Annotated in this window: 51 protein-coding genes (2 of these 51 cut by a window edge); 34 read left to right on the top strand and 17 right to left on the bottom strand. The window is 60.2% G+C overall.

The annotated features are described in order from the left end of the window. On the bottom strand, positions 1-975 hold the start of the coding sequence (locus ACEN83_RS00675; RefSeq protein ID WP_495579240.1) for an aminotransferase. Its footprint begins 1,938 nt before the window's first position; only the first 975 of its 2,913 coding nucleotides appear in the window; its start codon is at positions 973-975; its stop codon lies beyond the left edge, outside the window. Positions 976-1,132: 157 nt separating this feature from the next. Here ACEN83_RS00675 and rfbC point away from each other — a divergent pair, with 157 nt between their 5' ends. The 4 genes from rfbC (at position 1,133) to ACEN83_RS00655 (ending at position 5,467) form a co-directional block, all read left to right on the top strand. Then, complete coding sequence (gene rfbC / locus ACEN83_RS00670; protein ID WP_102700239.1) at positions 1,133-1,678, top strand: dTDP-4-dehydrorhamnose 3,5-epimerase; 546 nt, start codon at positions 1,133-1,135, stop codon at positions 1,676-1,678. Positions 1,679-1,771: 93 nt separating this feature from the next. After that, entirely contained in the window at positions 1,772-3,580 is a 1,809-nt protein-coding gene (locus ACEN83_RS00665) for a sensor histidine kinase (protein ID WP_495579239.1), read from the top strand. After that, complete coding sequence (locus ACEN83_RS00660) at positions 3,577-4,971, top strand: sigma-54-dependent transcriptional regulator (protein WP_495579238.1); 1,395 nt, start codon at positions 3,577-3,579, stop codon at positions 4,969-4,971. Before ACEN83_RS00665 ends, ACEN83_RS00660 begins: the two co-directional genes overlap by 4 nt. Before the next feature lie 40 nt (positions 4,972-5,011). Further along, positions 5,012-5,467 (top strand): YiiD C-terminal domain-containing protein, encoded by a 456-nt coding sequence (locus ACEN83_RS00655; protein WP_495579237.1) that lies wholly within the window; start codon positions 5,012-5,014, stop codon positions 5,465-5,467. A 164-nt stretch (positions 5,468-5,631) separates the two neighbouring features. On the opposite strand, the gene cysQ is transcribed toward ACEN83_RS00655, so the two are convergent. Further along, positions 5,632-6,459 (bottom strand): 3'(2'),5'-bisphosphate nucleotidase CysQ, encoded by an 828-nt coding sequence (gene cysQ, locus ACEN83_RS00650; RefSeq protein WP_495579236.1) that lies wholly within the window; start codon positions 6,457-6,459, stop codon positions 5,632-5,634. Beyond that, a complete protein-coding gene (nudE, locus tag ACEN83_RS00645; RefSeq protein WP_007972833.1) occupies positions 6,456-7,022 on the bottom strand; it encodes an ADP compounds hydrolase NudE in 567 nt (188 codons plus the stop codon). Before nudE ends, cysQ begins: the two co-directional genes overlap by 4 nt. A gap of 88 nt (positions 7,023-7,110) precedes the next feature. Here nudE and yrfG point away from each other — a divergent pair, with 88 nt between their 5' ends. Beyond that, positions 7,111-7,773, top strand: coding sequence for a GMP/IMP nucleotidase (yrfG, locus tag ACEN83_RS00640; protein ID WP_116580867.1), 663 nt, complete (start codon positions 7,111-7,113; stop codon positions 7,771-7,773). A gap of 111 nt (positions 7,774-7,884) precedes the next feature. On the opposite strand, the gene lysM is transcribed toward yrfG, so the two are convergent. After that, positions 7,885-8,325 carry a peptidoglycan-binding protein LysM gene (gene lysM / locus ACEN83_RS00635; protein WP_007972838.1) on the bottom strand — a complete coding sequence of 147 codons (441 nt, stop codon included), beginning with the start codon at positions 8,323-8,325 and terminating at the stop codon, positions 7,885-7,887. Between the two features lie 128 nt (positions 8,326-8,453). On the opposite strand from lysM, the gene ACEN83_RS00630 reads away from it, so the two are divergent. The 4 genes from ACEN83_RS00630 to ACEN83_RS00615 all read left to right on the top strand — a co-directional run bounded on the left by ACEN83_RS00630 (position 8,454) and on the right by ACEN83_RS00615 (position 13,477). Beyond that, the gene (locus ACEN83_RS00630; protein WP_217836889.1) at positions 8,454-9,341 is read left to right on the top strand and encodes a LysR family transcriptional regulator; all 888 of its coding nucleotides are present in this window, start codon (positions 8,454-8,456) and stop codon (positions 9,339-9,341) included. A 92-nt stretch (positions 9,342-9,433) separates the two neighbouring features. Next, entirely contained in the window at positions 9,434-10,288 is an 855-nt protein-coding gene (fdhD, locus tag ACEN83_RS00625) for a formate dehydrogenase accessory sulfurtransferase FdhD (protein ID WP_495579235.1), read from the top strand. After that, the gene (locus ACEN83_RS00620; RefSeq protein ID WP_495579234.1) at positions 10,285-12,633 is read left to right on the top strand and encodes an FdhF/YdeP family oxidoreductase; all 2,349 of its coding nucleotides are present in this window, start codon (positions 10,285-10,287) and stop codon (positions 12,631-12,633) included. The genes fdhD and ACEN83_RS00620 overlap by 4 nt, the downstream gene beginning before the upstream one ends. 355 nt (positions 12,634-12,988) lie before the next feature. Next, on the top strand, positions 12,989-13,477 hold the full coding sequence (locus ACEN83_RS00615) for a glycine zipper domain-containing protein (protein ID WP_007972847.1): 489 nt from the start codon (positions 12,989-12,991) through the stop codon (positions 13,475-13,477). A gap of 66 nt (positions 13,478-13,543) precedes the next feature. On the opposite strand, the gene ACEN83_RS00610 is transcribed toward ACEN83_RS00615, so the two are convergent. The 3 genes from ACEN83_RS00610 to ACEN83_RS00600 form a co-directional block, all read right to left on the bottom strand. Further along, a complete protein-coding gene (locus tag ACEN83_RS00610) occupies positions 13,544-13,966 on the bottom strand; it encodes an acyl-CoA thioesterase (RefSeq protein WP_495579233.1) in 423 nt (140 codons plus the stop codon). Between the two features lie 176 nt (positions 13,967-14,142). Further along, on the bottom strand, positions 14,143-15,369 hold the full coding sequence (locus tag ACEN83_RS00605; RefSeq protein WP_495579232.1) for a 3-hydroxyacyl-CoA dehydrogenase: 1,227 nt from the start codon (positions 15,367-15,369) through the stop codon (positions 14,143-14,145). A gap of 204 nt (positions 15,370-15,573) precedes the next feature. Further along, positions 15,574-17,502 carry a RecQ family ATP-dependent DNA helicase gene (locus ACEN83_RS00600; RefSeq protein ID WP_495579231.1) on the bottom strand — a complete coding sequence of 643 codons (1,929 nt, stop codon included), beginning with the start codon at positions 17,500-17,502 and terminating at the stop codon, positions 15,574-15,576. A 263-nt stretch (positions 17,503-17,765) separates the two neighbouring features. Here ACEN83_RS00600 and ACEN83_RS00595 point away from each other — a divergent pair, with 263 nt between their 5' ends. The 4 genes from ACEN83_RS00595 to ACEN83_RS00580 all read left to right on the top strand — a co-directional run bounded on the left by ACEN83_RS00595 (position 17,766) and on the right by ACEN83_RS00580 (position 20,867). After that, positions 17,766-18,830 carry a S8 family peptidase gene (locus ACEN83_RS00595; protein ID WP_495580834.1) on the top strand — a complete coding sequence of 355 codons (1,065 nt, stop codon included), beginning with the start codon at positions 17,766-17,768 and terminating at the stop codon, positions 18,828-18,830. Between the two features lie 395 nt (positions 18,831-19,225). Beyond that, positions 19,226-19,564 (top strand): hypothetical protein, encoded by a 339-nt coding sequence (locus ACEN83_RS00590; protein ID WP_495579230.1) that lies wholly within the window; start codon positions 19,226-19,228, stop codon positions 19,562-19,564. A 353-nt stretch (positions 19,565-19,917) separates the two neighbouring features. Beyond that, entirely contained in the window at positions 19,918-20,217 is a 300-nt protein-coding gene (locus ACEN83_RS00585; protein WP_495579229.1) for a hypothetical protein, read from the top strand. Positions 20,218-20,510: 293 nt separating this feature from the next. After that, positions 20,511-20,867: a DUF1493 family protein gene (locus ACEN83_RS00580; protein WP_495580833.1), complete on the top strand. Its 357-nt coding sequence runs from the start codon at positions 20,511-20,513 to the stop codon at positions 20,865-20,867. 136 nt (positions 20,868-21,003) lie between these two features. On the opposite strand, the gene ACEN83_RS00575 is transcribed toward ACEN83_RS00580, so the two are convergent. The 3 genes from ACEN83_RS00575 to ACEN83_RS00565 all read right to left on the bottom strand — a co-directional run bounded on the left by ACEN83_RS00575 (position 21,004) and on the right by ACEN83_RS00565 (position 24,405). Continuing rightward, positions 21,004-22,545, bottom strand: coding sequence for a phosphoenolpyruvate carboxykinase (locus ACEN83_RS00575; protein ID WP_495579228.1), 1,542 nt, complete (start codon positions 22,543-22,545; stop codon positions 21,004-21,006). A gap of 180 nt (positions 22,546-22,725) precedes the next feature. Further along, positions 22,726-23,628 (bottom strand): Hsp33 family molecular chaperone HslO, encoded by a 903-nt coding sequence (hslO, locus tag ACEN83_RS00570; RefSeq protein WP_015093022.1) that lies wholly within the window; start codon positions 23,626-23,628, stop codon positions 22,726-22,728. 369 nt (positions 23,629-23,997) lie between these two features. Beyond that, positions 23,998-24,405, bottom strand: coding sequence for an RNA-binding S4 domain-containing protein (locus ACEN83_RS00565; protein ID WP_007972869.1), 408 nt, complete (start codon positions 24,403-24,405; stop codon positions 23,998-24,000). 216 nt (positions 24,406-24,621) lie between these two features. Here ACEN83_RS00565 and rimB point away from each other — a divergent pair, with 216 nt between their 5' ends. Continuing rightward, positions 24,622-25,101 carry a retropepsin-like aspartic endopeptidase RimB gene (gene rimB, locus ACEN83_RS00560; RefSeq protein ID WP_007972870.1) on the top strand — a complete coding sequence of 160 codons (480 nt, stop codon included), beginning with the start codon at positions 24,622-24,624 and terminating at the stop codon, positions 25,099-25,101. Continuing rightward, a complete protein-coding gene (gene rimK / locus ACEN83_RS00555; RefSeq protein ID WP_007972871.1) occupies positions 25,098-26,003 on the top strand; it encodes a 30S ribosomal protein S6--L-glutamate ligase in 906 nt (301 codons plus the stop codon). Before rimB ends, rimK begins: the two co-directional genes overlap by 4 nt. An 84-nt stretch (positions 26,004-26,087) precedes the next feature. Here rimK and ACEN83_RS00550 read toward each other — a convergent pair whose 3' ends face one another. Together ACEN83_RS00550 and ompR are read right to left on the bottom strand one after the other, a co-directional pair. Then, the gene (locus ACEN83_RS00550; RefSeq protein ID WP_007972872.1) at positions 26,088-27,401 is read right to left on the bottom strand and encodes an ATP-binding protein; all 1,314 of its coding nucleotides are present in this window, start codon (positions 27,399-27,401) and stop codon (positions 26,088-26,090) included. A gap of 115 nt (positions 27,402-27,516) precedes the next feature. Further along, the gene (gene ompR, locus ACEN83_RS00545; RefSeq protein WP_007972873.1) at positions 27,517-28,257 is read right to left on the bottom strand and encodes an osmolarity response regulator transcription factor OmpR; all 741 of its coding nucleotides are present in this window, start codon (positions 28,255-28,257) and stop codon (positions 27,517-27,519) included. 361 nt (positions 28,258-28,618) lie between these two features. Between ompR and ACEN83_RS00540 the strand changes: the two genes are divergently transcribed. The 7 genes from ACEN83_RS00540 to tauD all read left to right on the top strand — a co-directional run bounded on the left by ACEN83_RS00540 (position 28,619) and on the right by tauD (position 37,041). Continuing rightward, entirely contained in the window at positions 28,619-30,943 is a 2,325-nt protein-coding gene (locus tag ACEN83_RS00540) for a Tex family protein (protein WP_102673947.1), read from the top strand. Further along, positions 30,943-31,326 carry a PaaI family thioesterase gene (locus ACEN83_RS00535; protein ID WP_007972875.1) on the top strand — a complete coding sequence of 128 codons (384 nt, stop codon included), beginning with the start codon at positions 30,943-30,945 and terminating at the stop codon, positions 31,324-31,326. The genes ACEN83_RS00540 and ACEN83_RS00535 overlap by 1 nt, the downstream gene beginning before the upstream one ends. Before the next feature lie 271 nt (positions 31,327-31,597). Beyond that, a complete protein-coding gene (gshA, locus tag ACEN83_RS00530) occupies positions 31,598-33,181 on the top strand; it encodes a glutamate--cysteine ligase (RefSeq protein ID WP_495579227.1) in 1,584 nt (527 codons plus the stop codon). A gap of 234 nt (positions 33,182-33,415) precedes the next feature. Beyond that, positions 33,416-34,393: a taurine ABC transporter substrate-binding protein gene (tauA, locus tag ACEN83_RS00525; RefSeq protein ID WP_495579226.1), complete on the top strand. Its 978-nt coding sequence runs from the start codon at positions 33,416-33,418 to the stop codon at positions 34,391-34,393. A gap of 16 nt (positions 34,394-34,409) precedes the next feature. Further along, positions 34,410-35,204, top strand: a complete 795-nt coding sequence (gene tauB, locus ACEN83_RS00520; protein WP_007972881.1) for a taurine ABC transporter ATP-binding subunit — start codon at positions 34,410-34,412, stop codon at positions 35,202-35,204. Further along, complete coding sequence (tauC, locus tag ACEN83_RS00515) at positions 35,201-36,034, top strand: taurine ABC transporter permease TauC (protein ID WP_495579225.1); 834 nt, start codon at positions 35,201-35,203, stop codon at positions 36,032-36,034. The genes tauB and tauC overlap by 4 nt, the downstream gene beginning before the upstream one ends. Before the next feature lie 167 nt (positions 36,035-36,201). Further along, positions 36,202-37,041 carry a taurine dioxygenase gene (tauD, locus tag ACEN83_RS00510; RefSeq protein WP_495579224.1) on the top strand — a complete coding sequence of 280 codons (840 nt, stop codon included), beginning with the start codon at positions 36,202-36,204 and terminating at the stop codon, positions 37,039-37,041. 90 nt (positions 37,042-37,131) lie between these two features. On the opposite strand, the gene mgrA is transcribed toward tauD, so the two are convergent. Further along, entirely contained in the window at positions 37,132-38,169 is a 1,038-nt protein-coding gene (mgrA, locus tag ACEN83_RS00505; protein WP_495579223.1) for an L-glyceraldehyde 3-phosphate reductase, read from the bottom strand. Between the two features lie 237 nt (positions 38,170-38,406). Between mgrA and ACEN83_RS00500 the strand changes: the two genes are divergently transcribed. Further along, a complete protein-coding gene (locus ACEN83_RS00500) occupies positions 38,407-38,667 on the top strand; it encodes a hypothetical protein (protein ID WP_007972888.1) in 261 nt (86 codons plus the stop codon). Positions 38,668-38,691: 24 nt separating this feature from the next. On the opposite strand, the gene betT is transcribed toward ACEN83_RS00500, so the two are convergent. Next, positions 38,692-40,647 (bottom strand): choline transporter BetT, encoded by a 1,956-nt coding sequence (betT, locus tag ACEN83_RS00495; protein WP_162130348.1) that lies wholly within the window; start codon positions 40,645-40,647, stop codon positions 38,692-38,694. A 406-nt stretch (positions 40,648-41,053) separates the two neighbouring features. Beyond that, positions 41,054-41,980, bottom strand: a complete 927-nt coding sequence (gene epsC / locus ACEN83_RS00490; protein ID WP_007972891.1) for a serine O-acetyltransferase EpsC — start codon at positions 41,978-41,980, stop codon at positions 41,054-41,056. 190 nt (positions 41,981-42,170) lie between these two features. Here epsC and ACEN83_RS00485 point away from each other — a divergent pair, with 190 nt between their 5' ends. The 11 genes from ACEN83_RS00485 (at position 42,171) to ACEN83_RS00435 (ending at position 53,740) form a co-directional block, all read left to right on the top strand. Next, positions 42,171-43,163, top strand: a complete 993-nt coding sequence (locus tag ACEN83_RS00485) for a D-cysteine desulfhydrase (protein WP_495579222.1) — start codon at positions 42,171-42,173, stop codon at positions 43,161-43,163. Between the two features lie 297 nt (positions 43,164-43,460). Next, complete coding sequence (gene tcyJ, locus ACEN83_RS00480) at positions 43,461-44,261, top strand: cystine ABC transporter substrate-binding protein (RefSeq protein WP_007972895.1); 801 nt, start codon at positions 43,461-43,463, stop codon at positions 44,259-44,261. Beyond that, the gene (gene tcyL, locus ACEN83_RS00475) at positions 44,261-44,926 is read left to right on the top strand and encodes a cystine ABC transporter permease (protein ID WP_007983131.1); all 666 of its coding nucleotides are present in this window, start codon (positions 44,261-44,263) and stop codon (positions 44,924-44,926) included. Before tcyJ ends, tcyL begins: the two co-directional genes overlap by 1 nt. 4 nt (positions 44,927-44,930) lie before the next feature. Further along, complete coding sequence (tcyN, locus tag ACEN83_RS00470) at positions 44,931-45,686, top strand: L-cystine ABC transporter ATP-binding protein TcyN (RefSeq protein ID WP_007972898.1); 756 nt, start codon at positions 44,931-44,933, stop codon at positions 45,684-45,686. Between the two features lie 483 nt (positions 45,687-46,169). Then, positions 46,170-46,934 (top strand): hypothetical protein, encoded by a 765-nt coding sequence (locus ACEN83_RS00465; RefSeq protein ID WP_495579221.1) that lies wholly within the window; start codon positions 46,170-46,172, stop codon positions 46,932-46,934. 317 nt (positions 46,935-47,251) lie between these two features. Further along, the gene (locus tag ACEN83_RS00460; protein ID WP_495579220.1) at positions 47,252-48,484 is read left to right on the top strand and encodes an SfnB family sulfur acquisition oxidoreductase; all 1,233 of its coding nucleotides are present in this window, start codon (positions 47,252-47,254) and stop codon (positions 48,482-48,484) included. A 23-nt stretch (positions 48,485-48,507) separates the two neighbouring features. After that, positions 48,508-49,701, top strand: coding sequence for an SfnB family sulfur acquisition oxidoreductase (locus ACEN83_RS00455; RefSeq protein ID WP_495579219.1), 1,194 nt, complete (start codon positions 48,508-48,510; stop codon positions 49,699-49,701). Continuing rightward, a complete protein-coding gene (locus ACEN83_RS00450; protein WP_495579218.1) occupies positions 49,702-51,054 on the top strand; it encodes an LLM class flavin-dependent oxidoreductase in 1,353 nt (450 codons plus the stop codon). Between the two features lie 118 nt (positions 51,055-51,172). Beyond that, the gene (locus tag ACEN83_RS00445; protein ID WP_493725430.1) at positions 51,173-51,982 is read left to right on the top strand and encodes a MetQ/NlpA family ABC transporter substrate-binding protein; all 810 of its coding nucleotides are present in this window, start codon (positions 51,173-51,175) and stop codon (positions 51,980-51,982) included. Positions 51,983-51,984: 2 nt separating this feature from the next. Continuing rightward, the gene (locus ACEN83_RS00440; protein ID WP_495579217.1) at positions 51,985-53,106 is read left to right on the top strand and encodes a methionine ABC transporter ATP-binding protein; all 1,122 of its coding nucleotides are present in this window, start codon (positions 51,985-51,987) and stop codon (positions 53,104-53,106) included. Further along, a complete protein-coding gene (locus ACEN83_RS00435) occupies positions 53,096-53,740 on the top strand; it encodes a methionine ABC transporter permease (RefSeq protein WP_102701880.1) in 645 nt (214 codons plus the stop codon). Before ACEN83_RS00440 ends, ACEN83_RS00435 begins: the two co-directional genes overlap by 11 nt. A 97-nt stretch (positions 53,741-53,837) precedes the next feature. Here the strand turns inward: ACEN83_RS00435 and ACEN83_RS00430 are convergent, their stop codons facing one another. Together ACEN83_RS00430 and ACEN83_RS00425 are read right to left on the bottom strand one after the other, a co-directional pair. Then, on the bottom strand, positions 53,838-56,606 hold the full coding sequence (locus tag ACEN83_RS00430) for an RHS repeat domain-containing protein (RefSeq protein WP_495579216.1): 2,769 nt from the start codon (positions 56,604-56,606) through the stop codon (positions 53,838-53,840). A gap of 268 nt (positions 56,607-56,874) precedes the next feature. Then, positions 56,875-57,671: the 3' portion of an RHS repeat domain-containing protein gene (locus tag ACEN83_RS00425; RefSeq protein WP_495579215.1), read on the bottom strand. Its footprint extends 1,846 nt past the window's final position; 797 of the gene's 2,643 nt are visible here — the last part of the coding sequence; the start codon falls outside the window, past its right edge; its stop codon occupies positions 56,875-56,877.

The raw sequence follows: 57,671 nt of genomic DNA, 5'->3' as shown, positions 1-57,671 counted from the left end.
TTCCCATTCATGGACCAGGTTATCGCGACTGTAGGCATTGCCCGGATCGATGCTGACCTGCTGTTCGCCACTGAGCACCAGCACCGCCGCACGGGCGACGATCAGCGGCCACAGCGCCAGCAGCTCTTCGTGTTGCAAGGGGTTGACCGCGTGGTAAGCCTGGATTGCCGGCAAAATGCAGAACGGATCGCCCTCGCCATGATGCAGCAGCGCGGCGCAGGTGACCGACAGATCGGTAATGCGCCAGGTACGCACCAGGTCACCGAAATCGATCACGCCTTGCAGTTGCCAATGGCGTTGCGCATCGCGCTGCCACACCACGTTGTCGTCGGTGATGTCCATATGAATGGCCTGCACCGGCAGCTTGGCTTCCAGCGGCTGCAAATGCCGCTCGGCTTGTGCGGATGCTTCGACGATCAGTTTGCGCTGGGCTTCATCCTTGATCACCGGCAGCAAGTGCGCGATCAGGGCGTGAGCGTGGCGGGCATCCCATTGCAGGGTTCGCACCAGGCCCGGATGGTCGAAATCCGCCAGGGCCAGGTCCATTTCACCGCACAGGCGACCGAAACCGGACACCACCGTCGGGTTGAAATGGCCAAGGCTCGTCAGCGGCTGGCCTTCGATGTAGTCGAGCAGGCGAACGTGCACTGCCTGGCCACCCACGTCCAGAGATAGCAGGTCCGCACCGTTTTTCGCCGCGATAACGCGCGGCACATGGACATCGGGGTGCTCGCCCAGGTGCTTGAGCCCGGCATGCTGTGCCTGAAGCTCAATGATCGAGTAGTCACCACGGCAGATTTTCAGGACGAAACGTCCCCGCTCGCTGTCGACGCGGTAGTTCAGGTCTTGCTGGCTGCCGAGGGGCTGCAGTCTGCCGCTGAACCCGTAATGTTCTTCCAGCAGCTCTAGCGCTTGCTCCGCAGACACCTGCGGGCTGGGCAAACTGGCGCGATGAATCAACGTGGCGAGCGGCATACAACAACCCCTGAAATTTTATTAGGCGCCTATATCGCCACTGCTTCGGGCGATACGCAACCCCCCGCAAGCCGGTATGGGTGTTCTGGGACTCGCCTCCAATAGCACTTTGCGCAAGAATGGCGACCATTAAACGCATGCAACTGGAGAGCCCACCATGAACGTAGTGACCACCGACCTGCCCGGTGTTCTGATCCTCGAACCCAAGGTCTTTGGTGACGAGCGTGGTTTCTTCTACGAGAGTTTCAACGCCAGGGCCTTCAAAGAGGCCACCGGGCTGGACACTGAATTCGTTCAAGACAATCACTCCCGTTCGCAGAAGGGTGTGCTGCGCGGCCTGCATTACCAGCTGGAAAATACCCAGGGCAAACTGGTCCGCGTCACAGTCGGTGAAGTGCTGGACGTCGCCGTGGACATTCGTCGCAGCTCGCCGCACTTCGGCAAATGGGTCGCCGTGCGGCTGTCCTCCGCCAATCATCGGCAGCTCTGGGTCCCGGAAGGTTTTGCCCACGGGTTCGTCGTACTGAGCGAATTTGCCGAGTTCCTGTACAAAACCACCGACTACTACACGCCATCGGCCGAACGCAGCATTCGCTGGGACGACCCGGACCTGGCCATCGACTGGCAACTGGAAGGCACACCGCAACTGTCGGCCAAAGATCAGGCCGGCGTGTTTTTCAAGGACGCCGACGTCTTTGCCTGAAAGGCCGGCGCAAGCTCGGCTATCAAGATGCCGCTGACCCAAGGCGGGCAAGCCTAGGCATAATGCGCCTGTACCCACAGGCGCATGCTGCTCATGAAACCGACTCTTCCCCCCAGACCCCGTTGGCGCAGCCTGGCTCTGCTGGCACTGTGCCTGGCGCCGTTGCTGTGGCCGCTGGAGCACCTGGCCGAGCGCTATTACCGCAGCGAACTGGCCAGTCAGAATCGTCAGACCCTCGACCTCTATGTCGCCAACCTGCTGGGCACCCTGCACCGCTATGAAGTGTTGCCGCAAATCCTCGGTGACCTGCCGGCCTTGCGCGCTGTTGTCGGCGCGCCGGACGATGGCGTCACCCAGGGCAATGCCAACCGCCTGCTGAAAAATATCGCCACCCAGACCGGTGCCGAAGTCATGTACCTGATGGACGCCACCGGCAAGACGCTGGCCGCCTCCAACTGGGACAAGCACGACAGTTTCGTCGGGCGCAATTTTTCCTTCCGGCCGTATTTCAGTGAAGCCATGGCCGGGCGGCTCGGGCGCTTCTTTGGTTTGGGTACCACCTCCGCCAAGCGCGGCTACTTCTTCGCCGCCAGCGTGCGCGACGGCGAAAAAATCGTCGGTGTGCTGGTGGTCAAGGTCGACCTTGACCACACCGAAAGCCTCTGGGGCAAAACCCCGGAACAACTGCTGCTGACCGACCACAATGGCGTGGTCATTCTCACCTCGCGACCGGAGTGGCGATTCCGCTCGACCCGTCCGTTGAGCGAGGCCGAAAGCAAGGCCATCACCGCGATCCAACCCTATCCAACCCGCGAGCCCAAACCGCTGGAGCTCAATCCCAATGCCTGGCTGACCCAGACCCAGCAGATCGCCGAAACCGGCTGGAATGTCAGCATCCTCGCCCCGCGCACCTTGATCGACCGCCCGGTGCGCACGGTGGTGGCCATCGGCGGTGCAACGCTGCTGGTGTTGATGCTGTTGCTTGGCCTGATGATGCAGCGCCGCCGCCATTACCTGGAACGCATTGCTTTCGAAGCCAAGGCCCGCCGCGAACTGGAAGGTCGGGTTGCCGAGCGCACCAGCGATCTCGAAGGCCTGAACCGACGCCTCAAACAAGAAGTGCTGGAGCGCGAGCAGGCTCAGCAGGAGCTGGTCCGCGCCCAGGACGATCTGGTGCAGGCCGGCAAACTGTCGGCACTGGGCACCATGTCCGCGAGCATCAGCCATGAACTCAATCAGCCGCTGGCTGCCATTCGCAGTTATGCGGAAAACGCCGAGATATTGCTCGACCACCAGCGTACCGACGACGCCCGCGGCAATCTCAAACTGATCAGCGAACTGACCGGTCGCATGGCCTCGATCATCGCCCACCTGCGCGCCTTTGCCCGGCGCGACCGGCATGCCCCGGAAAGCGTGGCCCTGCAACCGGCGCTGGATGATGCCCTGGCCTTGTTGGCCAAGCGCCGACGCAGCATGGACGTCGAGCTGATCCGTGATCTGCCCGCCGCCACCCTGTGGGTCGAGGCCGGGGAAACCCGCCTGCGCCAGGTACTCGGCAACCTGCTGGCCAACGCCCTGGATGCCCTGACGGAAAAAGGCCCGCCACGTAAACTCTGGCTGAGTGCCCAATCCACGGCCGATGGCGTCAACCTGTACATTCGCGACAACGGCCCGGGCTTTTGCATGGAGGCCCTTGGACGCGCCAGCGAGCCGTTCTACACCACCAAGACCCGAACCCAGGGCCTGGGCTTGGGGCTGGCGATTTGCGAAACGCTGATGCGCGCCTTCGGTGGTGAACTGTCGTTCGCCAACCACAAGGAAGGCGGCGCCCTGATTACCCTGAAGCTGCGCGCAGGCGCACCAGGCGTGAGCCTGCAACCGTCCGAGGACCGAAGTGCATGACCATCGACAACCGCATTCAGGTCGTGTTGATCGACGACGATCCCCACTTGCGCCAGGCCTTGAGCCAGACGCTGGATCTGGCCGGTCTGAAGATCCTGCCGCTGGCCGAAGCCAAGGGCCTGGCCGCGCAACTGGAGCGCGACTGGCCAGGTGTGGTGGTCAGCGACATCCGCATGCCCGGCATGGACGGTCTGGAACTGCTGACCGAACTGCACGCCCAGGACCCTGAATTGCCGGTGCTGCTGATCACCGGCCACGGCGATGTGCCGCTGGCGGTGCAGGCCATGCGCGCCGGGGCCTATGACTTTCTCGAGAAGCCGTTCGCCAGCGACGCCCTGCTCGACAGCGTGCGCCGCGCGTTGGCCCTGCGCCGCTTGGTGCTGGACAACCGCAGCCTGCGGTTGGCCTTGAGCGACCGCAATGAGCTGAGCACCCGCCTGGTGGGCCACTCACCTTCGATGCTGCGCCTGCGCGAGCAGATTGGCGCCCTGGCGGCGACCAGGGCCGACGTGCTGATCCTCGGCGAAACCGGCGCCGGCAAAGAAGTCGTGGCCCGGGCACTGCACGATCTATCGGGCCGTCGCAACGGTCCTTTCGTGGCGATCAATGCCGGTGCCCTGGCCGAATCAGTGGTCGAAAGCGAGCTGTTCGGCCACGAGCCCGGCGCCTTCACCGGCGCGCAGAAACGCCGCATCGGCAAGTTCGAATTCGCCAATGGCGGCACCTTGTTCCTCGATGAAATCGAAAGCATGAGCCTGGATGTGCAGGTCAAATTGCTGCGTTTGCTGCAGGAGCGCGTGGTCGAACGCCTGGGCGGCAATCAACAGATCCCCCTGGACATCCGCATCATCGCCGCGACCAAGGAAGACCTGCGCCAGGCAGCGGATCAAGGGCGCTTCCGTGCCGACTTGTATTACCGCCTGAACGTCGCGCCGCTGCGGATTCCACCGCTGCGCGAACGGGGCGAAGATGCGCTGATGCTGTTCCAGCATTTCGCCGACGAAGCCAGTGCCCGCCACGGCTTGCCGCCCCATGAACTGCAACCGGGACAACGTGCCTTGCTGCTGCGCCACACCTGGCCCGGCAACGTGCGCGAGCTGCAAAATGCGGCCGAGCGTTTTGCCCTCGGGCTGGAGCTGGCCCTCGACAACAGCACGCCGGAAGGCGGCGCTGGCAATAGCGTCGAAATGGTCAGCGGCGGTTTGAGCGAGCAAGTGGAGAACTTCGAAAAAACTCTCATCGCCGCCGAACTGGCGCGCTCGCACAGCTCCGTACGCAGCGTCGCCGAGGCCCTCGGCATTCCGCGTAAGACCCTGCACGACAAACTGCGCAAGCACGGTTTGAGCTTCTCGGACAGCGGCGCTTCGGCCCACCCCGACGACCTCGACTGAGCTAACGTCCAATCATCCAATTCAAACAAGAGGCCCCTGAATGAGCCGCGACAGTCGACAACTGGAATCAGTCCTCCATCACGACATTCCCCTCACCCGGGACATGGGCCTCAGAGTGCTCGACTGGCATGACCAGCAACTGCGCCTGCACTTGCCGCTGGACGCCAACGTCAACCACAAGAGCACCATGTTCGGCGGCAGTCTGTATTGCGGCGCGGTCCTGGCCGGTTGGGGCTGGCTGCATCTGCGCCTCAAGGAAGAAGGCATCACGGACGGGCACATCGTGATTCAGGAAGGGCAGATCAGCTATCCGCTGCCGGTGACGGGCGATGCCAACGCCATTTGCCAGGCGCCGGATCCGGTGATCTGGAAGAAATTTCTGACCACGTTCCAGCGGTACAGCCGAGCGCGGTTGACGCTGCATACGCGGGTCGTCAATGAAGGCCGTGATGAGGATGCGGTGAGGTTTGTCGGGCAGTACGTGTTGCACCGCTGAACCCGCTGACACAACACCTGTGGCGAGGGGGCTTGCCCCCGTTCGACTGCGCAGCAGTCGCAATTCAGGCAATGAGGTTTAGCTGAAAATGCGCAACGGCCGAGTTTGGGGCCGCTACGCTGCCCAACGGGGGCAAGCCCCCTCGCCACAAAGTCAGGGCAACCTCAGGACCGGGCCAATTCCAGCAATTTCTCCCGCCACGCCGCCTTCGCTGGCAGCGCCAGAAAGAACGCATTCAACAGCGACTCCCGCGCCGGATAGCTGAACGGCTCTCCGCTCAACTCCAGCACCTCACCGCCCGCACCTTCCAGTACGCCTTGGGCTGCCGCCGTGTCCCACTGCGAAGTCGGTGCCAGGCGCGGATAACAATCCGCGGCCCCTTCAGCCAGCAAACAGAATTTCAGCGAACTGCCGATGTTGGCCAGTTGCAGCTCGCCAAGACTGGCGCTCAACCCGGCCAGCAAACGCTCCTGCTCCGGGCTCGAATGGCGACGGCTGGCCACCACGGTGAACGACTCTCCGGGCGCTAATGCATCACGCACCTTGATCGCCACGGGCGTGCCACCTTTATCGCCACGCCAGGCACCGAGACCGGCGCCACCAACGTAAAAACGCCCGTTGGTCGGCATCGACACCACACCGAACACCACCCGACCGTTTTCGATCAGGGCGATATTGACGGTGAACTCTTCGCTGCCGCTGATGAATTCCTTGGTACCGTCCAGCGGATCGACCAGCCACCAGCGCTGCCATCCGGCCCGCACGCTTTGCGCAATGTTGGCGTCCTCTTCGGAGAGCACCGGGATGCCCGGATCCAGCGCCGTCAGCCCGGCCAGAATCAGGTGGTGCGCGGCCAGGTCGGCAGCGGTCACCGGCGAATCATCAGCCTTCGCCGTGACGGCCGTGCCTGTACGCCAGAACGGCAGGATCGCTTCGCCGGCCTGCAAAGCCAGCTCAATGACCGGAGCCATCAACGGATGCGGGAAATTCATGACTGGAACGCTCCGCGCTGAGTCAACAGGTCTCGGGCCAGGTACAGCGCCGCCAAGGCACGGCCTTCGGTAAATTGCGGGTTTTGCGCCAGCGCCGAGAGTTCACGCAGATTGACCTTGTCCACCCGCATCGGCTCCGGTTCGTCGCCTTCCAGGCGCGCTTCGTAGAGGTCGGTGGCCAGCACCACCTGAATCTTCTGGCTCATGTAACCGGGGGACAGCGACAACTCGGTCAGGTGCTCCAGCTGTCGCGCGCCGAACCCGGCCTCTTCCTTGAGCTCACGCTCGGCCGCCGCCAACACGTCTTCGCCCGGCTCGATCAAACCCTTGGGCAAAGACATTTCGTATTCATCGGTGCCGCCGCAATACTCCTCGACCAGCACCGCATGCTCGGCATCGAGCATCGCCACGATCATGACCGCGCCGTACCCGGCCCCTTTGCCAACCAGGCGCTCATACGTACGCTCCACGCCATTGGAAAAGCGCAGCTTCAGCTCCTCCACGCAGAACAATCGACTGGTGGCGACAATTTCGCGGGCGAGTATGGTGGGTTTCTGGCGCATGCAAAGCTCCTTGGCGTGAACGCGCTACTATAACGCGGCTTTCCCGTTTGTTTACGCCAGAAATCTATCTACTGCCCGAGACGTTGCCATGCCTTCATTACCCTGGTCCGACATCGATACCGTTCTGCTGGACATGGACGGCACGTTGCTGGACCTGCATTTCGACAACCACTTCTGGATGGAGCACCTGCCCCAGCGTTACGCCGAATTGCACGGGGTCAGCCGGGCCATGGCCGAGATGGAATTGCAGCCGTTGTTCGAGCGCAATGCCGGCCAGCTGCAGTGGTACTGCCTGGACTTCTGGAGTGCCGAACTGAAGCTGTCGGTGCGCGACCTGAAACTGGAAACCGCGCACCTGATCGCCCTGCGCCCGGATGCCGACACCTTTCTGGCGGCCATCAAACGGGCCGGCAAACGCGTGGTGCTGATCACCAATGCCCATCGGGATGCGCTGTCGTTGAAGCTGGAAAAAATCGAACTGGCGCCCTACTTCGAGCGCCTGATCAGTTCCCATGACTACGGTTTCCCCAAGGAAAACCCGCAGTTCTGGGATGCGCTGCAAGCCGACATCGATTTCGATCCGGCGCGCAGCCTGTTCATCGACGACACCTTGCCGATCCTGCGCAGTGCGCGGGATTTTGGTGTGGCGCATTTGCTGGCCGTGCGCGAGCCGGATAGTCGCAAGGGGCCGAAGGACACGGCGGAGTTTGCGGCGGTCGGGGATTATCGGGAGCTTATTAACGGCCTCTGATTTCCTGTAGGAGCTGCCGCAGGCTGCGATCTTTTGATCTTGATCTTCGTTTGATTCAATACCGCCAGGATCAAAAGATCGCAGCCTGCGGCAGCTCCTACGGGCCTCGTGTTACTCGGGAATCCGCAACGACTGCCCCGGGTAGATTTTGTCCGGGTGCGACAGCATCGGTTTGTTGGCTTCGAAAATCTTGTTGTACTTGTTGGCATCGCCGTACACGCGCTTGGAAATCGCGCTGAGGGTGTCGCCCTTCACGACGGTGACAAATACAGCGGCCTTCACCACCGGCCCGGTCACGGTAATCTGATCATCCACACTGCCAACCCCGGCAATATTGCCCACGGCCAACAGAATTTTTTCCTTCTCTTCCTGGCTTGCCACCTCACCGGTCACGGTCACCTTGTCACCATCGACCGTCGCTTGCACATTCGGGTTGCCCAGGCCGACCTTGCTGATGTGCTCCTTCAACTGCTCACTGGCATTGGCGTTGCCTGGCGTCAGCAGATCCAGCAGTTTTTCGCCTGCTTCCTTCACAAAGCTCAAAAGACTCATGGTGCACTCTCCTTGGGTTTGGGGTTCCAGACGCAAAAGCCTAGACCACGGCCGTCAGTTGCGAATCCAACCCGACCAATGACCCCGCTTGCGATAGAATCCGCCCCTTCCCGCGCCCAGGAGCGAAGATGGACATCAAGCAGCTGAAATTCCTCATCGCGCTCGACGAAACCCGCCATTTCGGCCAGGCCGCCGCACGCTGCCACATCACCCAGCCGACCCTGTCCATGCGCCTGCGCAGCCTCGAAGAAGAACTCGACCTGCCGCTGGTCAATCGCGGCCAGCGCTTCGAAGGCTTCACCGCGCCGGGCGAGCGGGTGCTGGCCTGGGCGCGCACGGTGTTGGCGGCCTATGACGGCTTGTATGCCGAGGCCGCCGCCTGTCGCGGCAATCTGGTCGGCACGTTGCGCCTGGGCATGGTGCCGTTGTCGAGCTTCGATCCGCTGCCGCTGCTGCAACGCCTGCACGCCGAACACCCGAACCTGCGCTTCGAGCTTTCAGCGTTGAGTTCGGAGCAGATCCTCGAACAACTGGCGAACAATCGCCTGGATCTCGGTGTTTCCTACCTGGAACGCCTGGACGCCGAACATTTCGACTCCCTGGCCTTCAGCGAAACCCGCATGGGCCTGCTCTACGACCAACGCTTCTTCACCTTTGGCGAGGCGCCGCTGAGCTGGGAATCATTGATCGAGCTGCCACTGGGCATGCTCACCAGCGGTATGCACTTTCGCCAGTCCATCGACCATAACTTCCATAGTCGCGGCCTCACCCCGCAACCCTTGCTGCAAACCGACGCCGTCCATCAACTGCTTCAAGCCGTGCACGGCGGCCTGTGTTGCGCCGTGATGCCCTTGGACGGTGGCCTCGAAGGGCTGACCGACCACTTGCGCCTGCAACCGATCGAGAACGCCCAGACCCTTGGCCGCCTGGGGCTGATCATGCGTCGCAGCGCGCCCCGCTCGGCCCTGGCGGAAGCCTGTTTCGCGATTTATCAGCAATCACTGACGAGCGCTTGATCGACGGCATCTATCGGTAGATCAGTATTAGCGATTAGACGCGACAGTTTGCCGCGCCTAGTCTTAAAGCTGATCAAACCGTGGGTGATGCCATGAACACCAAGCGCCCTGCCTGCGCGGCGCCTGCCCTCGAAACGCCCGCGCCCGCCGCCAGCCAGACGTACAGCTACAGCAACTTCCGCCCCACCGAAACGGAAAGCGTCGAATCGGACAGCACCGCGCTGGCCGAGGAAGTCGCGTTGGCGATTGCCTATAACGGCATCAGCCAGGCGGTCATGCTGGTAACGCCGACGGATCTGGAAGACTTCATTGTCGGCTTCAGCCTGGGCAGCGGCATCATCCAGGACGCCACGGACATCTACGACCTGCAACTGACCGGCTCGGGCTCGGCGCAATACGCGCAAGTGACCATCGCCAATCGCGCCTTCTGGAACCTCAAGCAGCAGCGTCGGCAACTGGCCGGCACCAGCGGTTGCGGGCTGTGCGGCGTGGAAGCGGTCGAGCAGGCCTTGCCGGACCTTCAAGTATTGCCCGGCACCCCGCTGCCACCCGTTGAATGGCTCGATGGCCTGCGCCAGCGCATCGGCGCCTTCCAGCCGTTGGGCCAGCATTGCGGTGCGGTGCACGCAGCGGTGTTCATGAACGATCAGGGCGAGTTGCTGATGGGCCGCGAAGACATAGGCCGACACAACGCCCTCGACAAGCTGATCGGTGCCCTTGTCCGCCAGAACATCCCGACCGCCGGCGGGCTGGCGATTGTCACCAGCCGCTGCAGTCTCGAATTGATCCAGAAGGTCCTGCGCGCCGGCATCCAGACCCTGGTCAGCCTGTCGTCGCCCACGGGCCTTGCCGTGCAATGGGCTCGGCGTCACAACCTCAACCTCATCCATTTGCCACAGAAGAATGCGCCGCGGGTGTACAGCCCAACGTTGGAGAATCAAGCGTGAGTCAACACCGTCAAGCCGACCAGACCCCCATCCCTCGCTACAAGCCCTACAAAGGTCCTGCCGGTGGCTGGGGTGCTCTGATCAGTGTGGCCCAGGCCTGGCTGACCAGCGACAACGCACTGAAAAACCTGCGCATCATGCTCAAGACCAACCAGAACGGCGGCTTCGATTGCCCGGGTTGCGCTTGGGGCGATTCTCCGGAAAAGGGCATGGTGATGTTCTGCGAGAACGGCGCCAAGGCAGTGAACTGGGAAGCGACCAAGCGCCGTGTCGACGCCAAATTCTTCGCCAGACACAGCGTCACTTCCTTGCTGGAGCAGAGCGACTACTGGCTCGAATACCAGGGTCGCCTGACCGAGCCGATGAGCTACGACGCCGAAACGGACCGCTATAAACCGATCAGTTGGGACGACGCTTTCGCACTGATCGCCAAACACCTGAACGGCTTGTCGAGCCCGGACCAGGCCGAGTTCTACACCTCGGGCCGTGCCAGCAACGAAGCGGCTTATTTGTACCAGCTGTTCGTGCGCGCCTACGGCACCAACAACTTCCCTGACTGTTCGAACATGTGCCACGAGGCCAGCGGTGTGGCGCTGTCGCAAAGTGTCGGCGTCGGCAAAGGCACCGTGACGTTCGACGACTTCGAACACGCCGATGCGATTTTCGTCTGGGGCCAGAACCCCGGCACCAACCACCCACGCATGCTCGAACCGCTGCGTGAAGCGGTGAAACGCGGTGCGCAAGTGGTGTGCATCAACCCCCTCAAGGAACGCGGCCTGGAACGTTTCCAGCACCCGCAACACGCGATCGAAATGCTCACCAACGGCGACAAGCCGACCAATACCGCGTTCTTCCGCCCAGCCCTGGGCGGTGACATGGCGATCATGCGCGGCATGGCGAAATTTCTCTTGCTGTGGGAACGCGACGCACAGAAAACCGGCGCACCCGCAGTGTTCGACCATGACTTCCTCAATGAGCACAGCGCCAATGTGCTGGAGTACCTGGCAGTCATCGACGACACCCCGTGGGAGCAGATCGTCGAGCAGTCCGGCCTGACCCTGGTCGAGATCGAGCAAGCGGCGCGCATGTACGCCAAGGGCAAGAACGTCATCATGTGCTGGGCCATGGGTATCACCCAGCATCGCCATTCGGTGGCGACCATCCAGGAGATCGCCAACCTGATGCTGCTGCGCGGCAACGTTGGCCGCCCGGGCGCCGGCCTGTGCCCGGTGCGGGGTCACAGCAACGTGCAGGGCGACCGGACCATGGGCATCAACGAACGTCCGCCGGCAGCCTTTCTCGATGCCCTGGAGCGCCGCTTCCAGTTCAAGGTGCCACGCCACAACGGCCACAACGTGGTCGAGGCGATTCATGCCATGGCCGAAGGCCGGGCGAAAGTCTTCATCGGCCTGGGCGGCAACTTCGCCCAGGCCACGCCAGACAGCCCGCGCACGTTCCAGGCGTTGCAAAGCTGTGACCTGACCGTGCAGATCAGCACCAAGCTCAACCGCAGCCATTTGACCCATGGCAAGGACGCGTTGATCCTGCCGTGCCTGGGCCGCACCGACATCGATATCCAGAACGAAGGCCCACAAGCGATCACCGTCGAAGACTCGTTCAGCATGGTCCACGCCTCCAATGGCCAGTTGCAGCCGCTGTCAAACCAGATGCGCTCGGAACCGGCGATCCTGGCCGGCATCGCTGCCGCGACCCTGGGCAGCCACCCGGTGGACTGGAACTGGCTGGTGGCCGACTACAGCCGCATCCGCGACCTGATCGCCGAGACCATTCCCGGTTTCACGGACTTCAACGAGAAGGTCAAGAATCCCGGCGGTTTCTACCTGGGCAACAGTGCCGGCGCACGCAAGTGGAGCACCGCCTCGGGCCGGGCCAACTTCCGCCCGAACGCACTGCCCAAAGACCTGGTGCACGAACGCACCCGCGCCACCGGTGTGCTGCCGGACCTGATCATGCAATCGATGCGCTCCCACGATCAGTACAACACCACGATCTACGGCCTGAATGACCGCTATCGCGGGGTGAAGGGACAACGCGACGTGTTGTTCGTCAACGAGGCCGACATCATTCGCCTGGGCTTCAAACCGGGGCAGAAGGCTGACATCGTTTCGCTCTGGGACGATGGTGTTGAACGTCGGGTGAAAGGCTTCACATTGCTGGCATTCGACATCCCGGCCGGGCAAGCGGCGGCGTACTACCCGGAAGTGAATCCGCTGGTGCCGCTGGAAAGCACCGGCGATGGCAGCCATACCCCGACATCGAAGTTCGTGGCAATCCGGTTGGAAGCGGCGAGCGAGACCGGGTTGATCATGGCCAGGTCTGCTTAACGCTTCGCCTGAACCGGCCTCTTCGCGAGCAAGCCCGCTCCCACATTGAATCCCTGTCGCGCACAAAGTTTGTGCTCGCTGAAGATCCAATGTGGGAGCGGGCTTGCTCGCGAATACGGTAGATCAAGCAACAATTTTTCCGGATCCAGCACTTTTCAATCGCCCACAAAAAAGGCCGTTCCCTCATGAAAACGGCCTTTGCGAAGTAGTAAAAGACCAGCAAAAAAACGTTAAGTTCCGCCCAAAAAACAGTAACTTGCAATATTGTATACACGTCGTGTTATTCGTCGGATTTCGATTGTCACGCCCATTCCAGAGCCTCAGGATCGCGCCGTCATCCCCTTGAGGTTCCTCCATGAAGTTCTCCTCGATTCTCTTGTTGTCCCTTGGCCTGGTCAGCGGTTTCGCGTCTGCTGGCGGCACCACCGAAGCCGGTGTAGGCGGCGCATTGGGCGGGGTTCTAGGCTCGGTCGTCGGTCAGTCGTTAGGCGGCAGTACAGGTTCCACCATCGGCGCGGCCCTGGGCGGCGCGGGTGGTAGTGCCGTCGGCGCAAACAAGCACAGCCGTGGCGAAGCGGCCATTGGCGGTGCGTTGGGTGCTGCGGGCGGTAACGTGGTCGGCCGCAGCGTGGGCGGCACCACCGGCAGCCTGATCGGCGCCGCAGCAGGCGGCGGCGCCGGTGGCGCGCTGGGTAACTACATGGGCAAAGAGTACGATAATGATGACGACGATCGTGGTTCGTATCGCGGCCATGGTGATCGTCGTTACTACCGTGACGGCCATCCAGGCCGCGGCCATGCCTATGGCCATCGCAAGCACCACCACAGGTACTACCGCGACTAAGGCCTCGAGCGCCTCGCTGATCAGTACAACAAAAAACGCAGCCCAAGGGCTGCGATTTTTTTTGCCTTACTGAACCACCAGACGCTCCAGCGCCCCGCGTAACCCGGCAGGAATCGCCACGGGTTGATTCGACGCACGATCGACAGACACATGCACAAAGCGCCCTGCCGCACAGGCTTCATCCTCGCCTTGCTTGAACACGGCCAGTTCGTACTGCACCGAACTGTTGCCCAACTTGCCCACGCGTAGACCGATCTCGATACGGTCCGGGAACGCGATGGAAGCAAAGTAATCACAGGAGGAGCTCACCACGAATCCCACCACCTCGCCGTCATGGATATCCAGGCCGCCGACTTCGATCAGGTAAGTGTTCACCGCTGTATCGAAGAAGCTGTAATAGGTGACGTTGTTGACGTGACCGTAGGCGTCGTTGTCGTGCCAGCGGGTGGTGATGGGCTGGAAGTGCGGATAGTCGGTGCGTTGGGGCATTGGCGTTGATTCCTGGAATGGGTTCACCAAGTCTAAGGCGAAAACCGCGTTATCGTTCTTCGCGAGCAAGCCCGCTCCCACAATTGATCTTCGGTGAACACAGATTTTGTGTACGACCGATATCCAGTGTGGGAGCGGGCTTGCTCGCGAAGGCACCCTTGCAGGCGCTACATCAATCACTGGTCAGCAAAGCCCTTGCCCGCCACCGCCAATTCACCAATCAACCGCGCCGGGTTCCAGTGATCGCCCTGACGCGTCTCAAGGTCGATCAGGCGCCGATGGATATCCGCCAGCCCTTGTTGATCCGCCCAGGCCATCGGCCCGCCCTTGTCCGCCGGGAAACCGTAGCCATTGAGGTAGACCAAGTCGATATCCCGAGCCGATCCGGCAATGCCTTCCTGCAGGATCTTCGCGCCTTCATTGACCAGTGCCAGCAAGCAGCGCTCGAGAATCTCCTCCGGGCCGATCTCGCGACGCTGAAACCCCAGTTCTTCACTGACTTGAAGCACCAGTGCATCGACCTGCGGATCGTGCTCGGCCTGCCGGCTGCCCGGTTCATAGTGGTAAAAACCGTTGCCACTCTTTTGGCCAAAACGCTCCATCTCGCACAGTCGGTTATCCACCTGAACTTCAGGCGCGTCCTGCCCGACACCGGACAGTTGCCGCGCGCGCCACTGCAGGTCAACGCCCACCACGTCGAACATGCGGAACGGCCCCATGGCGAAACCGAACCCTTGCAGCGCTGCGTCCACCTGGTAGGGATAAGCCCCTTCCAGCAGCATTTTCCGCGCCTCGAGCACATAGGTATTGAGCATGCGGTTGCCGATGAAACCGTCACAATTGCCTGCCACCACACTGACCTTGCCCATGCGCTGGCCGAGCGCCAGCGCCGCGTCGAGGACTGCCGGAGCAGTCTGCGCGCCACGGACGATTTCCAGCAGCTTCATGATGTGCGCCGGGCTGAAGAAATGCAGGCCCAGCACTTGCTGTGGCCGGCGTGTGGCTGCCGCGATAGCGTCGATATCCAGCGCCGAAGTATTGCTCGCCAGAATCGCCTCAGGCTTGAGCAGGCCATCGAGTTCACGGAAGATTTTCTGCTTGAGCTCAAGGTTTTCGTACACCGCTTCGATGACCAGGTCGACATCGCGGATGGCCACATAACCATCGGCCGCCGTTACGCGCGCGATACGGACGTCGGCTTCTGCCTGATCAATGCGGCCCTGACGCACACTGTGGGCATAGGTGTCCGCCACGGTTGCCATGGCCTGTTCCAGCATTTGCGGATTGTTGTCGACCCACTGCACGGCCACCCCGGCGTTGGCCAGGCACATGACAATGCCACGGCCCATGGTGCCCGCGCCGATGACGGCGGCGCGCTGAATATTCGACGGTGTCTGGCTCATGTTTTGTTCTCTTGTTGGCGATCCGAAGACAGCCATCACCATAGTCAGCCACCGCGTTTTTTTGAAATTTATTCCTGTGATGAGCAACATTCAGCGGATGGATGAGCCCTGTAGGAGCTGCCGAAGGCTGCGATCTTTTGATCTTTAACGTGAAGATCAAGATCAAAAGATCGCAGCCTTCGGCAGCTCCTACGGTTTAACGGGTTAGAGGTGCGCTTCGGCCCACCCGCGTACCTCGGCGTACGGATAATCTTCCAGCACCGCAAATCCGGGAATCGCCCGCACCTTGAGTTTGGTGAACAGCGGCACGCTGATCCCGCACAGAAACCGCGTCACGCGTTCAGCCGAAGGCACGTTGCCCGTGTGCTGCCCGTGCCTGTGGATAAAATCGCCACACAACGCCTCGAAATTTTTATCCACAAGCGCCGGCAATTCCGGTGGTGCCGGTAGCCGCACCACTTGCCCATGACACACCGAACAATGGCCACATTGCTGCGGAGCATTGTGGTCGCCGAAATACTCGGCCAGGCGATAGCCCAGACAACGGTCGGTGGCGAACAGATCCAGCATCGCGTGAATCCGCGCGATCTCGGTGTGTTCATGCCGAGTGAAATAATGGTGCAGCTCTTCGCTCAACGCGGCGCTGTCGAAGCCGCTTTGCAGCACGCTGTAGACCTCGGTCATCTGCTTGCTTTCGAGCTCCACCCAACCCTTCTCCTGGAAGTAGTCCAGCGCCTTGACCACCCGACTGCGCTCGGCCTGATGCTGCTCGTGCAACGTCTCGAAATTCACCGTGGCCCAGGTCCGGGCGCGGCTGGAGGTCTGGATGATCGCAGCGACAAAATCCCTGCGCTCGCCTTCAAAACGCGCCAACAGCGCCTCGGGCTCCTCCAGATACTTGAAGCGATACTCGGCGTAGTAGGCGTAACGCGGGGCGATCAACCCGCGCAATTCAAGTTGCACCAGCAAGGTCTTGAGCGGCAATTGGCGAATATTGCTCTGATCCGCCAACGGCCCCAGCAGAAACTCCCACTGCCCTTCGGGTGCTGCGGCCAGCATCTCGTCCAGCACGCAACGGATGCCATCGAGCTCGGGGGTGTCGCCGTAGACGAAGTTTTCCAGCACGTTGAGGCTGTCGCGGTTGGCCAACACCAGGCAGTCCGACGGCTGCCCGTCACGCCCGGCGCGACCGATTTCCTGGCTGTAGTTTTCGATGGATTTGGGCAGGTCGAAATGCACCACATTGCGGATGTCGCTTTTGTCGATGCCCATGCCGAAAGCGATGGTGGCGACGATGCAACTGGACTGCCCGCCCATGAAGCGACGCTGGATCGCTTCCCGTTGTTCATGGGGCAAGCCGGCGTGATAAGCCTCGGCCTGGATGCCGTTGCGGTTCAGGTGTTCGGCGATGTGTTCCGCCGTTTTCTGCAGGGTGACGTAGACGATGCTCGGCTGGTCCGCACGCTGGCTCATCCACTCGACGAGGCGTCGGCGCTTGTCCACTCCACGAACCGGCTCCACCAGCAAATTGAGGTTCGGGCGATAGAAACCGGTGGTCACCACATCGTCGGCGGCGATGGCGAATTTCGCCTGCATGTCGGCGATGACCTTGGGTGTCGCCGTTGCGGTCAGCAGCAGCACCTGAGGGATATTGAACTGGCGTTGATAATCGGGAAGCTTGAGGTAGTCCGGGCGAAAGTTGTGCCCCCATTCGGAGATGCAATGCGCCTCGTCCACCACCAGCAGCGAGATCGGTACTTGCTGCAGAAAATGCCGGAAGCGCTCGTTCTTCAGGCGTTCCACCGAGATCATCAGAATCTTCAGTTCGCCGGATTTTGCCCGAGCCATGACATCGCTCGCGTCTTCGCGGCTCTGGGCCGAATCGATACTGCCCGCCGAGATGCCGTGGCGTTGCAGGAATGCCAGTTGATCCTGCATCAACGCCAGCAACGGCGAGACCACCAGCGTCAGGTGCGGCAGCAACAGCGCCGGCAATTGGTAACAAAGGGACTTGCCGGAACCGGTGGGAAATATCGCCGCCGCCGAACGCCCGGCCAACACGGCACTGACGGCCGCCTCCTGACCGGGTCGAAACTGTGGATAACCGAAAACCTGTTCCAGGGTGTTGTGCATAAGCTGTCACTCCATTGACCGCTGCGGAATCAAAAGCCTAGCCGGCGATTGCAGCGAGTCGAGAAAAGGTCGGGGGCGAAAACGATACGGGATGATACAGCGTCCCAACCCACCGATCCCTGGCCATAGGTTGAAACACAGGAGGCACTTTGCCCACTGATCTCGGCCTTCGGTCAACAGGTATGGTTTACCGCCATCAACTTCCGCCAGGTGTCCATCATGCAGGAAGCCTGAGATACGCGGATCTTTATCAAGGAACGACCATGTCCCAAAGACACTTTATTCCGCTTGCCTGCTCGCTCGCACTCCCCCTTCTTTTGAACGGATGCCTGACTGTCCCGCAACAGCCTTCCCTGGACACGGCAGCATTTGAAACGGCGGAGTATCAGGCCCAAAAAGGTCTGGCGATTGTCAACGCATCAAGTCTTTATGCTCGCGGCGGCACCGGCCAGGGTGTGGCTGTCGCACTGATCGATTCGGGCCTGAACAGCGGCCTGCCGGCGTTTCGAGGAAGGCTCCGTGATCCGGGTTTTGACCATGTCGAGAATCAGGTCGGCACTTTTGATCGGGTCGGCCACGGCACCCAGATGGCCGGCATCCTCGCAGCCAACAAGGATGATCAGGGCATGCACGGCGTCGCATTCAATGCGCAGCTGATCCCCTATCGCTTCGGCGACGATAACGAACCCTTTTTCTTCGATGATGAAATCGCTCGGTCCTGGCAAGCAGGTTTCGACAAGGGCGCGCGCATCCTTAACAACTCGTGGGCCAACGCCATTCCTGCGACCGAAATCAACGAGGCGCGTTACAAGCAAGTCATGCCGCAATCACTGGTGACCGCGCGCAAACTGGTGGAGGACGGCGCCGTCTTTGTTTTCCCTACCGGCAATGAACTGAAACGAGAACCCTTGGCTGAACCCGGCTTGCCTGTCGCCTTACCCGAACTGGAAAAAGGCTGGATCGCGGTGGTTGCGTTGAAAAACGACGGCAGCGCCATCAATGCCAAATCCAACTATTGTGGCGTGGCGGCAGCCTGGTGCATTGCTGTACCGGGTGGCGACTCCGGTGCAGGGCAAGGCCTGCTGACCACCAACAAGGATGGCACCTACACCCAGACGGCTGGCACCTCGCCTGCTGCCGCGCTGGTCAGCGGAGCATTGGCGGCACTGCAAAGTCGTTACCCCGAGCTCACTGCGCAGCAAGTGCGCGAGCATCTGCTGGCGACGGCGAACCGGACTGGCCTCTATGCCAACAGTGAAGCGTACGGTAGAGGCTTGATGGATCTGGAAGCAGCCTCGCGCCAAGCGCCAGAGGTCATGGCCGAGTAAGTCTGTATGGGTCGTTCGGCAGCGTCGAGACAACCTCGCCAGTCTGAACCACCCACACGGTTCAGGCCCTTTGTGGAGGCGGGTTTGCTTGGGAAGAGACCAGCACAATCACTGTAAAACTCGAAACACCCGACATCGTCCGAGGCACCCTCTACCGAGATTTACGGCGAAACGACTGAGAATGCTGTAGGCATTTTTACCTCTCGCCATTTCACGTTGAAAACCCACCCACAACCTGTAGTCCCCTTCCTCCAAATATGACAAAACCCTTACAAAGCCTGTCGATCTCAGCCGTCTTGTCCACCAACGCCATCCCCTCCTATAGTTTCCAGCGCGGCTGAAAACAGTGTCTCGGCCTGCCCGGAACACTTGCCGATTTCGCACAGGACCACTCAATGAAAAACCCCGACTCACTGACAGCCCGCTACCACCCGCTCAAGACCCGCTACAGCGAAACCCCGGTGCTGGTCATCGATACCGAGGCCGATCCCTACGAGATCCTCGACGCCGCCCGACAACGCATCCGCGCCGCCAGCGACCTGCTCGAAACCCTTTATTGCACCTGCTTCAAACAGGCCGAAGCGGGCGACATCCCCAATATCGTCAGCGCCCTGTACCTGCTGACCCAGGACGGCAACGACCTGCTCGACATCGCCCGCCAGCGCTTGCCGAAACACGTTGCCAGTCCCACCACAACTCCCTGTGGGAGCGGGCTTGCTCGCGAAAAACGATAACGCGGTCCACTGTGGATAACGCCGTCAGCAACGACCTATGAAAGCTTCGGCAAGGTCCTACAAAACAAGACACCTTGTCGGCTATCGATGACCAGTCACTCAATCCTATAGTCCAGAGTGTCGCTGCCAAATCAGCGACTCGGGTTTGGTCACCTGAAAATGAGAGAAAACTAATGCATGCGCTTGTATGCTGCCGACATCTTTTTGTCGGCACGCTTTATGGCGGCTGTGTTTGGGACGCTTCGGCGTACCCGGGTTATCTCTCCCTGGTTTGACCAACCTGAACACAGTCCGCCTCCCATCGCTTGGTCACGATAGCGGCGGTTCATCGGCTACTAAAAGAGAAAATCCCTATGAACAAATGGAACCCGTTCACCAACGAACGCTATCTCCCACTCCACACCAACCTCACCGATTCCCCGCCCCTGATCATCGACACAGAAGCCAACCCCCAAGACATCCTCGAAGCCGCCCTCCAGCGCATTCGGGCCTCCAGCGAGCTGCTGCAAACCCTGCACTGCCAAAGCTTTAAGGACGGCGATGTCGAAGACATCCCACATATCACCCATGCGCTCTACCTGCTGACCCAGGACGGCTGCGACCTGCTCAAAGTCGCCCAGCAACGAATGCTCAACTGGAAAGCCCTGGTCTGACGTTGCGTGAAGATCAGTTCCCATGTTCTGCATGGGAACGATCAAAACAACAAAATCTGATCCAACGGACAGAAAGCATGGAAAGCCGACATCGAGCGCAGGAGATAACCATGAGCAAGTTTTTTAATGAGCTAATGGAAAGCGTGCAACAGATGAACGAGATCCTGCGGGATGAACGTCAGCCTTCCCCGCGACCTGAAAACATTGCCCCCAGGAACGATCAAGTCAGTCGCGCCTTCCTCTCGCGATCGGCAACCCATAAGATCCGCCCAAGCCCAACCGGACACCCCGCAATGAACCTCGCTCCCAACTTCCCGGACGACCACACCATGCAACTGCTCATGCAGTTGCTGCACGAAGAAATCGGTCTGCCCGAACGCAAAACCATTAGCCTCAACACCTCGATCAACTTTGATCTGGGCTGCGATGGCGCTGATGCCCTGCACCTGATGGAAGCACTGGAAGAACAGTTCGCCATCGACTTAGTCGACTACGATGCCTATTGCTACTTCCAGCCTGAAGGTTTTGATGTGTTTCTCAAGCGACGGGCGAAGGGGCGTGGCGATAAGGTTCCACTGACTATCGAAATGCTTTACCAAGCGATAAAAGCGCAACGTTGGGATACGCGAAAGCTGGAAGGGATCGATTGAACGCGTAAGTACCATTATTCTGGCCGTTTGAAGCTTTTTCAGCTGGAATAATGCTAGCTGCGCCTCACATCCTCCGAATCGCACCCACAAAAAAGCCGCCCCGAAGGGCGGCTTTTTCGTTAGCTCAATCCAACACTTACAACTTCGGACCCGCAGCCTTGATCGCGTCGCTCACTTCGAACTTCTTGAAGTTCTCGATGAACAGGCCGGCCAGTGCTTTGGCGGCTTCGTCGTAGGCGGCTTTGTCGGCCCAGGTGTTGCGTGGGTTCAGCAGGCCAGTCTCAACGCCCGGTACGGCCACTGGCACGTCGAGGTTGATGGTGTCCAGGTGCTCGGTCTCGGTACCGATCAGCGCGCCGCTCTGGATCGCTGCGATCACGGCACGGGTGGTCGGGATGTTGAAGCGTTTGCCGACACCGTAGCCACCGCCGGTCCAGCCTGTGTTGACCAAGTAGACCTTGGAGCCGAAGCCGCGGATGCGCTTGATCAGCAGCTCAGCGTATTCGCCGGCCGGACGCGGGAAGAACGGTGCGCCGAAGCAGGTGGAGAAGGTCGACTTGATGCCGCTGCCCGAACCCATTTCAGTCGAGCCCACCAGTGCGGTGTAGCCGGACAGGAAGTGGTAGGCCGCTTGTTCTTCGTTGAGGATCGACACTGGCGGCAGCACGCCGGTCAGGTCGCAGGTCAGGAAGATCACAGCATTCGGCTCGCCACCGAGGTTCTTCTCGGAACGCTTGGCAACGTGCTCCAGCGGGTAGGCGGCGCGGCTGTTCTGGGTCAGGCTGACATCGGCGTAGTCGGCGTGCTTGGCGTCGTCGATAACGACGTTTTCCAATACCGCGCCGTGCTTGATGGCTTTCCAGATAACCGGCTCGTTCTTCTCGGACAGGTCGATGCACTTGGCATAGCAACCGCCTTCGATGTTGAACACCACGCCTTCGCCCCAGCCGTGTTCGTCGTCACCGATCAGGTAACGGCTTTCGTCGGCGGACAGGGTGGTCTTGCCGGTACCGGACAGACCGAAGAACAGGGTCACGTCGCCCTCTTCGCCGATGTTGGCGGCGCAGTGCATTGGCAGTACGTCGGAAGCCGGCAGCAGGAAGTTCTGCACCGAGAACATGGCTTTCTTCATTTCACCGGCGTAACGCATGCCGGCGATCAGCACTTTCTTCTGTGCGAAGTTGATGATCACGCAGCCGTCGGAGTTGGTGCCGTCACGCTCTGGCACGCACTCGAAGTTGGCAACGTTGAGGACCTGCCACTCGTCACGACCCGCCGGGTTGTACTGAGCCGGGTTGATGAACAGGCAACGGCCGAACAGGTTCTGCCAGGCAGTCTGGGTGGTCATCTTCACGGCCAGGTAGTGCTCGGAAGCCGCACCTACATGCACGTGGGAAACGAAATGCTCTTGCGCGTTGTTGAAAGCCTCAACACGGTCCCACAAGGCGTCGAACTTGTCGGCCGGGAACTTGCGGTTGATCGGGCCCCAGGCGATGGCGCCTGTGGTGCTCGGCTCATCAACGATAAAACGATCGACTGGCGAACGGCCGGTACGGTGACCGGTACGAACAACCAGTGCGCCGGTATCGGCAAGCTCGCCTTCACCGCGATTGAGGGCTTCTTTAACCAGATCATCAACACTCAGATCGGTGTACACGGCATTGTTGGCTTGCGTCATGAGGTTCCCCGTCGGCCAGTGGCCGAGTGCTCCAAACGTTTTTGTAGTAGAAAGTCGTGCACTACTACCGCGAAAAAAGTGGGCCGGATTATGCCAGAAAAGCCCAAAAAAAGTAGGCCCCTCCTGTCGTAACGGCGTTAATCCGGCGGTAGCCAGTGAATTTACCTGCGCTGAACCGTTTTAGTGACGGGTATCTGACGGCGTCTCGACACCCGCGCCGGCGAACAATTGGGTGACATCGGCGGCATCGAATAGGTAGCGCTGGTTACAGAACTGGCAATCGATTTCGATGTTGCCACCGTGCTCGACCACCAATTGCTGCGCATCTTCCACACCCAGACTGACCAGCGCATTGGCCGAACGTTCGCGCGAGCAGCTGCAACGGAAGCGCAACTTCTGTACATCGAACAGACGCACCTGCTCGTCGTGGTACAGGCGATGCAACACGGTTTCGTTGTCCAGGCCCAGCAGTTCATCGGCGGTCAGCGTGCCGCCCAGGGTAGTGAGGTGCTGCCAGCTGGCGGCGCGCTCGTCTTCGTCCTTCAAACGGTCGGCAGGCAGCTGTTGCAGCAACAGGCCACGGGCGCGACGGCCGTCGGCGTACAGCCAGAAACGCGTGCCGACTTGCTGTGACATGACGAAATAGTTGGTGAAGCATTCCGACAGGGTGGCGCCGTCGAGGTCGACGATACCCTGGTAACGCTGGCCCTGAGTCGGGTCGATGGTCAATGCCAGCACGCCGTCCGGCATCAGGTCGGCCAGGGTCGCGTCAGGTGCGATACGGTCCGCTTCGTAACGGGCCAGGCCTCGGATCTCGCGCTCGCTGGAGCACTCGATCATCAGCAGCGGGATCGGGCCTTCGGAACGGGCCTGCAGAATCAGCAAGCCATCGAACTTCATCGCGCCGACCAGCAACGATGCAGCCGCCATCAGCTCGCCGAGCAGTTGCGCGACCGGCTGCGGGTAGGCGTGTTTGGCCAGGACTTCGGCGTAGCTGAGCTCCAGCGAGACCAGCTCGCCACGGGTGTCGCTGTCATCGAAGATGAAGCGTTGGGTGAAGTCGTTATCCGGTAGGTCAGTCATTAGTCTGGGTATCTGAATGGGTAGCAATGGGTTACAACGGTGAAAATCGCGCGTTGGCAGCACCGTTGGGTGCGCAAGCTCAGTCATGTCCGGCATTTTAGGAGCAATCCGCGGTTTGCTCCAAGCAAGGGGGGCGATGCGCAATCCTTGCCCGCTGATGCTACCGGCCTTTTGGTTATGGCCTATGGATCAGAGGCTGTGGTGATTTTCGACGAGTGGCTGTTCAACCGCTCGATGTGCCGCTGGCGAATCACCCGATATGGTTGCTAACCAGGGCAATTGCAAGTGCCTTTAAAAGATCGCAGCCTTCGGCAGCTCCTACATGGGTTTGTGCGGATCCCTGTAGGAGCTGCCGCAGGCTGCGATCTTTTAGCCATCGTTGCTGCTGCCACGAAACTTGAACAGATCCCTTCGCTGTTTCTTGCTCGGCTTGCCATCGGTGCTCACGCCCAGGGCGCCTGCCTTGCGCTCGGCGGCGGCGTTTTCGCGCTTGGCGATGCTGGCTTCCGTTTCGGCGTACAGCATCTGCGCCTCAGGTGCGCCACGGCGCACGATCGACAACGCCTGGACCACCACCGTGCGCTCCTCGAAACCGGTGCGGATCACAAACTCGTCGCCGACCCGTGGCTCTTTACCCGGCTTGCAGCGTTCGCCCCGGCAGTGCACCTTGCCGCTTTCAATCGCCGCCTTCGCCAGGGCACGGGTTTTATAGAATCGTGCAGCCCACAACCATTTATCGAGGCGGACTTTGTCGTCCTCTTCGTTTTTTTGTGCCATGGGATTTCCTCATTCTGAAATATTGGTGAACTGTACTACCGTTTCTGACGTACCAAGAATTTCACCGGCTCGGATTACAATACCGACATTCCATAACCTCCTTGCGAGGCTGGAAATCCGGGCCGTAGATATCTGTCGCCTTTTAATCATTATTCTGCGTGAATACCGCGAATCCGGCCGCATGCGGCCCGAGCGGTTACTACCGGTTGAGCACTTTTGAAGACATTTGACCATTTGACCGTTGTCGGTCTGCGCGAGTGGGTGGCGCTCCCGGATTTGGGAGTCGCCGGCCTTCGGGCAAAAATCGACACCGGTGCCAGCACCTCAAGCCTCCACGCCACCGACATCGAGCTGTTCGAGCGCGATGGTGAGCAGTGGGTGCGTTTTACCGCCCACCTGGGCTCCGTCGTACAACTGCGCCACCGACGCTGCGAAGCACCGTTGGTGACGATGAAAACCATTAAAAGCTCAAACGGTCACGCGCAGGTGCGATACGTGATCAGCACTACCCTGGCCCTCGGTGATCGGGTCTGGCGAGTCGAGTTCACGCTCGCCTGCCGCAAGTCCATGCGTTATCGCCTGCTGCTCGGCTCCAAAGCCCTGATCCACGGCCAGTTGGTGGTCAATCCGGGCATCAAGTATGTACAAGACAAGCCGGTGTTCCCGGTATCTACCTCCTCCACAGGTGTTGCATGAAGATCGCTGTGCTGTCGCGGAACCCGCGTCTGTATTCCACCCGCCGCCTGGTTGAAGCCGGTACTGAACGCGGCCATGAAATGGTGGTGGTCGACACCCTGCGCGCCTACATGAACATCGCCAGCCACAAGCCGCAGATCCACTACCGCGGCAAGCCGCTGGAAGGTTTCGATGCGGTGATTCCACGGATCGGAGCGTCCGTGACCTTTTATGGCTGCGCCGTGCTGCGCCAGTTCGAAATGATGGGGGTGTTCCCGCTCAACGAATCGGTGGCCATTGCCCGCTCGCGGGACAAGTTGCGTTCGCTGCAATTGCTGTCCCGTCGCGGGATCGGCTTGCCGGTGACCGGGTTTGCCCACTCCCCCGATGACATCCCCGACCTGATCGAAATGGTCAACGGCGCGCCGCTGGTGATCAAGGTGCTGGAAGGCACTCAAGGCATCGGCGTGGTGCTGTGCGAAACCGCGACCGCCGCTGAATCGGTGATCGAGGCGTTCATGGGCCTCAAGCAGAACATCATGGTTCAGGAGTACATCAAGGAAGCCGGTGGTGCAGACATTCGCTGCTTCGTCGTCGGGGACAAGGTGATTGCGGCGATGAAGCGCCAGGCCAAACCCGGCGAGTTTCGCTCCAACCTGCATCGCGGCGGCAGCGCGAGCCTGATCAAGATCACGCCGGAAGAGCGCATGACGGCGTTGCGTGCAGCCAAGGTCATGGGGCTGGCGGTGGCGGGTGTGGACATCCTGCGCTCCAATCACGGGCCGCTGGTGATGGAAGTGAACTCGTCACCAGGGTTGGAAGGGATCGAGACCACCACTGGCAAGAATGTCGCGGGGATCATCATTGAGCATCTGGAGAAGAATGGCGGGCCGAATATGACGCGGACCAAAGGCAAGGGGTAAAAGCAAAAGATCGCAGCCACGGCAGCTCCTACAGGGTACGCATTCCCATGTAGGAGCTGCCGAAGGCTGCGATCTTTTCAGCCGTTAAACCGCATCCCTCGGCAACATCAACCCCAACGGCAAGCGCACCCGCGCTTCCAGTCCACCGCCCGAGCGGTTGCGCAGTTCAACATTCCCGCCATGCATCGAAGCAATCCGCTTCACGATCGCCAGCCCCAACCCGGTGCCCTTCCCGCCCCGGGCACGATCACCGCGGGTGAACGGGTTGAAGATCGCTTCCAGTTCCGACGGATCGATCCCGGCACCACGGTCCATGACGCTCAGCACCACATACGGCGCGCTGGTGTCCCCGGACACGTAGGCCGCCACCTCCACGCCACTGCCGGCATGATGCAGCGCATTGCCGATCAGGTTGTTCAACAGTCGTTTCATCGACACACGACGCAACGGAAACGGCTGAATCGGCTCCAGGCGCAGCCGCACTTTTTCTTCGGTCTGGTTATACGGCGCAGCGACTTCGCGGACCAGGTCGCTCAGGTCAACCTCCTCCACCGACTCGTCGCGCCCGTCACGAATGAACGCCAGGAACTGATCGAGAATCGCGTCCATGTCTTCGATATCGCGCACCATGTCGTCGGTCAGGTCGGTGCGATCGCCCATCAACTCCAGGGACAGACGCAAACGGGTCAAGGGTGTGCGCAAATCATGGGAAACCCCGGCCAGCATCAGCTCACGCTCGCGACCGGCCTGCTCGACGTCTTCGGCCATCTGGTTGAAGGCGCGGTAAACCTCGGTCATCTCACTCGGCGTATCGCTGATCGGCAGACGCACGCTGCGTCCCTGGCCCAGTTGCCGCGCGGCATACACCAGACGTTTCAAAGGTTGATTGAGCTGGCTGACGAAGATCCACGCAGACGCCGTGGACAGCAGACCGATAGCAAGGAACCAGCCGAGCACATTCCAGATTTTCTGGCCACGCAACGGGTGCGGATATAACGGCACTTTCAGCCAACCTTCACCCAGGCTCGGCGCACGAACCCACAATGCCGGGGGAGAATGCATGCGTAGTCGCACTTCGGTGTCCGGCCCCAGCTCGGTCTGCATCTGTCGCTGGTAAATCTCACTGTAAGGCCAATGTTGCTCGCCTTCCGGGACACCGGCGCCCACTACCCGAATCAGGGGTGCACTATCGGCGATCTTGGCGCGGTTCTCTTCATCAGCCGCCCAGTAGGCACGCAGTACCAGGGCGACACCGTGGCTGTACTGGCGGTCCACCAGCACATCTTCGTTCATCAGCAGATAAACCAGGGTCAGCGCCTTGGAGAAGAGAACGACGATGAGCACCAGCCAAAGGGTGCGGGAGAAGAAGCTCTGGGGGAACCAAACGGGGGTTTTCATGGATAACCGTTAAACACTTGCAGGAGAGAGCGATGCTCGCATATTGCGGTTTGCGAGTCTGCGGACAGGATCGAATGATCCGATGTCCGCACGACCCGCTCCTACAAATCGCCAATCACTTGGTGGCGGTACCATCCGGAACAAACACATAACCCACGCCCCAGACGGTCTGGATGTAACGCGGTTTGGACGGATCGGGCTCGATCATCCGGCGCAGACGGGAAATCTGCACATCGATGGAACGCTCCAGGGCATCCCACTCGCGGCCACGGGCCAGGTTCATCAGTTTGTCGCGGGTCAGCGGCTGACGCGCGTTCATCACCAGGGCCTTGAGTACCGCGAACTCGCCGGTGGTGAGCATGTGCACTTCTTCGCCACGCTTGAGCTCGCGGGTGGCCAGGGACAACTCGTAGTCACCGAAGGTCACGCTTTCGTCTTCGCTGCCCGGGGCGCCTGGCACCGGGGCCGACTGGCGACGCAATACCGCCTTGACGCGAGCCATCAGCTCATCCGGGTTGAACGGCTTGGCCAGGTAATCGTCGGCACCCAGTTCCAGGCCCTTGATGCGGCTCAGCTCGTCGCCCTTGGCGGTGAGCATGATGATTGGAATCTGGTTGTTCGCGTTGCGCAGGCGGCGGCAGGCGGTCAGGCCGTCTTCGCCGGGCAGCATCAGGTCGAGGACAACCAGGTTGAACACTTCGCGCGCCAGCAGGCGATCCATTTGCTCGGTGTTCGGTACGGCGCGGGCGCGGTAGCCCTTGCTGACGAAAAAACGTTCCAGCAGGCTGCTCAGCCCCGGATCGTCGTCAACGATAAGAATTTTCTCGCCTTCAGCAGTTTGTGCAGTGCTGCTCATTGGATGCTCCTTTGATCTCGGCGCGCATTATGGCGTAGCTGCCGTTATACGCACCGTGTGCATTGTTAGCAGATTTTTCCTTTAGTGCCAGGAAACCGGCCATTGCACCGGCAATCCATGATGTCCCCGAACGACAGATCGCTGGTTATAATGCGCGGCCTTTTGTGTCAGGCAACATCAGACAGGTACTACAGGCAGACGCCATTTATTTTCATGGCGTCGGCAGTAATTGTTCGATTTCACGGGTCAACGGGATACCTTTTGATCCAGGTAGCGGCGCAGGCCAGGCCGCTCAACCAGACTCGCCGAGCCCTTATCCTTGAGCCTGCGAGCCTGCTTTCACAATTTGTCAGGTGGTTTTATGGACAGCATCAACAGCCGCATCGCCGAGGAACTCGGTGTACGCCCACAACAGGTCGAAGCGGCCGTCGCGCTACTCGATGAAGGCTCTACCGTTCCCTTCATCGCCCGTTACCGGAAAGAAGTGACCGGCAGCCTCGACGATACGCAATTGCGTCATCTGGAAGAGCGCCTGCGCTACCTGCGAGAACTCGACGAACGGCGCATCAGCATCCTTGCCAGCATCGAAGAGCAAGGCAAGCTGACCCCACAACTTGAACGCGACATCAAGCTCGCCGACACCAAGACCCGTCTCGAAGACTTGTACCTGCCGTACAAGCAGAAGCGCCGCACCAAGGGCCAGATCGCCCTGGAAGCCGGCCTCGGCGAACTGGCCGACGGCTTGTTCAACGACCCGTCCCTGAGCCCGGAAACCGAAGCCGCCCGTTTCATCGACGCCGAAAAAGGCGTGGCCGATGTGAAGGCAGCCCTCGAAGGTGCCAAGTACATCCTCATGGAGCGCTTCGCCGAAGACGCCGGCCTGCTGGACAAGCTACGCAACTACCTCAAGCAGGAAGCCACCCTCAGTGCCCGCGTGATTGCCGGCAAGGAGGAGGAAGGCGCCAAGTTCCGCGACTACTTCGAGCACGACGAACCACTGAAAAGCATGCCGTCGCACCGCGCGCTGGCGATTTTCCGTGGCCGCAACGAAGGCATCCTCAGTTCCGCGCTGAAAGTCGGCGACGAACTGCCGGGCACCATGCACCCGTGCGAAGGCATGATCGGCCAGCATGTCGGCATCCAGAACCAGAACCGCGCCGCCGACAAATGGCTGGGCGAAGTGGTGCGCTGGACCTGGAAGGTCAAGCTCTACACCCATCTGGAAACCGACCTGCTGGGCGAGCTGCGCGATGGCGCGGAAACCGAAGCGATCAACGTGTTCGCCCACAACCTGCACGACCTGCTGCTGTCGGCCCCGGCCGGCCCGCGCGCGACGCTGGGCCTCGACCCGGGCCTGCGCACCGGCTGCAAGGTGGCGGTGGTTGATTCCACTGGCAAGCTGCTGGATCACGCCACGGTTTACCCGCACGTGCCGCACAACAAGTGGGACCAGACCATCGCCGTACTCGCCGCCCTGTGCGCCAAGCACTCGGTGGACCTGATCGCCATCGGCAACGGTACCGCCAGCCGCGAGACCGATAAGCTCGCCGCCGAGCTGATCAAAAAATACCCAGCGATGAAAATGACCAAGGTCATGGTCTCCGAGGCCGGTGCATCGGTTTACTCGGCGTCGGAGCTGGCTTCCAAAGAATTCCCGGACCTCGACGTATCGATCCGTGGCGCCGTATCGATTGCCCGTCGCCTGCAAGACCCGTTGGCCGAGCTGGTGAAGATCGATCCAAAATCCATCGGTGTCGGCCAGTACCAGCACGACGTGTCGCAGCTGAAACTGGCCCGTGGCCTGGATGCAGTGGTCGAGGACTGCGTGAACGCCGTCGGCGTGGATGTGAACACCGCGTCCGTGGCGCTGCTGGCGCGCATCTCCGGTCTCAACGCGACCCTGGCGCAGAACATCGTCAGCCACCGCGACGAGCACGGTGCGTTCAAGACCCGCGCAGCGCTGAAGAAAGTCGCGCGCCTGGGTGAAAAAACCTTCGAACAGGCGGCCGGATTCCTGCGCGTGATGAACGGAGACAACCCCCTGGATGCCTCCGCGGTGCACCCGGAAGCCTACCCGCTCGTGCAGCGTATCGCCGCCGAGACTGATCGCGATATCCGTTCGCTGATTGGCGACAGTGGTTTCCTCAAGCGCCTGGACCCGAAAAAATTCACCGACGAAACCTTCGGTCTGCCAACGGTCACCGACATCCTTCAGGAACTGGACAAGCCCGGCCGCGACCCACGCCCCGAGTTCAAGACCGCCGAGTTCCAGGAAGGCGTCGAAGACCTCAAGGACCTGCAACTGGGTATGATCCTCGAAGGCGTAGTGACCAACGTGACCAACTTCGGTGCCTTCGTCGATATCGGCGTGCATCAGGACGGTTTGGTGCATATCTCCGCACTTTCGGAGAAGTTCATCAAGGATCCGCGTGAAGCGGTGAAGGCCGGTGACGTGGTGAAAGTGAAGGTCATGGAAGTCGACATCCCGCGTAAACGCGTGGGCCTGTCGATGCGCATGAGCGACACCCCGGGCGAGAAAATCGACGGCGCTCGCGGTGCGCGTCCGGGGTCGGCGCCACGCCAATCCCAGAACACTGCACCGCGCAAGGAAACCACGGCAGCCGCGCCGAGCAACAACGCCATGGCTTCACTGTTCGCCAATGCCAAGCAGTTGAAGAAACGCTGATGGACATTCCCGCCGGGCTGACCGAAAGCGCGTTTTTCAAGCTGCTCGGCTGCCGCTTGCACAGCCTGGAAACCGGGGTGGCGCAAGTCGCCCTGGCGCTGGAGCCCGAACTGCGCAATCGCGGCGGCAAGCTGCACGGCGGGGCCTTGTTCAGCCTGGTGGACATTGCCATGGGGCTGGCCTGCTCCAGCACCCACGGCTTTGACCAGCAGAGCGCGACCATCGAGTGCAAGATCAACTATATCCGCGCCGTCTCTGACGGCGAGGTGATGTGCACGGCGCGGGTGATCCACCCGGGTCGCCGCACATTGGTGGTCGAGGCTGATGTGATGCAGGGCGACAAACTGGTCGCAAAAGCACAAGGCACGTTCGCTGTCCTGTAGCTAGATGTCATCGATTTGAGTTAATTTCAGCGCAACGCAACTTGTGGGAGCGGGCTTGCCCGCGATGGCGGTGTGTCAGACCACATAAATGGTGACTGACACTCCCTCATCGCGGGCAAGCCCGCTCCCACAGGGAACGTGCAGTTCTTGAAAATCGGCATATGGCCTGTCAGGCTCAAAAACCAGGCGAAAACGCCAGTTTTAACTTCACCCTTGTAGACCGTCTTGCCCACCCCCATATTGGGGCGACTGACGCGTGAAGGAATCCAACTTGAGCGAACTTCTCAACCGCCGCCTGGCCCTGCTCGGCGAGCGCGCTAACCTCTCTCTGCTCGAACAGTGCCTTCACGGCATCGAACGTGAATGCCTGCGCGTGACCGGCGAAGGTCGCCTGGCGCAAACGCCGCACCCGGAAGAATTGGGTTCCGCGCTGACCAACGAACAGATCACCACCGACTACTCCGAGTCGCTGCTGGAGTTCATCACGCCGGCCCTGCCAGACCCGGCGGACACCTTGGCGAGCCTGGACAGCATTCACCGTTTTGCCTACAGCAAGCTCGGCAACGAGTATCTGTGGAGCCCATCGATGCCGTGCCCGTTGCCGGCCGAGGAAGACATCCCGATCGCCTATTACGGCACGTCCAACATCGGGCAGCTCAAGTACGTGTACCGCAAGGGCCTGGCCCTGCGTTACGGCAAGACCATGCAATGCATTGCCGGCATCCACTACAACTTTTCCCTGCCGGAAAAACTCTGGCCGCTGCTCAGGCAGGCCGAAGGTTTTGTCGGCACCGACCGCGATTTCCAGTCGTCGTCCTATATCGCGCTGATCCGCAACTTCCGCCGCTACAGCTGGCTATTGATGTACCTGTTCGGTGCGTCGCCAGCGCTGGACGCCGGTTTCCTGCGCGGCCGTTCGCACCAGTTGGAACAACTGGACCCGCACACCCTGTACCTGCCGTACGCCACCAGCCTGCGTATGAGCGACCTGGGTTACCAGAGCAACGCCCAGGCCGGCCTGACGCCCTGCTACAACGATCTGGCCAGCTACACCGACAGCCTGCGCAAAGCGGTGGCCACGCCGTATGCGCCGTACGTCGAAGTCGGCACCCACCAGGATGGCGAGTGGGTGCAGCTCAACACCAACATCCTGCAGATCGAAAACGAGTACTACTCCAACATCCGCCCGAAACGCGTGACCTACACCGGCGAGCGGCCGATCCAGGCGCTGATGGCCCGGGGCATCCAGTACGTCGAAGTACGCTGCCTGGACATCAACCCCTTCCTGCCGATGGGCATCGACCTTACCGAGTCGCGCTTCCTCGATGCGTTCCTGCTGTACTGCGCGCTCAACGACAGCCCGCTGCTGACCAACACCAGCTGCGGCAACGCGACCTCGAACTTCCTCAGCGTGGTCAAGGAAGGTCGTCGTCCAGGCCTGCAACTGCAACGTGACGCTCAGCCGGTTGATCTGAAGGAATGGGCCGGTGAGCTGCTGGAAAAAATCGCTCCGCTGGCGGCAATGCTCGACCAGAGCCATGGCGGCGATGCCCACAGCAAGGCGCTGGACGCCCAGATGGCCAAGGTCCGGGACCCGTCCCTGACGCCGTCGGCCCAGGTGTTGGCGGCCATGGCCGAGCACAAGGAGAGCTTTGCCCAGTTCTCCCTGCGCCAAAGCCAGGCGCACGCCGAGTTCTTCCGCAGCGAGCCGTTGGCGGCTGAGGAACAAGCGCAGTTTGAAGAGCGGGCGCGTTCATCGCTGGCTCAACAGGCTGAGCTGGAACAGAACGAAGTCGGTGATTTCGATGTGTTTGTCGGGGCGTACCAGGCGAGCATTCTGGCGATCAGTAATTAATCATCGCCTGTAAAAAGATCGCAGCCTTCGGCAGCTCCTACACGGAGTCCCGCAGGTTGCGATTTTTTTTGGCCGTACGCTGCCTCCGTAGGAGCTGCCGAAGGCTGCGATCTTTTGACCCTTTAACATTGCCCGCTCATAAGCTAATTCGAAAAAGTTATTTATTTTCGAATTCTTAGATCATTTAGTCTCTTTCTCACGCCGACATTCGGTCGCCTGACAAGGAGCTTTCTGATGAAACTGACTTTCCCTCTACGCTTGCTGGCGGCCGCAACCCTGGCTACCGCGACTTTCTTTGCCCAGGCGGCCGACGTCACCGTCGCCTACCAGACCACCGTTGACCCGGCGAAAGTCGCCCAGGCCGACGGCGCTTACGAAAAGGCCACCAAGGCCGATATCAGCTGGCGCAAATTCGACAACGGTGCCGATATCATCGCCGCCATCGCCTCCGGCGACGTGCAGATCGGCTACCTCGGTTCCAGCCCGCTGACCGCTGCCATCACTCGTAAAGTCCCGGTGGAAACCTTCCTCATCGCCACCCAGATCGGCGCCGCCGAAGCCTTGGTCGCCCGCGACGGCTCCGGGATCAAGACCCCGCAAGACCTGATCGGCAAGAAAATCGCCGTGCCGTTTGTTTCCACCGGCCACTACAGCCTGCTCGCTGCGCTGAAGCACTGGAACATCGATCCCTCGAAAGTCACCGTTCTCAACCTGGCGCCACCGGCGATCATCGCCGCCTGGAAACGCGGTGACATCGACGCCACCTACGTGTGGGACCCGGCTCTGGGCGTGGCCAAGGAAAACGGCAAGGTACTGATCACCTCCGGTGAACTGGCCAAGTTCGGTGCTCCGACCTTCGATGCCTGGATCGTGCGCAAGGATTTCGCCGAGAAGCATCCGGAGATCGTCACCGCGTTCGCCAAAGTGACCCTCGACGCCTACGCCGACTACCGCAAAGACCCACAAGCCTGGCTCGCCAACCAGGGCAACGTCGACAAGCTGGTAAAACTGTCCGGCGCCAAGGCCAGCGATATCCCACTGCTGCTGCAAGGCAACGTTTACCCGCTGGCGGCTGACCAGGTGCTTACCCTCGGCGCGCCGACCACCAAAGCCATCACCGACACCGCGGCGTTCCTCAAGGAACAAGGCAAGGTCGAGGCCGTGCTGCCGGACTACGCGCCGTACGTCAGCGCCAAGTTCATCACCAATTGATCGGGAGTTGACTGCGATGGCTTTGCTACAGCTGGAGCGCATCAGCGCACAGTACCCCGGCAACCCGGAACCGGTGTTGGCGGATATCTCCCTGAGCCTGGGGCCACGGCAATTGCTGGTCGCCCTCGGCCCGTCCGGCAGTGGCAAGACCTCGCTGTTGAACCTGATTGCCGGTTTCGTCGAACCCAGCGCCGGGCGGATCACCCTCGACGGCGTGCCCGTCAAAGGCCCGAGCGCCGAGCGCGGCGTGGTGTTCCAGGACGATGCGCTGCTGCCCTGGCAGGACGTACTGGCCAATGTCGGCTTCGGCCTGGAGCTGGCCGGTATTGCCCGGGACAAACGCGAAGCGCGTGCCCGGGAAATGCTCGCCCTGGTCGATCTTTCCGGCTTTGACCAGCGCCGCATCTGGCAGCTCTCGGGCGGCCAGAAGCAGCGTGTCGGCCTCGCCCGCGCGCTCGCTGCCGACCCGCGCGTGTTGCTGATGGACGAACCTTTCGGCGCCCTGGATGCCTTCACCCGCGAGCAGATGCAGGAGCTGTTGCTGCAAGTCTGGCAGCGCACCGCCAAGCCGGTGTTCCTGATTACCCACGACATCGAAGAAGCCGTGTTCCTCGCCACCGACCTGATTCTGTTGGCACCGAACCCCGGGCAAATCGTCGAGCGCCTGAGCCTCGACTTCGGTCAGCGTTATGCCGCCGGTGAGTCGGCCCGCTCGATCAAATCCGATCCGCGTTTTATCGAAACCCGCGAACACGTACTCGCCAAAGTGTTCTCCCAACGCAGCGCCGCCCAGCGGCAGGAGCGCGCATGAGCAGTTACGAAATTCCCGTCGCCGCGATAAAGCCAGGCACTCCTGTGCCTGCCGCACGTCGCCGCTTGAGCACTCGCTGGATCAGCGTGCTGACACTGGCCGCGCTCATTGTCATTTGGTGGGCCGTGACCGCGACCGGCTTGATCGAGCCGTTGTTCCTGCCGCCGCCCTCCGCCGTGCTGCAAAAAGGCTGGCTGCTGGCGACCTCGGGTTACATGGACTCAACCCTGTGGCAGCACCTCGGCGCGAGCCTGAACCGCATCGGCCTGGGCCTCGGCTTTGCGATTCTCACCGCCGTGCCGGTGGGCATCGCCATCGGTGTCAACCGTATCGCCCGTGGCGTGCTCGACCCGCTGATCGAGTTCTACCGCCCCATTCCACCGCTGGCCTACCTGCCGCTGATCGTGATCTGGTGCGGCATCGGCGAACTGTCGAAAGTGCTGCTGATCTACCTGGCGATCTTCGCCCCGATTGCCATCGCCACCGCCACCGGCGTGCGCACGGTCGACCCGGCCAAATTGCGTGCCGCGCAGTCGTTGGGTGCCACTCGCGCACAGTTGATCCGCCACGTGATTTTGCCGAGTGCCTTGCCGGACATTCTGACCGGGGTGCGCATTGGCCTCGGTGTCGGTTGGTCGACCCTGGTCGCTGCCGAATTGATCGCCGCCACCAGCGGTCTTGGCTTTATGGTGCAGTCCGCCGCGCAGTTCCTGGTCACCGATGTGGTGGTGTTGGGGATTCTGGTGATCGCACTGATCGCCTTCGCCATGGAAATGGGCCTGCGCGCCCTGCAACGCAAATTGGTGCCATGGCACGGCCAGGCCCACTGAAGCCTTTTCAGCCAGGAACAACCCCCTTTTTCAAATCACCCCCTGTAGGAGCTGCCGAAGGCTGCGATCTTTTGACCTTTCGGTTGAAGGGCAAGATCAAAAGATCGCAGCCTTCGGCAGCTCCTACAGGGGCGATGTTGTTCACGATAGTATTGAAGAGAAAGACCATGAGCCAGTTGACCATCGTCCCTTTGAGTTCTGCCCTCGGTGCGCAAATCAGCGGCGTCGACATCAGCCAGCCGCTGAGCGCGGAACAACGCGACGCCATCGAGCAGACCCTGCTCAAGCATCAGGTGCTGTTCTTTCGCGACCAGCCGATCACGCCACAGCAACAGGCGCGATTCGCCGCGAATTTCGGCGACCTGCACATTCACCCGATCTACCCCAATGTGCCGGAACAGCCGGAAGTGCTGATCCTCGACACCGCCGTCACCGACGTGCGCGATAACGCGATCTGGCACACCGACGTGACCTTCCTGCCGACCCCGGCCATGGGCGCGGTGCTCAGCGCCAAGCTGCTGCCGGAGTTTGGCGGCGACACCTTGTGGGCCAGTGGAATTGCCGCGTATGAAGCCCTGTTGGCACCGATGAAAACTTTGCTCGAAGGCTTGACCGCCACCCACGATTTCACCCGTTCGTTCCCACTGGAGCGTTATGGCAACACGCCCGAAGCGTTAGTCCAGTGGGAAGAAGCACGGCGCAAGAATCCGCCGCTGTCACACCCGGTGATCCGCACCCACCCGGTGAGCGGGCGGCGTTCGCTGTTCGTCAACGAAGGCTTCACCTCGAAGATCAACGAACTGTCGGAAACCGAAAGCGAGGCGATTCTGAAGTTTCTGTTTGCCCACGCCACGCGGCCTGAATTCACTATTCGCTGGCGCTGGCAGCAGGACGACATTGCGTTCTGGGACAACCGCGTGACCCAGCATTACGCGGTGGATGATTACCGGCCGGCGCGGCGGGTGATGCAGCGGGCGACGGTGTTGGGGGATGTGCCGTTTTTTTAGGATCAAAAGATCGCAGCCTGCGGCAGCTCCTACATGGATACGGGATCCCCTGTAGGAGCTGCCGCAGGCTGCGATCTTTTGCTTTTAAGCCTACTCCGCAGTCGAAGGCTTCTCCCAAAGATTGATCCCGCCCTCCTGGGCAAACCGGTCAATCTCCGCCAGCTCCTCTGCACTGAAGCTCAGGTTCTTCAACGCCCCGACGTTCTCGATGATCTGCTCCGGCCGGCTCGCGCCAATCAATGCCGAAGTGACCCGTGGATCACGCAGGGTCCAGGCCAGCGCCAGTTGCGCCAGGCTCTGGCCACGACGCCTGGCGATTTCGTTGAGTGCGCGCACCTGGGCGATGTTGGCCTCGGACAAGTGCGACGCCTGCAACGAACCACCCCCCGGACGATTGACCCGCGCATCCGCCGGCACGCCGTTGAGGTACTTGTCGGTCAGCAATCCCTGCGCCAACGGCGTGAACGCAATCACGCCCGTACCGAGTTCGTCAGTGGTGTCCAGCAGGTCTTTTTCCACCCAGCGATTGAGCAGGTTGTAGGCCGGTTGGTGGATCAGCAGCGGGACCTTCCACTCTTTGAGCAAGCCCGCCATTTCGCGGGTTTTCACCCCGGAATAAGACGAGATGCCGATGTACAACGCCTTGCCCTGCTGCACCGCGGTGGCCAGCGCGCTGGCGGTTTCTTCCAGTGGCGTGTCCGGGTCGAAACGGTGGGAATAGAAGATGTCGACATAGTCCACGCCCAGGCGCTGCAGGCTCTGGTCGAGGCTGGCCAGTACGTACTTGCGCGAACCGCCGCCCTGACCGTAAGGCCCCGGCCACATGTCCCAACCGGCCTTGCTGGAAATGATCAGTTCGTCGCGGTACTGCTTGAAGTCTTCACGCAGCAAACGGCCGAAGTTGATTTCGGCGCTGCCATAGGGCGGGCCGTAGTTGTTGGCCAGGTCGAAATGGTTGATCCCCAGGTCGAATGCCGTGCGCAACAACGCGCGCTGGGTATCGATCGGCGTGCTGTCGCCGAAGTTGTGCCACAGGCCCAACGACAGCGCAGGCAGCACCAGGCCGCTGCGGCCCACGCGGCGGTAAGGGATGGAGTCGTAGCGGTTTTCGGCAGCGGTGTAAGTCATCGAATCCTCTCTTGTCGGTCTTGAATCTGGTATCGACTGCTTCGCCAGTCGCCCAGCATACGCCCGGATCAACGCCAGAAAACCCGGGATTCGACTAAATGCTGAAACGTTTCACAGAAATTCATTCTGCCCGCACAATTGAACAGAACAGTGACAGGCTTGCGTGATCCGGGTCGACAGGAACACAGTCGCCAAAGCAACGAAGACGCGATAACGATCGCAAGGACGGAAGAAGCCATGCACACCACCATCATCATCACCTTCGGCCTGGTCCTGCTCGCGATGATGCTGTTCATCGGCGAGAAACTCGGCTTCAGCCGCCAGACACTCACCTACAGTTTCGTGATCCTGTGGCTGGCGCTGACAGTGATCAACGGCGCCATCGGCGTGGTGACCGCCGGCCAGTCGTTGAGTACGGAACTGGGGATCGGCACGATGGTGTTCAGCATTCCGGTGGCGGCGCTGGTGTTGTTCATGGTGCTGAGCGCCGAGAGCTGAAAAGCCCCGGCGCCCTGCCCGTGATCAACGCACCAGATGCAGGAACTGCATGTGCCGCTCGTACTGGTCGAGGATGTCGTTGATGATCTGTTCCTTGGTGTAGCCCACCAGGTCGTAGTCCTGGCTGCCCTCGCTCAAATGCACTTCGGCCCGGTAGTAACGGCGATTGTTGAGTTGCTTGGAACCCATGCCGCCACGGGCAAACGAAGGCGTGAAATAGCCGCGCATCTGCACCTGATAAACGAACGGATGCTGATCGCCGTGGCCGATTTCCAGGCTGACGCTGTCATGGGCCGGGTCCGGGTGCATGACCACGTGCAGCCCCTTTTCGCGGAACACCGCCGACACTTCCTCAATGGCCGGTCGCACCGTCGTATCGAGGAAGCGATAAACCTCGTCCCGCGACGGAAAATGCACGGCCTGGCTCAGGCGTTGACGCCAGCCGCCGCGTCGTGACCCGGACACAGGCGCCAACGAATGCATCTGCGCAATCTGCTTCTGCGACTCCAGATAAAACGCCTTGTGCAGCCCCCACATCATCAACAGCAAGATCAGTGAGAACGGCAACGACGTCAGGACCACCGCCGACTTCAACGCATCGATGCTGCCGGAAAACAGCAGCGCGCTGGTCACCAGTGCGGTCATTGCGCCCCAGAACACCCGCAGCCATTTCGGCCCGTCTTCATCGGGATTGCCGCCCTTGGCGGACAGCGTCGACAGCACCACCGTGCCAGAGTCGGCGGAGGTGACGAAGAACACAAAGCTGATGAACACCGTCACCGCGATGACGGTTTTGCTCCACGGGTAGGTTTCCAGCAGCAGGTAGAGCGTCATCGACGGATTGTCGATAGCCGACATGCCGAGCGCGCTCATGCCGTGGTTGAGCACTTGATCGATGGCGCTGTTGCCGAAGATCGACATCCACGCCAAGGTGAAGCCCAGCGGAATCAGCAGTACGCCGAAGACGAATTCACGGATGGTGCGGCCACGGGAAATCCGCGCGATGAACAAGCCCACGAACGGCGACCATGCGATCCACCAGGCCCAATAAAACACCGTCCAGCCGCCCAGCCAGTCGCTGGGTTTGTCGTAGGCGTAGAGGTCGAAACTCTTCATCGGCAAGGCGCCGAGGTAATCGCCGAGGTTCTGGATCAGGGTGTTGAGCAAGTGCTGCGTGGGGCCGGCAAACAACACGAACAGCAATAGCGCACAGGCCAGCAGCATGTTGATGTCGGACATGACCCGCACGCCCTTGTCGACGCCCGACACCGCAACGATGATCGCCGCGCCCATCATCAGGGTGATCAGGCCGACCTGAACCCACTGGGTGTGGGCGATGCCGAACAGGTAATCCAGACCCGAGTTGAGGTGCAGCACACCAAAGCCCATGTCCGCGCCGAGGCCGAACACCGTGGCGATGATGCCGAAGCCATCCACCGCGTAGCCGATGGGACCATTGATGCGCTTGCCGATCAGCGGATACAGCGCCGAGCGCAGGGCCAGCGGCAGGTTGTGGCGATAGGCGAAATAGGCCAGCGCCATACCGACAAAGGCGAACACGCCCCAGCCATGCAAACCCCAGTGCAAAAACAGAATCTGCATCGCCTGACGCGCCGCGTCCGCCGTGCCGGCCTCGCCTTGCGGCGGCTGCAACATGTGGGTCAACGGTTCGGACACACAGAAGAAAAACAGGGTGATGCTGATCCCCGCGGCGAACAGCATGCCGGCCCATGACAAATAGCTGAATTCGGGCTCGTCGTGGTCGGCACCGAGCTTGATCTTGCCGTAGCCGGACAAGGCGGTGACCACCACGAAGACCAGATACAGGGTCATCGCCAGCAGGTAATACCAGCCGACCGTGTTGGCCGCCCAGTTTTGCGCCGCCAGCAACCAGGCACCGGCCTGCTCGGGCATGGCGATGACAACGACACCAAACAACAGAATGAAACTCGCCGAGAACCAGAACACCGGCGGATTCATGCGGACCAGGCCGCTTGGAGGGATGGACGATGCACTCATGTACGGTGCACCTCGAAGGGGTAAAACGTGGCTGTAGAAATCGGACTCAGCAAAGGCAAGCCTCCTGTTGTGAGCGGGCAGCGAACCGCCGGTTTAACTTGAATGAACGTTCAAGTTAAACATGGATAGGGGGCTAAGGACTAATCGCAGGGCTCGGCGGTAGTGGTTGTACGCTAGCTCAAGGGAGGGAAAAACGCGGGATTTACGGGGTTCTGTAGGCGCTGTAAGAGCTGTAGGAGCTGTCGAGTGCAACGAGGCTGCGATCTTTTCCAATGCACCGAAAAATCAAAATCAAAAGATCGCAGCCTCGTTGCACTCGACAGCTCCTACACGTCCTACAGGTCATACAGGTCCTACAACAGGGATCTTATTTTTGCGCCCCGTCTTCATGCTGCAGATTCGCCTGGGTCAGGTTGCTGCCCGCCGGCACGCTGCGGGTCAGCCAGACGTTGCCGCCAATGGTCGAACCCTGGCCGATGGTGATCCGCCCCAGGATCGTCGCCCCGGCATAAATCACCACGTCATCCTCGACAATCGGATGCCGCGGCTGGCCTTTCTGCAACTGACCGTCTTCGTCCGCCGGGAAGCGCTTGGCACCCAGGGTCACGGCCTGATAAATCCGCACGCGCTCGCCGATGATCGCGGTTTCGCCGATCACCACGCCGGTACCGTGGTCGATGAAGAAACTGCGGCCGATCTGCGCGCCGGGGTGAATGTCTATGCCCGTGGCCGAATGGGCGATTTCCGCGCTGATCCGCGCCAGCAACGGCAGCCCGGCACGGTACAAATGGTGAGCCAGCCGATGGTGAATCACCGCCAGGATCCCCGGATAGCACAACAGCACTTCATCGACACTGCGCGCCGCCGGGTCGCCGTGATAGGCCGCCAGTACGTCGGTGTCCAACAGGCTGCGCAACCCTGGCAGGGCGAGGGCGAAGTCCTGGATGATCTGGATGGTCTTGGCTTCGACTTCGGTATCGGCCTGGGCACTGTGGCGCGCGGCATAGCGCAGTTCGAGTCGCGCCTGGGCCAACAGCGCATTCAACGCCACATCCAGCGTGTGGCCGACGTAGAAGTCTTCACTCTCTTCGCGCAGGTCAACCGGCCCCAGGCGCATCGGGAACAGCGCACCGCACAAGGCTTCGAGAATCTCTGCCATGGCCGCCCGGGAGGGCAACTCGCGACCGCCCTGCTCGGTACTGGCCCGGCCATTTTGCGCTCGCCACTGCTCACGCGCGGTGCGCAGCTGGCTGACGATGGTCTGCAATTGCCAATGGCTGGAACGCTCACTCACGGTAAAAACTCCTCACGGGCGACCGGACTGTCTGGCCGCACTGACGGCGATTACTTTACGGCAAGGGCAGCGGGGCAAATTAAGAACCAATAATGCTGTGCTCATTACGATTGGCTATAAGCAATTGACGGTTGCCCAGCCTTTTTCGCGTGCCTATAGTCCTGAGATCTTCCACGGCCAGTACGGACCCATGATCAAACAACAGCTCGCCCGCTTTAACCGCCTCGACCTGCTCGGTCAACCCACCGCCCTGGAAAAACTCGAACGCCTGTCGACCTGGCTGGGTCGCGACCTGTACGTCAAACGCGATGACCTGACGCCACTGGCAATGGGCGGCAACAAGCTGCGCAAACTCGAATACCTGGCCGCCGATGCACTGGCCCAGGGCGCCGACACCTTGATCACCGCCGGCGCGCTGCAATCGAACCACGTGCGCCAGACGGCCGCCATTGCGGCGAAACTGGGTCTGGGCTGCGTAGCCCTTCTGGAAAACCCCCTCGACACCGATGACAACAATTACACCGGCAACGGCAACCGCCTGCTGCTCGACCTGTTCGATGCCAAGGTCGAACTGGTGGAAAACCTCGACAACGCCGACGAACAACTGCAAGCCCTGGCCGGCCGACTGCGCAGCAATGGCAAGAAGCCGTACCTGGTGCCGATCGGAGGCTCCAACGCGCTGGGCGCACTCGGTTATGTACGTGCCGGGCTGGAACTGGCCGAACAGATCAAGGACACCGGCCTGACGTTCGCCGCCGTGGTCCTGGCCTCGGGCAGTGCCGGTACCCACAGCGGTCTGGCACTGGCCTTGAGTGAAGCACTGCCGGATCTGCCAGTGATCGGCGTGACGGTCTCGCGCAGCGATGAAGACCAGCGGCCAAAGGTTCAAGGCCTGGCCGAGCGCACTGCCGAGCTGCTGGGTGTGAGCTTGCCGGATGCTTTCAAGGTCGAGTTGTGGGACGAATACTTCGCCCCGCGTTATGGCGAGCCGAATGCCGGAACACTGGCGGCGGTGAAGCTGCTGGCGAGTCAGGAAGGCTTGCTGCTGGACCCGGTCTACACTGGCAAGGCCATGGCAGGCTTGCTGGACGGGATCGGGCGTCAGCGTTTCGACGAGGGTCCGATTATCTTCCTGCACACTGGCGGGGCGCCGGCGTTGTTTGCCTATAGGGATTTTCTGTAGGCGATTCAGAAGATCAAGAGATCGCAGCCTCCGGCAGCTCCTACAGGTGCATGCCAATCCATGTAGGAGCTGCCGAAGGCTGCGATCTTTTCTCACAACCGCCACATATTCATTTAACGCATAACAAAAAGAATATTTATTATTTTCCTATCTAACGGCGGCGTCTTATATTCACGCCGCAGGCGAATTTGCAGCGAGACGCATAAGCTGCATTAGGGCAGGATATCGCAGTCGTCCGAATCCCGAATTTGCCAACTTTCCTAAAGCGTCTTCCATAAGAAAACACAGGGGCTTGTCATGAATTTTTCCGCACTACGTCGCAATCTGCTGGTGGGCTCGCTGGGCCTGGCACTGAGCGCCGGCCTGATTGGCCAAGCCGTTGCCGGTGAGCAACTGCAAAAAATCAAAGACGCCGGCGTGATCAACGTTGGCCTGGAAGGCACTTACCCACCGTTCAGTTTCGTCGATGCCGACGGCAAACTGACCGGCTTCGAAGTCGAGTTCTCCGAAGCCCTGGCCAAAGAGCTGGGCGTCAAGGTCAAACTGCAACCGACCAAATGGGACGGCATCCTCGCAGCCCTGGAATCCAAGCGCCTGGACGCAGTGATCAACCAGGTGACCATCTCCGAAGAGCGCAAGAAGAAGTATGACTTCTCCGAGCCGTACACCGTTTCCGGTATCCAGGCACTGGTGCTGACCAAGAAGGCCCCCGAGCTGAACATCAAGACCGCTGCCGACCTGGGTGGCAAGAAAGTCGGCGTAGGCCTGGGCACCAACTACGAAGAGTGGGTGAAAACCAACGTGCCGACCGCTGACATCCGCACTTACGAAGATGATCCGACCAAGTTCCAGGACCTGCGTGTCGGCCGTATCGACGCCATTCTGATCGACCGTCTGGCTGCACTGGAATACGCCAAGAAGGCCAAAGACACCACCGCCGCCGGTGACGCATTCTCCCGTCAGGAAGCCGGCATTGCCCTGCGTAAAGGCGAGCCTGAACTGCTGGCCGCAGTGAACAAGGCGATCGACAAGCTGCGCGCCGATGGCACCCTGAAAAAGCTCTCGGAAAAATACTTCAACGCTGACGTCACTCAATAATGGAAGAAGCTTTCCAACTCGCACTGGACTCCGCGCCCTTCCTGCTCAAGGGCGCGTACTACACGGTCATCCTCAGCCTGGGCGGGATGTTCTTCGGCCTGGTGATGGGGTTCGGCCTGGCGCTGATGCGCCTGTCGCGCTTCAAGCTGGTGAGCTGGATCGCCCGCATCTACGTGTCGTTCTTTCGCGGCACGCCGTTGCTGGTGCAACTGTTCGTGATCTATTACGGCTTGCCGCAATTGGGTCTGGAACTTGATCCGCTGCCGGCGGCCCTGATCGGCTTCTCGCTGAACATGGCCGCCTACGCTTGCGAAATCCTGCGTGCCGCGATCAGCTCCATCGAGCGCGGCCAGTGGGAAGCCGCTGCCAGTATCGGCATGACCCGCGCGCAAACCCTGCGCCGGGCCATCCTGCCGCAGGCCATGCGCACCGCATTGCCGCCACTGGGCAACAGCTTCATCTCGCTGGTCAAGGACACGGCGTTGGCCGCTACCATCCAGGTGCCGGAGCTGTTCCGACAGGCGCAACTGATCACAGCCCGTACTTTCGAAATCTTCACCATGTATCTTGCCGCCGCACTGATCTACTGGGTCCTGGCCACGGTGCTGTCGCACCTGCAGAACCAGTTGGAAGCGCGGGTCAATCGGCACGACCAGGAGTCCTGACCCAATGATTGTCGTGGAAAAACTGACAAAGCAGTTCAAGGGTCAAGTCGTGCTCAATGGCATCGATCTTGAGGTCAAGGAAGGCGAGGTGGTCGCGATCATCGGCCCTAGCGGTTCGGGCAAGACCACCTTCCTGCGCTGCCTGAATTTCCTGGAAGAACCCACCAGCGGCCGGATCAAGGTCGGCGATATCGAGATCGATACCAGCCGTCCCCTGAACCAGCAGCAGAGCCTGGTGCGACGTTTGCGCCAGCACGTGGGCTTCGTGTTCCAGAACTTCAACCTGTTCCCCCATCGCACCGCCCTGGAAAACGTCATCGAAGGCCCGATCGTGGTCAAGAAGACCCCGCACGCCGACGCCGTAGCCCTGGGTAAAAAACTCTTGGCCAAGGTCGGTCTGGCGGGCAAGGAGGACGCTTACCCGCGTCGCCTCTCCGGTGGCCAGCAACAGCGCGTGGCAATTGCACGGGCGCTGGCGATGGAGCCCGAAGTGATCCTGTTCGATGAGCCGACCTCGGCCCTCGACCCGGAACTGGTGGGCGAGGTATTGGCGACCATCCGCGGCCTGGCTGAAGAAAAACGCACCATGGTGATCGTCACCCACGAAATGGGTTTTGCCCGGGACGTGGCCAACCGTGTGGTGTTTTTCGACAAGGGCGTAATCGTCGAACAAGGCGAAGCGAAGGCGTTGTTTGCCAACCCGAAAGAAGAACGAACCCGGCAGTTCCTGAGCAAGTTCCTGAATAACGCTCATAACTAACAGCCCAGCGCAACAACGGTAAACTTCCATGGATGGAAGTGACACCCCTTCGAAAGACCTTTCATTAATACCAAACAAAACTCACCCATTAAACATGCATATCCTGTACGCGTGCACGGCACAAATATATGCTTCACGATCATTAAGCAATGCCAATTCAACCAGATCCTCCGCCGTAGGACGGCGCCCACGACTTGCACCAATCCGCCCGTATTCACCCACTTTCAGCAGAAAACTTCGACGCACAGGCACGGTTTAATTACTTGGAACCGTAGGAACTTTCTGAATAGCTCCACACAACCACCATAACTAACAAATCTTATTGACAGCGGATCCCCCTGACTCTTATCTAGTCTCCAGCCAGCGACACTCATCACATTAAACTCATTATTCCCGCTCAAAGTAATTAATGGTTTAGCTGTTCGATTATTGGTTTTTGATATTCCAGAAACGGACTTCGTTGCAAGACTTCAAGGAGACTTCATGAATAGCACCTCGAACAAATCCGGGCTTGCAGCCCCGACCCTGGCGCAATCGAACAAGGCCGGCATCAACGTCACCTGCGCAGCGCACCTGCTGATCGATGTGGCACCCTACCCCGCCATGGACGCAGGAGACCTGGTCGAACTGTTCTGGGACAACTGCTACGTGGCTTCCCGCGTGCTGACGGCCAGCGATGTCGGCCGACCGGTGCAGTTGCGGGTGCCTGAGAGTTTTGTCGCCAACGGTACCTCGCGCATTCACTACCGGGTCATGCAGATTGGCCGGGGCCCGGCGGTATCGGCCAGTCAAAACGTGCAGATCAAACTCGACTGTCCTGGCGGCCAACCCTCGGCGCTTTGCGGCGATGAAAACCAGTGCCTGGCACCGGTGAGCATTCCCGAGGCGATTCGCCGTCAGGGGGTGAATCCGAGCCAGGTCAAACGCGGTGTTCCCTTGACCATCGAGCCGTACCTGAACATGGCCGTCGACGACGAGATCACCCTGCGCTGGGGCGATGTGCGCATGGATCTGCCACCGCTCAAGTCCGCCGATATAGGCCAGCCGATCCAGGTCTGGATACCACCGGCCATCATCCTCGAAGCCGGTGAAGATCTGCGGCTGGAAGTGACGTACTGCATTCTCGACAGGGTGGGCAACAACTCCCGCTGGGCACCGGCCCGCACGCTGAAGATCGGTTGCTCCAATCCTTATCTGAGAGTCCCGAAGAAACAGCACCTCAAGGCTGCCGAGACTCACAGACGATGATGTCGTTACGGTAAAAATTCAAAAGATCGCAGCCTTCGGCAGCTCCTACAGGGTTAAGGCATAAACCCCTGTAGGAGCTGCCGAAGGCTGCGATCTTGGCGACAGCGGCATTGCCACCCTTCTATCTATATTCCTAAAAGTTAGTTCATAAAATATTTATACACGTTTAGGGTATATACACCGGACCACCGGACATTCTTGTTTTCATGCGCGGCCACAAGCGGCGCTTCCATGAGATGTGAGGTAGGTATGGTCCGGAACACAATCACCCCAGTGCAGATCGCCAGGGCATTGCGAGCAGCCAAGGAGTGGCACTGATGTCCAGTCTGGCAGATGCAATCGTCCAGAGTGACCTGGACATCGCCCCGTTGTTGTTGCCCGCACAAATCTTGCGCAATGACGCCCAAGCCATCAAGGCAGCCCACGAACTGGCGCACGTCGCACGCCTGCAAGCGGCCAAACGCGACCAGTTGCGCAAGCTCCCATGGTCTGAAATCGAACTGTTCACCCGCAGCGGCCTGGGCAGCATTTCCATCCCCCGCGAGTACGGTGGCCCGCAGGTTTCATTCGTCACTCTGGCCGAGGTCTTCGCGATCATTTCCGCCGCCGACCCGGCGCTTGGGCAGATCCCGCAAAACCAGTTCGGCATTCTTAACCTGATCCTCGGGAGCGCCACCGAAGCGCAGAAAAGGCAACTGTTCAAAAGCGTCCTGGATGGCTGGCGCATCGGCAATGCCGGGCCGGAACGCGGCACCAAAAACACTCTGGAACTGAAGGCACGCCTCACCGCCGACGGTGTTCTCAACGGCCAGAAGTTCTACTCCACCGGTGCACTGTTCGCCCATTGGGTTGCGGTCAAGGCATTGAACGACGACGGCAAACAAGTGCTGGCGTTCATCCGTCGCGGCACGCCGGGACTGCGCATCGTCGATGACTGGTCCGGCTTTGGTCAGCGCACCACCGCCAGCGGCACGATTTTGCTCAACAACGTGCAGGTCGATCCCGAACTGGTGGTGGATAACTGGCGGATCAACGACACGCCGAACATCCAGGGCGCCGTCTCCCAACTGATCCAGGCGGCCATCGACGCCGGTATCGCCCGGGGCGCCATCGACGACGCCATCGACTTCGTGAAAACCCGCGCCCGGCCGTGGATCGACGCCAAGGTCGAGCGGGCCAGCGATGACCTGTACGTGATCGCCGATATCGGCAAGCTGAAAATCGAACTGCACGCCGCCGAAGCGCTGCTGCGCAAGGCCGGGCAGGTGCTCGATGAAGTCAGCGCCGCACCGCTCACCGCCGAGTCCGCCGCCCGCGCCTCGATTGCCGTGGCCGAAGCCAAAGTGCTGACCAACGAGATTTCGTTGCAGGCCAGCGAAAAGCTGTTCGAACTGGCCGGCAGCCGCGCCACCCTCGCCGAATTCAACCTCGACCGCCACTGGCGCAATGCCCGGGTGCACACGCTGCACGATCCGGTGCGCTGGAAGTATCACGCCATCGGCGCCTATCGCCTCAACGGCACGCTGCCTAATCGTCATTCCTGGATTTAACGACCAGACATCTGGAGAAGCACATGAGCATTTCTCAACACGTCGCGGTCATCACCAGCGATGAGCAAGCCCTGATTGTCGCCAGCGATCTGGCCGAAGATTTCAAACGTGACAGCGCCACACGCGACCGTGAACGCCGTCTTCCACACCCGGAACTGGAGGTGTTTTCCCGCTCGGGCCTGTGGGGCATCAGCGTGCCCAAGGAATATGGCGGCGCCGGTGTTTCCAACGTCACCCTGGCCAAGGTCATCGCCCTGATCGCCCAGGCCGACGGCTCGCTGGGGCAAATTCCGCAGAACCATTTTTATGCCCTCGAAGTGCTGCGCGTGAACGGCAGCCATGAGCAGAAAAATCGTCTTTATGCCGAAGTGCTGACCGGCCAGCGCTTCGGCAATGCCCTCGCCGAACTCGGCACCAAAACCGCCCACGATCGCATCACCAGCCTGACCCGCGACGGCAGCGGCTATCGCATCAATGGCCGCAAGTTCTACGCCACCGGTGCGATTTACGCCCAGCGCATTCCCACCTCGGTGGTGGATGAAAACGGCGTGCAGCAACTGGCGTTCGTCCCGCGCAACAGCAAGGGCCTCACCGTAATTGACGACTGGAGCGGCTTCGGCCAGCGCACCACCGGCAGCGGTTCGGTGGTGTTCGAAGATGTCTACGTCGCGGCCGAAGACGTCATCCCCTTTCAAAGCGCCTTCGAGCGCCCGACCCCGGTCGGCCCGCTGGCGCAGATTCTCCATGCCGCCATCGACACCGGCATCGCCCGCGCTGCGTATGAGGACGCGCTGCACTTCGTGCGCAGCAAAACCCGGCCATGGATCGACGCCACCCACGAAAAAGCCACGGACGACCCACTGACCCTCAAGAGCTTCGGCCACCTGAGCACTCGCCTGCACGCCGCCGAGGCACTGCTGGAGCGTGCCGGCGAATACCTCGACAAAACCCAGGCCGACACCCAGGCCGAGACCGTCGCAGCCGCATCGATTGCCGTCGCCGAAGCCCGTGCCCTCAGTACCGAAATCTCCCTGGCCGCCGGCAGCACGCTGTTCGAACTGGCCGGCAGTCAGGCGACCTTGATCGAACACGGTCTCGACCGCCACTGGCGCAACGCCCGGGTGCACACCCTGCACGATCCGGTGCGCTGGAAGTACCACGCCGTGGGCAACTACTACCTCAACGATGAAAACCCGCCACTGCGGGGGACCATCTGAATGGCTAAAAAGAAGATCCTGCTCAATGCCTTCAACATGAACTGCATCGGGCACATCAACCACGGTTTGTGGACGCACCCGCGCGACACATCCACCCGTTACAACAGGATCGAATACTGGACCGAACTGGCGCAATTGCTCGAGCGCGGGCTGTTCGACGGCCTGTTCATCGCCGACATCGTCGGGGTCTACGACGTCTACCAGAACTCGGTGGACGTGCCGCTAAAAGAGTCGATCCAGCTGCCGGTCAACGACCCGCTGTTGCTGGTGTCGGCCATGGCCGCGGTGACGAAAAGCCTCGGTTTCGGCCTGACCGCCAACCTCACCTACGAAGCGCCGTACCTGTTCGCCCGACGCCTGTCGACGCTGGATCACCTCAGCCGTGGCCGAGTCGGCTGGAACATCGTCACCGGCTATCTCGACAGCGCCGCCAAGGCCATGGGCCTGAGCGAACAGGTCGAGCATGACCGTCGTTATGACCAGGCCGACGAGTACCTGGAGGTGCTCTACAAACTGCTGGAAGGCAGCTGGGAAAACGGCGCGGTACTGAACGATCCACAGCAGCGGATCTATGCGCAGCCTGAGAAGGTGCACAAGGTCGAGCACAAGGGCGAGTTCTATCAGGTCGAGGGTTATCACCTCTGCGAACCCTCGCCACAACGCACGCCGGTGCTGTTCCAGGCCGGCAGTTCGGATCGCGGCTTGCTGTTCGCCGGGCGGCATGCCGAGTGCGTGTTCATCAGCGGCCAGACCAAGGCATCGACCAAGGCCCAGGTGGACAAGGTCCGTGCCAGTGCCGTCGAAGCCGGGCGCAATCCCGAGGACATCAAGGTGTTCATGGGCCTGAACGTGATCGTCGGCGCCACCGAAGCGCTGGCCTGGGCCAAGCATGCCGAATACCTGAGCTACGCCAGTGCCGAGGCCGGCGTGGCGCACTTTTCGGCATCCACCGGGATCGATTTTTCCCAATATGAAATCGACGAGCCGATCCAGTACGTGAAGAGCAACGCGATCCAGTCCGCCACCAAACACCTGCAAAACAACGACTGGACCCGCCGCAAATTGCTGGAGCAACACGCCCTCGGTGGCCGCTACATCACCGTGGTCGGTTCACCGCAGCAAGTGGCGGATGAACTGGAGTCGTGGATCGTCGAAACCGGGCTGGATGGCTTCAACCTGACCCGCGTCGTCACCCCGGAAAGCTATGAGGATTTCATCGAACTGGTGATTCCCGAGTTGCAGCGACGGGGGTCGTACAAGACCGCTTATGACGATGGGACCTTGCGCGAAAAGCTGTTTCAGCAGGAGGCGCATCTGCCTGAGCAACATACCGGCTCAACTTACCGACGCTAAGAGCATCGCTGGCAAGCCAGCTCCTACAAGGGTTCGCGATCCCCTGTAGGAGCTGGCTTGCCAGCGATGAGGCCCGACCAAACAACACAAACCTTATGCACTGACTGGATTACTCATCATGAAAAAGCACTCCCTCTCCCACCCAGTCAAAGCACTGGCCCTGGCCCTCGGCCTGTTCAGCTCTGCGGTTTTCGCCGCCGACGCGCCGCTGAAAATCGGCACCACCGCTGCGTTCGCCATTCCCCTTGAAGCCGCCGTCGAAGAGGCTTCCAGACAAGGCCTGAAAGTCGAGCTGGTGGAGTTCACCGACTGGATCGCGCCGAACGTCAGCCTCGCCGCCGGCGACATCGACGTGAACTACTTCCAGCACATCCCGTTCCTGGAAAACGCCAAGGCCGCCTCGGGTTTCGACCTGGTGCCGTTCGCGCCGGGGATCATCAACAACGTTGGCCTCTATTCGAAGAAATACAAAAGCTTCGACGAACTGCCGCAAGGCGCCAGCGTGGCCATCGCCAACGACCCGATCAACAGCGGTCGAGGCTTGCAACTGCTGGCCAAGGCCGGCCTGATCACCCTCAAGCCCGGCGTCGGCTACAAGGCCACCGAAGAAGACATCATCGCCAACCCGAAGAACATCAAGATCCTCCAGGTCGAAGCCGTGCAACTGGTACGCGCCTATGACGATGCCGATCTGGTGCAGGGCTACCCGGCCTACATTCGCTTGTCGAAAACCTTCGATGCGGGCTCTGCGTTGCTATTCGACGGCCTCGATCACAAGGAGTACGTGATTCAATTCGTGATCCAGCCGAAGAGCAAAACCGACCCGCGCCTGATCAAGTTCGTCGACATCTACCAGCACTCACCCGCGGTGCGCGCCGCACTGGATAAGGCTCACGGCAAGCTCTACCAAGCCGGTTGGGAAAGCTGAGCATGACCGCCGCCATCCAACGGCGACTGGAGACTCCAGAGCCGCACAGCGCCGAGCGCACCGAGCTGCATCCCGAACTCAACCATGCTCATGTGCGCTTCATCGGTCTGGGCAAAACCTACAACGGCCAGCAAGGCCCGGTGGCCGCGTTGCACGGCATCGACCTGGCGATCCAGCGCGGCGAGGTGTTCGGCATCATCGGCCGCAGCGGCGCCGGCAAGTCGTCGCTGATTCGCACCATCAACCGCCTGGAGCAACCAAGCAGCGGTCGGGTACTGATCGATCAGGTCGACATCGGCGAATTCGACGAAGACCGCCTGGTGGCGCTGCGTCGGCGCATCGGCATGATCTTCCAGCACTTCAACCTGATGTCGGCCAAGACCGTTTGGCAGAACGTCGAGCTGCCGCTGAAAGTCGCCGGCGTGCCCAAGGAACAACGCGATCAGAAAGTCCGTGAGCTGCTGGAACTGGTCGGTTTGCAGGCCAAACACAAGGCTTACCCGGCGCAGTTGTCCGGCGGGCAGAAACAGCGCGTGGGCATTGCCCGGGCGCTGGTGCATGACCCGCAAATCCTGCTGTGCGACGAAGCCACCTCAGCACTGGACCCGGAGACCACACAATCGATCCTCGGCCTGCTGCGCGAGATCAATCAACGCCTGGGCCTGACCATTGTGCTGATCACCCACGAGATGGCGGTGATCCGCGAGATCTGTGATCGCGTAGTCGTCCTCGAACACGGGCGCATCGTCGAGCAAGGGCCGGTGTGGGAAGTCTTCGGCAATCCACAGCATGAGGTCAGCAAGACACTGCTGGCGCCCTTGCAACACGCATTGCCGGAGGAGCTGCAAAGCCGTCTGCAGCCGCAATCGAACGCCCCGGATGCAGCCGTGGTCCTGCGCTTGCAGTTCACCGGCAACCAACGCGACGAGCCGGACCTGGCGGCACTCTTCAGTGCCCTCGGTGGCCGCGTGCGATTGCTGCAAGGCCGCGTGGAACGGATCCAGGGCCATGCACTTGGGCAACTGCTGCTGGCGGTGACGGGCTCACCCCTCGGTGCCGAAGAATTGCGTCAACGCGCCAACCATTGGGCGCAACAGGTGGAGGTGCTGGGTTATGTGGTTTGATCGCTTGCTGCAGGGCTTTATCGACACGTTCCTGATGGTCGGCGTGTCGTCGCTCATCGCGCTGTTGGCGGGCATTCCGCTGGCGGTGATCCTGGTCACCAGCTCCAAGGGTGGCATCTACGAAGCACCGGCGCTGAACCGCGTGTTGGGTGCGTTCGTGAACCTGTTTCGCTCGGTTCCATTCCTGATTTTGATGGTGGCGTTGATTCCATTCACCCGGCTCATCGTCGGCACCACTTATGGCGTCTGGGCGGCCGTGGTGCCGTTGACCATCGCAGCCACGCCGTTCTTTGCGCGCATTGCCGAAGTCAGTTTGCGTGAGGTCGATCATGGGTTGATCGAAGCGGCGCAAGCCATGGGCTGCCGGCGCTGGCACATCGTCTGGCATGTGTTGCTGCCTGAGGCGCTGCCGGGGATTGTCGGCGGGTTCACGATTACGCTGGTGACGATGATCAACTCCTCGGCCATGGCCGGGGCGATTGGCGCGGGCGGGTTGGGGGATATTGCCTATCGGTATGGGTATCAGCGGTTTGATAGCCAGATCATGTTGACGGTGATTGTGTTACTGGTGGCGTTGGTGGCGGTGATTCAGTTGGGTGGGGATCGGTTGGCTCGGGGGTTGAACAAGCGTTAAGCAAAAATCAAAAAATCGCAACGGACCTATCTATCGATATTTTGGGTATGGTACGCCGACGACCATGAGTGGGTGGCGGGTTTACCAGCGCCCCCACTTACGAGCCGATGGGCGTGTTTGCTTTACGTTTAGCCATGGCCTGCCTGAAAACATCGTTCAACACGTAGGCCGAACGTGCAACCACATCGGCGGTATTCGAAAGCATCTCAGAGCGTACCTTTGGTTGGCTATTGAATACCGCCACCGCCCCGACCAACTCATGCTTTCCTCCCGCCAACTCAATGACCCTCCTCACAAAATTAAGTTCTGTCTCTTTTGGCCATGACTTAAAACTATCCGCACTTAATTTTCCCAGTGCGATTTCATTCGCGGAACTGGCTTGCTGCTTATGGTCCTTCGTTAAATATAGATAATCTTTAGTTAAAGGGCCCTCAACAGAAAATCCAGACACAGCACCAATATGACTAATTTCATGAGCCAAGAAAAAACCAAACACAGCATCTTTTTTGAGTTTGTTCCCCTGAACAAAAATGCGTCCATGAGTGTCGCCACTCACAACCAAGCCAAAAACATTTGAATTGAATGGATTATCGACCCTAACGAGCTTATCCAGCCCTGCCGAAGTCTGATAAAACTTAGCCAATTCAGCAATTTTTCCCCATGCGCTAACGACACGATCGAAATGAATGCCATCGTCACCTGTCATTTTTGTAACGACCTGCTTGGCAATAGCTGGCGCTTTTTGCGCCATCCCAAAAGCATTACCAAATATCTTTTCGGTTATCGAAAGCGCGTCAATAACGGTTGTTCGCTCCTCTTCCGAAAATCCGGAAATTCCGCGGTCGCTCATGTTGTAGCCTAACGACTTAACTCGGTGTTCGACTTCATCATCCTTCCCTTCATAGACTCGCCCATCAATATCTTTTCTTGATATTGCACCATTGGAGACAAACCCATATAAATTCAGACCATTTACTGGCCCTGCGGGATCCGCACTTATCCAGCGTTGTAACCACGGCGCATAATAGCGATACCCGTAGTAGTAAAGCCCGGTCGCATCCCGCTCCTTACCTGAATACCGAATGGTTTTGTACTGCGCCACCAACGCACTTTTCCCCGCCCAGCACGCCGTGCCGCCAAAGGGGTAATAGTGTTCCCGGGTCAGCACGCCTGCCTCATGGTCAAGTTCCAGGGTGCTGGAGCCGAGGTGATCGCTGAGGCCGTAGCGCAGTTGATCGTCGTGAGCACCCGCGGGCCAATGCAATGCCCGCACATTGCTGCGCCCGGCTTCGACACTGATGACGTGATGTTCTTCACCATCGGCCTGGCGATGGATTTCCAGATTGGGGAGGTAACGGACCTCGGTGCGCAGGGTGCGACCGCTGCTTTGGGTGAATCCCACTTTGCGCAAGCGATGGCCAGGGCGGTCGTAGCGGTAGCTTTCGTAGTCGTCGGGCTCGGTTTCGCGTTGGACCAGCGTGACGCGGCTCAACTGATTACGGATATCCCAGTCCATGGCTTGGCCGCGCTGCAGCTCCCGTTGATTGCCACAGGCATCGAAACCCAATGCAATATCACCCTCTCCCGGCAGGGAACCGTCGCCGCGTTGCGCGAGGCTTCGATCACTCAGCGCCGAGGTGAACATCGAAAACCTCGGCGTATCACTGTGCTGGCGAGTGATCAAATTCCCGCCTCGGTCGTACTCGAAGCGTTGCGTGTAATTACGCCGCTGGTTGGGGTCCAGCGGCGTAGGCAGCAGTACTGGCAGGGCCGGGCCATGGCTCGGCTGGCTGACCTCCCAGCCTCGGGCTTCGACCAGTTGATACAGGCTGTCGTAGCGATAGCGGTTGATCGGGTCGATGCGCTGGTTGTTGAAATGGGTCACCGGTTGGGCCAGGTCTTGCAGCTCGACGATGTTGCCCGCCGCGTCGTAGAGGTAGTTCAGGTCCTGCAAGGGGGGCTGGTTGCCGACCGCCGCCGTCAGCCGGTTCAACCGGCCGTCATCGGCCGCGTACTCGGCGTGGGTCAACACACCATTGCCGGCGGTTTCGCTTTCGACCTGATCCTGGGCGTTGTAGCGGATGGCGCTGACCAGGCGATTCGGCGGTTTTCCAGAGTCAGCCATTTGCAACCAGGCCCCACTCAATTTGCCGGCCACGTTGAAGCCAAAGGTGCGAACGTTACCCATCGCATCGATTTGTCGCTGAAGCTCACCACCGGGATTGAAGGTGTGGCGGGTGATGAACGATTGAGCTTCCAGCCATGTCTCGCGTTCTTCGATGTCCAAGGGCCAATCAGGTGTGTCCAGATCAGCGAGAAAGCGTCGATCTTCCACCAACACGGCGCCGCCAAGCCCATAGGCGGGGAAGGTTTGAACACCGGCCGGATCGTCATGCCGGATCAACTGCCCGCACTGGTTGTGCTCGGCCAAACCAGGACCGGAATCTCCGTAGGTCAAGCGCTCGACCACGCGCGCAGTCTCTCCTACCGCCTGCTCCACCACCGCGAGAGGACGCCGCTGAGGGTCATATTCAATGTGCCGCTGACTACCGCGCGCATCCCAGAACGAACAGGGCGAACCCGCCTGATCGAGCAAGCTCAACTGCCATCCGCCATCGACGCTGTCTGTCAGCAACGGCTGACCACTCAAGCCGTAGACCGTGGTCAGGTTCGGCTTCGAGGTGCCCCACAACCGCGGGTCCCAGGACTCGGCCAAACGCCCTGCCGCGTCGAAGCGTTGTCGGGTAATGCGCGGATCAATCAACGGGCTGTCCGGGTGACGGCAATAACCGACGCTGCGCACTGCCAGGGCGCGCGGGTCGATGACCGATAGCATCGGTGTCGCGGTGTGGAGGTGAGGGTTCACGGTATTGACGGTCCTTCGCTTTGACTGAGGACAGACTGGGTCTTTTTTCGCCGAACCGAAACTCTAAGAAGTAACAGGTGACGTACTTCATTGAATGGTTTTAGGGCCGCTTCGCGACCCAACGGGGCGGGGCGGCAGTCCAACAAGCCCCCTCGCCACAGTTCATCATTGGCTTTTGGAAGGAAGTTTTCATAAAGGGAAATCAGCGTTTTACCGAGGAGACAGCAATGACTCTTGGCTGGAGAATGACTGGCAAATCAGCCCACGCCTAAAGTGAGCTACGCCGTCTCACTCCACTACTATTTAGAGATCTGGCTTCACTTTTCGAAGCTCTAAAGCTCTCAAGCTCCAGCCAAACACTTGACCGGCGTAACCCGGCAGCAGGTTTCACATGTACTAAAAAATCGGGTTGTGATGGATATGCTTTGCCTAGAATGACAATCGCAGGCTGGTCAATTCGCTCAACTTTCCAAGGAGTCATTCCAAATACATCAACAATTCTTTTCGTAGATTTACCATTTTCAGTTTTATCAAGAAATACATCCATCATCTCCTTCGACCCATTCTTCAAATTTTCCGTAAGCTTTATAGTGTTTTCATTCGTTACAGCAGCACGCCTGATAACAGAAGGCAGATGACCAAAAAATCCATTATGCTTCGACACTGCTGAGTACTGATACTTAACCACATCGGCCGCATAGTACTCTTTCGCCTTGGAGGGCCGCTTATTACGAATAAAGTTCCACTCATCCTTGGTATAGAGATTATAAAACTCGTCATTGGAAATTTTTGAGTTGGCCCTCCCGCTCTCAATGGAACTAAGATCATGCTTTAAAGCAGACGAAACAAATTCATAGCGAGCACCATCCTCACCTGTAACATTCAGCCGTGCTTCCAATCTCTTCTCTACAAAATCCTGATAATCCAGCTCCCATCTATTAACAATAGATTCATTGATTAATCCCTCGCTATCATAAAAGACTACAGGGTTATTTTTTACCATCTGATATCGATTTGATCCCGCGACGTCCCCAGCCGGATCCGAGCTTAACCACCGCTGCAACC

Source organism: Pseudomonas sp. Pseusp49, from assembly GCF_059491875.1.
Note: the sequence above shows the minus strand (reverse complement) of the source record. Positions and strands in the feature narration are given on the sequence as shown.

Excerpts from the sequence above, each read along its gene's own strand:
- rfbC (WP_102700239.1), top strand. The coding sequence starts at position 1,133 with ATGAACGTAGTGACCACCGACCTGCCCGGTGTTCTGATCCTCGAACCC.
- ACEN83_RS00665 (WP_495579239.1), top strand. The coding sequence starts at position 1,772 with ATGAAACCGACTCTTCCCCCCAGACCCCGTTGGCGCAGCCTGGCTCTG.
- ACEN83_RS00660 (WP_495579238.1), top strand. The coding sequence starts at position 3,577 with ATGACCATCGACAACCGCATTCAGGTCGTGTTGATCGACGACGATCCC.
- ACEN83_RS00655 (WP_495579237.1), top strand. The coding sequence starts at position 5,012 with ATGAGCCGCGACAGTCGACAACTGGAATCAGTCCTCCATCACGACATT.
- cysQ (WP_495579236.1), bottom strand. The coding sequence starts at position 6,459 with ATGAATTTCCCGCATCCGTTGATGGCTCCGGTCATTGAGCTGGCTTTG.
- nudE (WP_007972833.1), bottom strand. The coding sequence starts at position 7,022 with ATGCGCCAGAAACCCACCATACTCGCCCGCGAAATTGTCGCCACCAGT.
- yrfG (WP_116580867.1), top strand. The coding sequence starts at position 7,111 with ATGCCTTCATTACCCTGGTCCGACATCGATACCGTTCTGCTGGACATG.
- lysM (WP_007972838.1), bottom strand. The coding sequence starts at position 8,325 with ATGAGTCTTTTGAGCTTTGTGAAGGAAGCAGGCGAAAAACTGCTGGAT.
- ACEN83_RS00630 (WP_217836889.1), top strand. The coding sequence starts at position 8,454 with ATGGACATCAAGCAGCTGAAATTCCTCATCGCGCTCGACGAAACCCGC.
- fdhD (WP_495579235.1), top strand. The coding sequence starts at position 9,434 with ATGAACACCAAGCGCCCTGCCTGCGCGGCGCCTGCCCTCGAAACGCCC.
- ACEN83_RS00615 (WP_007972847.1), top strand. The coding sequence starts at position 12,989 with ATGAAGTTCTCCTCGATTCTCTTGTTGTCCCTTGGCCTGGTCAGCGGT.
- ACEN83_RS00610 (WP_495579233.1), bottom strand. The coding sequence starts at position 13,966 with ATGCCCCAACGCACCGACTATCCGCACTTCCAGCCCATCACCACCCGC.
- ACEN83_RS00605 (WP_495579232.1), bottom strand. The coding sequence starts at position 15,369 with ATGAGCCAGACACCGTCGAATATTCAGCGCGCCGCCGTCATCGGCGCG.
- ACEN83_RS00600 (WP_495579231.1), bottom strand. The coding sequence starts at position 17,502 with ATGCACAACACCCTGGAACAGGTTTTCGGTTATCCACAGTTTCGACCC.
- ACEN83_RS00595 (WP_495580834.1), top strand. The coding sequence starts at position 17,766 with ATGTCCCAAAGACACTTTATTCCGCTTGCCTGCTCGCTCGCACTCCCC.
- ACEN83_RS00590 (WP_495579230.1), top strand. The coding sequence starts at position 19,226 with ATGAAAAACCCCGACTCACTGACAGCCCGCTACCACCCGCTCAAGACC.
- ACEN83_RS00585 (WP_495579229.1), top strand. The coding sequence starts at position 19,918 with ATGAACAAATGGAACCCGTTCACCAACGAACGCTATCTCCCACTCCAC.
- ACEN83_RS00580 (WP_495580833.1), top strand. The coding sequence starts at position 20,511 with ATGAACCTCGCTCCCAACTTCCCGGACGACCACACCATGCAACTGCTC.
- ACEN83_RS00575 (WP_495579228.1), bottom strand. The coding sequence starts at position 22,545 with ATGACGCAAGCCAACAATGCCGTGTACACCGATCTGAGTGTTGATGAT.
- hslO (WP_015093022.1), bottom strand. The coding sequence starts at position 23,628 with ATGACTGACCTACCGGATAACGACTTCACCCAACGCTTCATCTTCGAT.
- ACEN83_RS00565 (WP_007972869.1), bottom strand. The coding sequence starts at position 24,405 with ATGGCACAAAAAAACGAAGAGGACGACAAAGTCCGCCTCGATAAATGG.
- rimK (WP_007972871.1), top strand. The coding sequence starts at position 25,098 with ATGAAGATCGCTGTGCTGTCGCGGAACCCGCGTCTGTATTCCACCCGC.
- ACEN83_RS00550 (WP_007972872.1), bottom strand. The coding sequence starts at position 27,401 with ATGAAAACCCCCGTTTGGTTCCCCCAGAGCTTCTTCTCCCGCACCCTT.
- ompR (WP_007972873.1), bottom strand. The coding sequence starts at position 28,257 with ATGAGCAGCACTGCACAAACTGCTGAAGGCGAGAAAATTCTTATCGTT.
- ACEN83_RS00540 (WP_102673947.1), top strand. The coding sequence starts at position 28,619 with ATGGACAGCATCAACAGCCGCATCGCCGAGGAACTCGGTGTACGCCCA.
- ACEN83_RS00535 (WP_007972875.1), top strand. The coding sequence starts at position 30,943 with ATGGACATTCCCGCCGGGCTGACCGAAAGCGCGTTTTTCAAGCTGCTC.
- tauA (WP_495579226.1), top strand. The coding sequence starts at position 33,416 with ATGAAACTGACTTTCCCTCTACGCTTGCTGGCGGCCGCAACCCTGGCT.
- tauB (WP_007972881.1), top strand. The coding sequence starts at position 34,410 with ATGGCTTTGCTACAGCTGGAGCGCATCAGCGCACAGTACCCCGGCAAC.
- tauC (WP_495579225.1), top strand. The coding sequence starts at position 35,201 with ATGAGCAGTTACGAAATTCCCGTCGCCGCGATAAAGCCAGGCACTCCT.
- tauD (WP_495579224.1), top strand. The coding sequence starts at position 36,202 with ATGAGCCAGTTGACCATCGTCCCTTTGAGTTCTGCCCTCGGTGCGCAA.
- mgrA (WP_495579223.1), bottom strand. The coding sequence starts at position 38,169 with ATGACTTACACCGCTGCCGAAAACCGCTACGACTCCATCCCTTACCGC.
- ACEN83_RS00500 (WP_007972888.1), top strand. The coding sequence starts at position 38,407 with ATGCACACCACCATCATCATCACCTTCGGCCTGGTCCTGCTCGCGATG.
- betT (WP_162130348.1), bottom strand. The coding sequence starts at position 40,647 with ATGAATCCGCCGGTGTTCTGGTTCTCGGCGAGTTTCATTCTGTTGTTT.
- ACEN83_RS00485 (WP_495579222.1), top strand. The coding sequence starts at position 42,171 with ATGATCAAACAACAGCTCGCCCGCTTTAACCGCCTCGACCTGCTCGGT.
- tcyJ (WP_007972895.1), top strand. The coding sequence starts at position 43,461 with ATGAATTTTTCCGCACTACGTCGCAATCTGCTGGTGGGCTCGCTGGGC.
- tcyL (WP_007983131.1), top strand. The coding sequence starts at position 44,261 with ATGGAAGAAGCTTTCCAACTCGCACTGGACTCCGCGCCCTTCCTGCTC.
- tcyN (WP_007972898.1), top strand. The coding sequence starts at position 44,931 with ATGATTGTCGTGGAAAAACTGACAAAGCAGTTCAAGGGTCAAGTCGTG.
- ACEN83_RS00465 (WP_495579221.1), top strand. The coding sequence starts at position 46,170 with ATGAATAGCACCTCGAACAAATCCGGGCTTGCAGCCCCGACCCTGGCG.
- ACEN83_RS00460 (WP_495579220.1), top strand. The coding sequence starts at position 47,252 with ATGTCCAGTCTGGCAGATGCAATCGTCCAGAGTGACCTGGACATCGCC.
- ACEN83_RS00455 (WP_495579219.1), top strand. The coding sequence starts at position 48,508 with ATGAGCATTTCTCAACACGTCGCGGTCATCACCAGCGATGAGCAAGCC.
- ACEN83_RS00450 (WP_495579218.1), top strand. The coding sequence starts at position 49,702 with ATGGCTAAAAAGAAGATCCTGCTCAATGCCTTCAACATGAACTGCATC.
- ACEN83_RS00445 (WP_493725430.1), top strand. The coding sequence starts at position 51,173 with ATGAAAAAGCACTCCCTCTCCCACCCAGTCAAAGCACTGGCCCTGGCC.
- ACEN83_RS00440 (WP_495579217.1), top strand. The coding sequence starts at position 51,985 with ATGACCGCCGCCATCCAACGGCGACTGGAGACTCCAGAGCCGCACAGC.
- ACEN83_RS00435 (WP_102701880.1), top strand. The coding sequence starts at position 53,096 with ATGTGGTTTGATCGCTTGCTGCAGGGCTTTATCGACACGTTCCTGATG.